This is a genomic window from Bradyrhizobium sp. 18BD (assembly GCF_054185225.1).
The window spans coordinates 55,157-110,927 of the sequence record NZ_JAVAYL010000011.1; the positions used below are offsets into that span (position 1 = coordinate 55,157).

At 64.7% G+C, this 55,771-nt stretch carries 56 protein-coding genes and 2 pseudogenes (2 of these 58 cut by a window edge); 30 read left to right on the forward strand and 28 right to left on the reverse strand.

All coding sequences use genetic code 11. From position 1 onward, the window contains the following. Both RAD16_RS20530 and RAD16_RS20535 read right to left on the reverse strand, forming a co-directional pair. Positions 1 to 330: the 5' end (the start) of an ABC transporter substrate-binding protein gene (locus tag RAD16_RS20530; RefSeq protein ID WP_326899109.1), read on the reverse strand. It extends 960 nt beyond the left edge of the window; the window shows 330 of its 1,290 coding nt (coding positions 1–330); it begins with the start codon at positions 328 to 330; the stop codon falls past the left edge of the window. Positions 331 to 372: 42 nt separating this feature from the next. Then, entirely contained in the window at positions 373 to 1,359 is a 987-nt protein-coding gene (locus RAD16_RS20535; protein WP_458159714.1) for an ABC transporter ATP-binding protein, read from the reverse strand. Positions 1,360 to 1,626: 267 nt separating this feature from the next. Here RAD16_RS20535 and RAD16_RS20540 point away from each other — a divergent pair, with 267 nt between their 5' ends. Next, complete coding sequence (locus RAD16_RS20540) at positions 1,627 to 2,334, forward strand: GntR family transcriptional regulator (protein ID WP_458159715.1); 708 nt, start codon at positions 1,627 to 1,629, stop codon at positions 2,332 to 2,334. Between the two features lie 18 nt (positions 2,335 to 2,352). Here RAD16_RS20540 and RAD16_RS20545 read toward each other — a convergent pair whose 3' ends face one another. Next, positions 2,353 to 2,562 carry a hypothetical protein gene (locus tag RAD16_RS20545; RefSeq protein WP_458159716.1) on the reverse strand — a complete coding sequence of 70 codons (210 nt, stop codon included), beginning with the start codon at positions 2,560 to 2,562 and terminating at the stop codon, positions 2,353 to 2,355. A 420-nt stretch (positions 2,563 to 2,982) separates the two neighbouring features. On the opposite strand from RAD16_RS20545, the gene RAD16_RS20550 reads away from it, so the two are divergent. Then, positions 2,983 to 4,359, forward strand: a complete 1,377-nt coding sequence (locus RAD16_RS20550) for an amidohydrolase family protein (RefSeq protein WP_458159717.1) — start codon at positions 2,983 to 2,985, stop codon at positions 4,357 to 4,359. Positions 4,360 to 4,859: 500 nt separating this feature from the next. Continuing rightward, the gene (locus RAD16_RS20555) at positions 4,860 to 6,620 is read left to right on the forward strand and encodes a CYTH and CHAD domain-containing protein (protein WP_458159718.1); all 1,761 of its coding nucleotides are present in this window, start codon (positions 4,860 to 4,862) and stop codon (positions 6,618 to 6,620) included. A gap of 120 nt (positions 6,621 to 6,740) precedes the next feature. Here the strand turns inward: RAD16_RS20555 and RAD16_RS20560 are convergent, their stop codons facing one another. The 5 genes from RAD16_RS20560 to RAD16_RS20580 all read right to left on the reverse strand — a co-directional run bounded on the left by RAD16_RS20560 (position 6,741) and on the right by RAD16_RS20580 (position 11,646). After that, positions 6,741 to 7,364, reverse strand: a complete 624-nt coding sequence (locus RAD16_RS20560; RefSeq protein ID WP_458159719.1) for a transglutaminase-like cysteine peptidase — start codon at positions 7,362 to 7,364, stop codon at positions 6,741 to 6,743. A 331-nt stretch (positions 7,365 to 7,695) separates the two neighbouring features. After that, positions 7,696 to 8,307 (reverse strand): PilZ domain-containing protein, encoded by a 612-nt coding sequence (locus tag RAD16_RS20565; RefSeq protein ID WP_063682600.1) that lies wholly within the window; start codon positions 8,305 to 8,307, stop codon positions 7,696 to 7,698. Positions 8,308 to 8,375: 68 nt separating this feature from the next. Next, positions 8,376 to 9,542 carry an MFS transporter gene (locus RAD16_RS20570; protein ID WP_458159887.1) on the reverse strand — a complete coding sequence of 389 codons (1,167 nt, stop codon included), beginning with the start codon at positions 9,540 to 9,542 and terminating at the stop codon, positions 8,376 to 8,378. A gap of 51 nt (positions 9,543 to 9,593) precedes the next feature. Beyond that, entirely contained in the window at positions 9,594 to 10,841 is a 1,248-nt protein-coding gene (locus tag RAD16_RS20575) for an MFS transporter (protein ID WP_458159720.1), read from the reverse strand. Between the two features lie 325 nt (positions 10,842 to 11,166). After that, the gene (locus tag RAD16_RS20580) at positions 11,167 to 11,646 is read right to left on the reverse strand and encodes a GNAT family N-acetyltransferase (RefSeq protein WP_458159721.1); all 480 of its coding nucleotides are present in this window, start codon (positions 11,644 to 11,646) and stop codon (positions 11,167 to 11,169) included. Positions 11,647 to 11,835: 189 nt separating this feature from the next. On the opposite strand from RAD16_RS20580, the gene RAD16_RS20585 reads away from it, so the two are divergent. From RAD16_RS20585 to RAD16_RS20595, 3 genes are all read left to right on the forward strand, one after another. Further along, positions 11,836 to 12,987 (forward strand): zinc-binding dehydrogenase, encoded by a 1,152-nt coding sequence (locus RAD16_RS20585; protein WP_458159722.1) that lies wholly within the window; start codon positions 11,836 to 11,838, stop codon positions 12,985 to 12,987. 128 nt (positions 12,988 to 13,115) lie between these two features. Next, positions 13,116 to 13,538, forward strand: a complete 423-nt coding sequence (locus tag RAD16_RS20590; RefSeq protein ID WP_458159723.1) for a VOC family protein — start codon at positions 13,116 to 13,118, stop codon at positions 13,536 to 13,538. A 108-nt stretch (positions 13,539 to 13,646) separates the two neighbouring features. Continuing rightward, positions 13,647 to 14,159 (forward strand): hypothetical protein, encoded by a 513-nt coding sequence (locus tag RAD16_RS20595; protein ID WP_458159724.1) that lies wholly within the window; start codon positions 13,647 to 13,649, stop codon positions 14,157 to 14,159. A gap of 18 nt (positions 14,160 to 14,177) precedes the next feature. Here the strand turns inward: RAD16_RS20595 and RAD16_RS20600 are convergent, their stop codons facing one another. The 3 genes from RAD16_RS20600 to RAD16_RS20610 form a co-directional block, all read right to left on the reverse strand. After that, complete coding sequence (locus tag RAD16_RS20600) at positions 14,178 to 14,531, reverse strand: cupin domain-containing protein (protein ID WP_458159725.1); 354 nt, start codon at positions 14,529 to 14,531, stop codon at positions 14,178 to 14,180. A 64-nt stretch (positions 14,532 to 14,595) separates the two neighbouring features. Beyond that, positions 14,596 to 15,336, reverse strand: a complete 741-nt coding sequence (locus RAD16_RS20605; RefSeq protein ID WP_458159726.1) for a metallophosphoesterase family protein — start codon at positions 15,334 to 15,336, stop codon at positions 14,596 to 14,598. A gap of 84 nt (positions 15,337 to 15,420) precedes the next feature. Continuing rightward, positions 15,421 to 15,933: a hypothetical protein gene (locus tag RAD16_RS20610; RefSeq protein ID WP_458159727.1), complete on the reverse strand. Its 513-nt coding sequence runs from the start codon at positions 15,931 to 15,933 to the stop codon at positions 15,421 to 15,423. Positions 15,934 to 16,186: 253 nt separating this feature from the next. Between RAD16_RS20610 and RAD16_RS20615 the strand changes: the two genes are divergently transcribed. Continuing rightward, complete coding sequence (locus RAD16_RS20615) at positions 16,187 to 18,187, forward strand: DEAD/DEAH box helicase (RefSeq protein WP_458159728.1); 2,001 nt, start codon at positions 16,187 to 16,189, stop codon at positions 18,185 to 18,187. A gap of 78 nt (positions 18,188 to 18,265) precedes the next feature. Here the strand turns inward: RAD16_RS20615 and RAD16_RS20620 are convergent, their stop codons facing one another. Together RAD16_RS20620 and RAD16_RS20625 are read right to left on the reverse strand one after the other, a co-directional pair. Further along, on the reverse strand, positions 18,266 to 18,559 hold the full coding sequence (locus RAD16_RS20620; protein WP_458159729.1) for a hypothetical protein: 294 nt from the start codon (positions 18,557 to 18,559) through the stop codon (positions 18,266 to 18,268). Positions 18,560 to 18,686: 127 nt separating this feature from the next. Continuing rightward, on the reverse strand, positions 18,687 to 19,193 hold the full coding sequence (locus tag RAD16_RS20625) for a GNAT family N-acetyltransferase (RefSeq protein ID WP_458159730.1): 507 nt from the start codon (positions 19,191 to 19,193) through the stop codon (positions 18,687 to 18,689). Between the two features lie 147 nt (positions 19,194 to 19,340). On the opposite strand from RAD16_RS20625, the gene RAD16_RS20630 reads away from it, so the two are divergent. Continuing rightward, entirely contained in the window at positions 19,341 to 19,727 is a 387-nt protein-coding gene (locus tag RAD16_RS20630) for a COG4315 family predicted lipoprotein (protein WP_458159731.1), read from the forward strand. 59 nt (positions 19,728 to 19,786) lie between these two features. On the opposite strand, the pseudogene RAD16_RS20635 reads toward RAD16_RS20630, so the two are convergent. After that, a pseudogene (locus tag RAD16_RS20635) lies at positions 19,787 to 20,919 on the reverse strand (DJ-1/PfpI family protein). Between the two features lie 437 nt (positions 20,920 to 21,356). Between RAD16_RS20635 and RAD16_RS20640 the strand changes: the two are divergent. Next, positions 21,357 to 21,842 (forward strand): phasin, encoded by a 486-nt coding sequence (locus tag RAD16_RS20640; RefSeq protein WP_458159732.1) that lies wholly within the window; start codon positions 21,357 to 21,359, stop codon positions 21,840 to 21,842. A gap of 277 nt (positions 21,843 to 22,119) precedes the next feature. Here the strand turns inward: RAD16_RS20640 and RAD16_RS20645 are convergent, their stop codons facing one another. Further along, entirely contained in the window at positions 22,120 to 22,911 is a 792-nt protein-coding gene (locus RAD16_RS20645; RefSeq protein ID WP_458159733.1) for a Crp/Fnr family transcriptional regulator, read from the reverse strand. Between the two features lie 197 nt (positions 22,912 to 23,108). Beyond that, on the reverse strand, positions 23,109 to 23,663 hold the full coding sequence (locus tag RAD16_RS20650; protein ID WP_458159734.1) for a PAS domain-containing protein: 555 nt from the start codon (positions 23,661 to 23,663) through the stop codon (positions 23,109 to 23,111). A gap of 454 nt (positions 23,664 to 24,117) precedes the next feature. Between RAD16_RS20650 and RAD16_RS20655 the strand changes: the two genes are divergently transcribed. Next, positions 24,118 to 24,939: a rhomboid family intramembrane serine protease gene (locus RAD16_RS20655; RefSeq protein ID WP_458159735.1), complete on the forward strand. Its 822-nt coding sequence runs from the start codon at positions 24,118 to 24,120 to the stop codon at positions 24,937 to 24,939. A 189-nt stretch (positions 24,940 to 25,128) separates the two neighbouring features. Next, positions 25,129 to 25,557: a CBS domain-containing protein gene (locus RAD16_RS20660; protein ID WP_326899137.1), complete on the forward strand. Its 429-nt coding sequence runs from the start codon at positions 25,129 to 25,131 to the stop codon at positions 25,555 to 25,557. Positions 25,558 to 25,578: 21 nt separating this feature from the next. On the opposite strand, the gene RAD16_RS20665 is transcribed toward RAD16_RS20660, so the two are convergent. After that, positions 25,579 to 26,598 carry a patatin-like phospholipase family protein gene (locus RAD16_RS20665; RefSeq protein WP_458159736.1) on the reverse strand — a complete coding sequence of 340 codons (1,020 nt, stop codon included), beginning with the start codon at positions 26,596 to 26,598 and terminating at the stop codon, positions 25,579 to 25,581. A 248-nt stretch (positions 26,599 to 26,846) separates the two neighbouring features. Here RAD16_RS20665 and RAD16_RS20670 point away from each other — a divergent pair, with 248 nt between their 5' ends. The 4 genes and pseudogenes from RAD16_RS20670 (at position 26,847) to RAD16_RS20685 (ending at position 32,578) form a co-directional block, all read left to right on the forward strand. Then, positions 26,847 to 27,920: a hypothetical protein gene (locus RAD16_RS20670; RefSeq protein WP_458159737.1), complete on the forward strand. Its 1,074-nt coding sequence runs from the start codon at positions 26,847 to 26,849 to the stop codon at positions 27,918 to 27,920. Between the two features lie 164 nt (positions 27,921 to 28,084). Then, positions 28,085 to 28,504, forward strand: a pseudogene (locus RAD16_RS20675) (aldo/keto reductase); the annotation flags it as partial. A gap of 302 nt (positions 28,505 to 28,806) precedes the next feature. Beyond that, positions 28,807 to 29,001, forward strand: a complete 195-nt coding sequence (locus tag RAD16_RS20680) for a hypothetical protein (RefSeq protein ID WP_458159738.1) — start codon at positions 28,807 to 28,809, stop codon at positions 28,999 to 29,001. A gap of 1,114 nt (positions 29,002 to 30,115) precedes the next feature. Beyond that, positions 30,116 to 32,578, forward strand: a complete 2,463-nt coding sequence (locus RAD16_RS20685) for a putative bifunctional diguanylate cyclase/phosphodiesterase (RefSeq protein ID WP_458159739.1) — start codon at positions 30,116 to 30,118, stop codon at positions 32,576 to 32,578. Here the strand turns inward: RAD16_RS20685 and RAD16_RS20690 are convergent. The 3 genes from RAD16_RS20690 to thrS all read right to left on the reverse strand — a co-directional run bounded on the left by RAD16_RS20690 (position 32,564) and on the right by thrS (position 36,589). After that, complete coding sequence (locus tag RAD16_RS20690; RefSeq protein WP_458159740.1) at positions 32,564 to 33,826, reverse strand: serine hydrolase domain-containing protein; 1,263 nt, start codon at positions 33,824 to 33,826, stop codon at positions 32,564 to 32,566. The two genes, RAD16_RS20685 and RAD16_RS20690, sit on opposite strands and share 15 nt — an antisense overlap. Positions 33,827 to 33,889: 63 nt before the next feature. Next, on the reverse strand, positions 33,890 to 34,453 hold the full coding sequence (locus tag RAD16_RS20695; protein ID WP_458159741.1) for a nitroreductase family protein: 564 nt from the start codon (positions 34,451 to 34,453) through the stop codon (positions 33,890 to 33,892). A gap of 93 nt (positions 34,454 to 34,546) precedes the next feature. Continuing rightward, positions 34,547 to 36,589, reverse strand: a complete 2,043-nt coding sequence (gene thrS / locus RAD16_RS20700; protein ID WP_458159743.1) for a threonine--tRNA ligase — start codon at positions 36,587 to 36,589, stop codon at positions 34,547 to 34,549. 186 nt (positions 36,590 to 36,775) lie between these two features. On the opposite strand from thrS, the gene RAD16_RS20705 reads away from it, so the two are divergent. Beyond that, entirely contained in the window at positions 36,776 to 37,948 is a 1,173-nt protein-coding gene (locus RAD16_RS20705) for an MFS transporter (protein ID WP_458159744.1), read from the forward strand. Positions 37,949 to 38,039: 91 nt separating this feature from the next. Further along, positions 38,040 to 38,417, forward strand: a complete 378-nt coding sequence (locus RAD16_RS20710; RefSeq protein ID WP_458159745.1) for a hypothetical protein — start codon at positions 38,040 to 38,042, stop codon at positions 38,415 to 38,417. Between the two features lie 19 nt (positions 38,418 to 38,436). Here RAD16_RS20710 and RAD16_RS20715 read toward each other — a convergent pair whose 3' ends face one another. Then, the gene (locus RAD16_RS20715) at positions 38,437 to 38,763 is read right to left on the reverse strand and encodes a GrlR family regulatory protein (RefSeq protein WP_326899153.1); all 327 of its coding nucleotides are present in this window, start codon (positions 38,761 to 38,763) and stop codon (positions 38,437 to 38,439) included. A 168-nt stretch (positions 38,764 to 38,931) separates the two neighbouring features. Next, a complete protein-coding gene (locus RAD16_RS20720) occupies positions 38,932 to 40,263 on the reverse strand; it encodes an alpha/beta hydrolase (RefSeq protein WP_458159746.1) in 1,332 nt (443 codons plus the stop codon). A gap of 332 nt (positions 40,264 to 40,595) precedes the next feature. Between RAD16_RS20720 and RAD16_RS20725 the strand changes: the two genes are divergently transcribed. Together RAD16_RS20725 and RAD16_RS20730 are read left to right on the forward strand one after the other, a co-directional pair. Continuing rightward, positions 40,596 to 41,963, forward strand: coding sequence for an APC family permease (locus RAD16_RS20725; RefSeq protein ID WP_458159747.1), 1,368 nt, complete (start codon positions 40,596 to 40,598; stop codon positions 41,961 to 41,963). Between the two features lie 2 nt (positions 41,964 to 41,965). Next, positions 41,966 to 43,180, forward strand: coding sequence for a hypothetical protein (locus RAD16_RS20730; RefSeq protein WP_458159748.1), 1,215 nt, complete (start codon positions 41,966 to 41,968; stop codon positions 43,178 to 43,180). A gap of 19 nt (positions 43,181 to 43,199) precedes the next feature. On the opposite strand, the gene RAD16_RS20735 is transcribed toward RAD16_RS20730, so the two are convergent. Beyond that, positions 43,200 to 43,760 (reverse strand): helix-turn-helix domain-containing protein, encoded by a 561-nt coding sequence (locus RAD16_RS20735; protein WP_458159749.1) that lies wholly within the window; start codon positions 43,758 to 43,760, stop codon positions 43,200 to 43,202. A gap of 354 nt (positions 43,761 to 44,114) precedes the next feature. Between RAD16_RS20735 and RAD16_RS20740 the strand changes: the two genes are divergently transcribed. The 3 genes from RAD16_RS20740 to RAD16_RS20750 are packed head-to-tail and all read left to right on the forward strand — an operon-like array spanning position 44,115 to position 46,960. After that, positions 44,115 to 45,428, forward strand: coding sequence for an MFS transporter (locus RAD16_RS20740; RefSeq protein ID WP_458159750.1), 1,314 nt, complete (start codon positions 44,115 to 44,117; stop codon positions 45,426 to 45,428). Between the two features lie 57 nt (positions 45,429 to 45,485). After that, positions 45,486 to 46,007, forward strand: a complete 522-nt coding sequence (locus RAD16_RS20745) for an MOSC domain-containing protein (RefSeq protein ID WP_458159751.1) — start codon at positions 45,486 to 45,488, stop codon at positions 46,005 to 46,007. Then, on the forward strand, positions 46,004 to 46,960 hold the full coding sequence (locus RAD16_RS20750) for a PDR/VanB family oxidoreductase (RefSeq protein ID WP_458159752.1): 957 nt from the start codon (positions 46,004 to 46,006) through the stop codon (positions 46,958 to 46,960). Before RAD16_RS20745 ends, RAD16_RS20750 begins: the two co-directional genes overlap by 4 nt. A gap of 1 nt (position 46,961) precedes the next feature. Here RAD16_RS20750 and RAD16_RS20755 read toward each other — a convergent pair whose 3' ends face one another. Then, on the reverse strand, positions 46,962 to 47,174 hold the full coding sequence (locus RAD16_RS20755; RefSeq protein ID WP_458159753.1) for a hypothetical protein: 213 nt from the start codon (positions 47,172 to 47,174) through the stop codon (positions 46,962 to 46,964). A gap of 104 nt (positions 47,175 to 47,278) precedes the next feature. Further along, complete coding sequence (yidD, locus tag RAD16_RS20760; protein WP_458159754.1) at positions 47,279 to 47,617, reverse strand: membrane protein insertion efficiency factor YidD; 339 nt, start codon at positions 47,615 to 47,617, stop codon at positions 47,279 to 47,281. Positions 47,618 to 47,845: 228 nt separating this feature from the next. Here yidD and RAD16_RS20765 point away from each other — a divergent pair, with 228 nt between their 5' ends. Beyond that, positions 47,846 to 48,739, forward strand: coding sequence for a hypothetical protein (locus tag RAD16_RS20765; RefSeq protein ID WP_458159755.1), 894 nt, complete (start codon positions 47,846 to 47,848; stop codon positions 48,737 to 48,739). 56 nt (positions 48,740 to 48,795) lie between these two features. On the opposite strand, the gene RAD16_RS20770 is transcribed toward RAD16_RS20765, so the two are convergent. Then, a complete protein-coding gene (locus tag RAD16_RS20770) occupies positions 48,796 to 49,251 on the reverse strand; it encodes an iron-sulfur cluster assembly scaffold protein (protein ID WP_458159756.1) in 456 nt (151 codons plus the stop codon). Between the two features lie 240 nt (positions 49,252 to 49,491). Here RAD16_RS20770 and folE point away from each other — a divergent pair, with 240 nt between their 5' ends. From folE to RAD16_RS20790, 4 genes are all read left to right on the forward strand, one after another. Beyond that, complete coding sequence (gene folE / locus RAD16_RS20775; protein WP_326899168.1) at positions 49,492 to 50,172, forward strand: GTP cyclohydrolase I FolE; 681 nt, start codon at positions 49,492 to 49,494, stop codon at positions 50,170 to 50,172. An 85-nt stretch (positions 50,173 to 50,257) separates the two neighbouring features. Continuing rightward, positions 50,258 to 50,680 (forward strand): phosphoribosyl-AMP cyclohydrolase, encoded by a 423-nt coding sequence (gene hisI / locus RAD16_RS20780; protein WP_458159757.1) that lies wholly within the window; start codon positions 50,258 to 50,260, stop codon positions 50,678 to 50,680. Between the two features lie 175 nt (positions 50,681 to 50,855). After that, entirely contained in the window at positions 50,856 to 51,917 is a 1,062-nt protein-coding gene (locus RAD16_RS20785; RefSeq protein ID WP_458159888.1) for a lytic transglycosylase domain-containing protein, read from the forward strand. 162 nt (positions 51,918 to 52,079) lie between these two features. Then, positions 52,080 to 53,255: a DUF2336 domain-containing protein gene (locus tag RAD16_RS20790; protein ID WP_458159758.1), complete on the forward strand. Its 1,176-nt coding sequence runs from the start codon at positions 52,080 to 52,082 to the stop codon at positions 53,253 to 53,255. A gap of 234 nt (positions 53,256 to 53,489) precedes the next feature. Here the strand turns inward: RAD16_RS20790 and RAD16_RS20795 are convergent, their stop codons facing one another. Together RAD16_RS20795 and RAD16_RS20800 are read right to left on the reverse strand one after the other, a co-directional pair. After that, entirely contained in the window at positions 53,490 to 54,068 is a 579-nt protein-coding gene (locus RAD16_RS20795; RefSeq protein ID WP_458159759.1) for an Hpt domain-containing protein, read from the reverse strand. Between the two features lie 27 nt (positions 54,069 to 54,095). Continuing rightward, positions 54,096 to 54,641, reverse strand: coding sequence for a response regulator (locus RAD16_RS20800; protein WP_326898158.1), 546 nt, complete (start codon positions 54,639 to 54,641; stop codon positions 54,096 to 54,098). A gap of 171 nt (positions 54,642 to 54,812) precedes the next feature. On the opposite strand from RAD16_RS20800, the gene RAD16_RS20805 reads away from it, so the two are divergent. The 3 genes in view from RAD16_RS20805 to RAD16_RS20815 are tightly spaced (at most 36 nt apart) and all read left to right on the forward strand, a layout consistent with a single transcriptional unit that may run on beyond the window. Beyond that, a complete protein-coding gene (locus RAD16_RS20805) occupies positions 54,813 to 55,376 on the forward strand; it encodes a DUF2975 domain-containing protein (RefSeq protein ID WP_458159760.1) in 564 nt (187 codons plus the stop codon). A gap of 2 nt (positions 55,377 to 55,378) precedes the next feature. After that, a complete protein-coding gene (locus RAD16_RS20810; RefSeq protein WP_458159761.1) occupies positions 55,379 to 55,633 on the forward strand; it encodes a helix-turn-helix domain-containing protein in 255 nt (84 codons plus the stop codon). A 36-nt stretch (positions 55,634 to 55,669) separates the two neighbouring features. Then, positions 55,670 to 55,771 carry the beginning of a hypothetical protein gene (locus RAD16_RS20815; protein ID WP_458159762.1) on the forward strand. Its footprint extends 480 nt past the window's final position, so only the first 102 of its 582 coding nucleotides appear in the window; its start codon is at positions 55,670 to 55,672; its stop codon lies off the right edge, out of view.

A 55,771-nucleotide genomic window follows, 5' to 3' on the forward strand; every position in this document is an offset into this window, starting at 1 on the left:
GTTGCCCGACGGCACCAGCTTCTTCAGCGAGAAATATTCGGTGTCCAGCACGTCGAAGGAGTTCGGCTGGGTCATCACGCGCTTGGTGACGTCGTCGGTGGTCGCGGTGATGTATTCGATCTTGATGCCGGTGTCCTTGAGGCACTGCTTGGAGATGTCGTCGCCCTCGTTCACGGCGGTGCCGAGATAGCGCAGCACCTTCGCGTCGGCCGATTTCACATAGGGAAAGCCGGTGATGGCGCCGGAGCCGGCGGCAAGGCCGGCGAGACCCGCGGTGCCCTTGAGCAGCGTGCGGCGGCTGACGCCCTTTGTCCTGGTGGTCTCGGTCATATCAGTCACTCCTCTGTTGCGCATTCCAGTGATCGATCGGCGCTATTGCAGGCGCTGCGCCTTGGCGGGATCCCAGGTGGCCAGCACGCGATCGCCCGGACGGAACGGGTGAACGTCGAAGGTGGCTTCCGGAACGTGGGAGAACAGGGCGGTGCCGTCGTCGAGCGTGAGCGAGACGGCGATGTAGGAGCCCTGGTACTCGGTCTGGGTCAGCAGCGCCGGCGCGCCGAACGCGCCGTCAGCGAACGGCACGATGCCGAGCTGATCGGCGCGCACGGCGATGAGTTTGCCGGCGTCGCTGAGGACGTTGTGGCCGCCGATGAAACGGGCCACGAATTCGGTGCGGGGATGGTGGAAGATGTCGCGGGCCGAGCCCTGCTGCTCGATCCTGCCGTGGTTCATCACCACGATGTGGTCGGCGAGCGCCATAGCTTCTTCCTGGCCATGGGTGACCTGAATGAAGCTGATGCCGAGCTCGCGCTGCAGCCGCTTGAGCTCGCCGCGCATCTTGACGCGGAGGAACGGGTCGAGCGCCGACAGAGGTTCGTCGAGCAGCAGGATCTGCGGCTCGGTGATCAGAGCGCGGGCGAGCGCGACACGCTGCTGCTGGCCGCCGGAAAGCTGCGCCGGCAGCCGCGCCGCATAGGGGCTCATCGCGACCAGCTCGAGTAATTCACCGGCGCGCTTGTGCCTGACGGCGCGGTCGACGCCGCGCATCTTCAGGGCAAAGGCGACATTGTCGAGCACGGTCAGATGCGGAAACAGGGCGTAGGACTGGAACATCATCGCCGTGCCGCGCTTGGCCGGCTCGAGGTCGGTGACGTTCTGCGCGCCCAGGACGATGTCGCCCTCGCTGACCGCCTCGTGGCCCGCGATCATGCGCAGCGTCGAGGTCTTGCCGCAGCCGGAGGGGCCGAGCAGGCAGCAATAGGTGCCGGCGGGGATCTTGAGGTTGACGTTGTCGACCGCCAGCGTGGTGTCGTAGCGCTTGGTGACGGCGACCAGTTCGAGAGCGGCAGGAGTGGCCATGGCGTGTCCGGGAAGGGCGGTGCTTCCCGCCTCTCTCCGCAAGGTCCGTGCCAATCGCGCTTGTGCTGCAGGTTTTCAAAACTGTGCAGCGGAGTCAGATCGTTAGATCGAATCCGGCCTATTCGGGCTGCCCGCCACCTGCGCAATCGCCTGCACACGAAATGGGCGTCGATTGTATAAAGTTTCGCCTGTGATTGGATACAACACGTCGACTAACATTCGGGGGCGATATTCGCGATCGAACCCTCAAACCCAGCCTTCGAACGAATGGCCGCCAAGACCCGCCAGAAAGCCGACGCGCCAGACGCGAGCGATCGCGTCAGCCGCATCCGGGAGGGCGTGACCGCGGCGATCCTTGAGCATCGCCTGCTGCCGGGCACCAAGCTCGGCGAGGACGAGATCGGCGACATCTACGGCGCGAGCCGCACGCTGGTCCGCACCGCGCTGCAGCAGCTCGCCCATGAGGGCATCGTCAACATCGAGAAGAACCGCGGCGCCTTCGTCGCGCGGCCGACGCCCGCCGACGCCCGCGAAGTGTTCGAGGCGCGTCGCCTGATCGAGCCGACCATCGTCGATCACGCCATCGACGCGGTGTCGCCGGCCTGGCTCGATCGCCTCCAGCAACATCTTGCCGAGGAGCACGAGGCGGAGCTGCGCGGCGACGCGCGCGCGTCGGTCCGTCTCTCCGGTGAATTTCACAAGCTTGTCGCCGAGATGAGCGGGCACAGCATCTATCTCGGGTTTCTCAAGGAGCTGATCGCGCGCTCCTCGCTCATCATCCTGCTCTACCGCCGTCATGACACGCCGGCCTGCGGCACCGATCACCACGCCGGCATCGCGAGCGCGATCCGCAAGCGCGACAAGCAGGCCGCGCGCGCGCAGATGCTGTCGCATCTGAACGAGATCGAGGCCGAGCTGTTCTTGAAGGATCCCGCCGCCGACGAGCTGCGACTCGCGGACGTGCTGGGCGCGTGAGTGAACCGCGGCGTCCGGTTATGGCAGCGACGATCCTTCGTTTCGCCTGATGATCTTCAGCACCAGCAAGACAGCGCCAAGCACCAGGAAGAGAACGCCGACGAAGGTCGTTCCACTTGATTCAAAGGTCACGCCGACCGCGGTCAGCAGGCATCCGATGATGATTGCGAAGAGTCCGCCGAGCTTCTTGACCAGCAGGACGTGTCCGTCACTCGTTTGTGCCACCATGTTGCGCCTCGTTGTTCAGATCTCGCCCCTCGCTTTCGAGCCGTTCTCCCGCCCATCCCCGCGGGATCAGGTTGCGATCGTACTCTTGCGCGGCGGGGTTGCAATCTTTCGTTGATCGCGTGGGCGCGCCAATACCTGTCATTTGAATAGTGTTCGACGCGAACGCGACAGCCGTGCTGACCTGTCAGGGAAAGTCGCCGGAGATGGCTGAAGTGCGGAATCGCCCTGCGGTTGCAAATTGACTGGATGCGGAATCTGCGCGCAAAATAGAATTATCGGTCCGTATCGAGCTCCAGAACGGAGCTGACGCTCTGGGTGCTGCGCGGCATCGGCCTGCTGTGGCACGGCATCGGTTGGCTGACTCTGGCGTGGCGGCCGCGGCGGCAACCGCGTCGTGGCGTAGCGTGGCGGAGATTGACCATGCCGGGATTGAACATGCGGGCCGGGCTCGCCGTCCTGTTGGCGGTGATCGCCTGCAGCGCGTTGCCTGCGACGGCCCAGAACAACCCACAGAATAACTCGCAAGACAATTCGCAGGACGGCTCGGCCGTCCTGTTCCGCAACGTCCGGATTTTTGACGGAAAGAACGCCGCCCTTTCAGTCGCGTCCAATGTCCTCGTCAGAGACGGAAAAATCGAGAAGATCACGACCACAGACGTCGCAGCCGCCAGCCAGGTGATTGACGGCGGCGGCCGTGTGCTGATGCCGGGGCTGATCGATGCGCATTGGCACGCGATGCTGGTGCGCCCGACGCCGATGGCCGCGCTCGCAGGCGATATCGGCTACAACAACCTGGTCGCCGCCAGCGAGGCGACGGCGACGCTGATGCGCGGCTTCACCACCATCCGCGACATGGGCGGGCCGATCTTCGGGCTGAAGCAGGCCATCGACGAGGACCTCGTTGCCGGGCCGCGGATCTATCCCTCAGGCGCCATCATCACAATCACCAGCGGTCATGGCGACTTCCGGCAGCTATCCGATCTGCCGCGCACCATCGGCGGCATGCTGAGCCGGATGGAGCGGATCGGCGGCAGCATGGTCGCCGACAGTCCCGACGAGGTCCGCGTGCGCGCGCGCGAGCAGCTCATGCAGGGTGCCTCGCAGGTCAAGCTCACCGCCGGCGGCGGCGTCGCGTCGCCCTTCAGTCCGCTCGATGTCTCCACCTTTACCGAGCCGGAGCTGCGTGCAGCGGTCGAAGCCGCCGAGAATTGGGGCACCTATGTCGCCACGCACGCCTATACGCCGGTCGCGATCCAGCGCTCGATCGCAGCCGGTGTGAAATGCATCGAGCACGGTCACCTCATGGATGAGGCGAGCGCAAAGCTAATCGCGGAGAAGGGGATCTGGCTCAGCACGCAGCCGTTTCTGGATCTTGCCGGTGCCGCGGCGCTCGGGCCTTCGGAGCAGGACAAGATGCGCCAGGTGGTGGCCGGCACCGACCGCGTCTACGCGCTGGCGAAAAAGTACAAGATCAAGACCGCGTTCGGCACCGACGTCCTGTTCTCGAAGGCATTGGCGGACAAGCAGGGCGCGATGGTGGCCGCGCTGACGCGCTGGTACACGCCGGCCGAAGCGCTGGCCATGGCGACGTCGACCAATGCGGAATTGCTGAACCTGTCAGGTTTGCGAAATCCCTACCCGGGCAAGCTCGGCGTGGTCGAGGAGGGCGCGCTCGCCGATCTCCTGCTGGTCGACGGCAATCCGCTCGACGACATCAAGCTCGTCGAAGATCCCGCAAAGAATTTCGTGGTGATCATGAAAGGCGGCAAGGTCTACAAGAACAGCCTTGCGCGTTGATGCCGCATCCTGCGCACATCTGATAGCGAAGCTGGAGGCCTTCTAAGCCCGTTCGTCCGCAACCGGCTTTTTGCGCCGCGAAGCAGACTCGGCCTCCGGAACCGCGAGACTTGTTGCATCAAGATCTGTTGCATCAAGACCTGTCATAATACGACTTGTCACAACAGGGCTTGTCACAATTTCGGGCCGGTCATCATCGGAGGCGTGGCTTCTAAGCGTCTCCAGAACCAGAAAGAATTTCTCGGCTAGCATGAGTCAAGCTCGCTGACGCGTTCATCTCGGTTTCAACCAACACGAGATTCGCTAGCAATTCGATCATTTGCTGGACGTCGCGGCAATTTAATTCGTCGCGCCAGGCGAATTATGACAGTCCTCGCCCATAGCGAGCGTGCAGAACGCGCATGTGGACCATGATGCGCCGCGACGTAACGTGGCTATTCCTCGCAGGCCTGACCGGCTATATGCTGGCGCTCTGTCATCGAACTGTCATGTCATCGGAAATGTTGAAATCAGACGCGACACCGGCTCGGAAAACCATGAGCGCGCCGGATGGGAATTCTGTCCCAAAGGACAGTAAGCGAACGCAAGTCATCGCTGGCTTCCTCAGGCAGCGTGACGCAGCCGGGCCCGGCGCGGAACCTGTGATCGTCGAGGGCGCTGTGATCGATCAGACGCCATCGCAAGACGCGACGCCCGCACCGCAGCCAACCCAGCCGGATGTTGCCGCGCGTTCCACCGGTGAGATCGAGCTCAAGCTTCTCGTCGATGCCGATCGCATAGCGGATTTCAACGCCGCGCCTGTCATCGCAGCCAATGCGCGCAACAAGGGATCGCGCAAGCATCTGAAGTCCGTCTACTACGACACGCCCGCGCGTTTGCTCCGCCGCAACGGATTGAGCCTGCGCGTGCGCCAGAGCGGCGCGCGTTTCGTGCAGACCGTAAAGACGGATGCCGGCGACGATCCGCTGCGCCGCGGCGAGTGGGAGGCGAGCGTGCCGTCTCTATCGCCGGACCTCGCTCTGGCGATGCCGTTCATTCCGGAGAAGCTTCGCGAGCATCTCCAAACGCATCCGCTCGAAGCGGTCTTCACCGCCGACATCCATCGCCACGCGCGGATGATCGATCTTCCGACCGGCACGGTCGAGATCGCGTTCGACCAGGGTGAGCTTGTGGCCGGCGAGCGTTCGCTGCCGGTGAGTGAGATCGAACTTGAACTGAAGAGCGGCAGCGCCAGCACGATCTACGAGGTCGCGCTGCGGCTTGCGGAGTACGGGGCGGCGAAGCCCTCGATCCGCAGCAAGTCGGCGCGGGGCTTTGATCTTGCCGCCGGCAAGCCGCCGTCGGCGCGACGCCCGCGGAAGCTGCACCTCGATCCGTCAGTGACGCTCGACGAGGCCTTCGCGACGATCCTGCGCTCCTGCTACCTGCATCTGTTGCAGTCGCTGCCGGCGGCTGAGGACGGCCGCAATCCGGAAGGCGTGCATCAGTTGCGCGTCTCGCTGCGCCGGCTTCGCTCCGCGCTCGATCTGATGCGATCGGTCGGCGCGCTCAGCAATCTCGACGCGCTGCGCTCGGAAGCCAAATGGCTGGCGCAGGACCTCTCCGCTGCGCGCGACTGGGACGTGTTCCAGCTCGATACGTTGCCGACGATCGCCAAGGCCTGTCCTTCGGTCGCCGGCTTTGACGCGCTGGGCAAGGCTGCGGCGAAGCGTCAGTCCGACGCGTACCGCAAGGCGCATCGCGCACTCGCCGATCGCCGCTGCGCCGCGTTCCTGATCGGCCTCGGTGGCTGGATCGAGACGCGCGGCTGGCGCAACGATGTTGCGGCCGAAGATCTCGGCCAGCTCGCCGAGCCCGCCGTCAATTTCGCGCAGCGAGTCCTCGCGGAGCAACATGCGAAGGTGCTCAAGCGCGGCCGCCGCTTCAAGTCGCTGTCCGCCGAGCAGGTGCACCGGGTGCGGCTCGCGACCAAGCGGCTGCGCTATCTCAGCGAGTTCCTGCTGCCGCTCTACGAGGATCGCAAATCCGCACGCCGCTTCTCGCGCCGGCTCGCCGGCTTGCAGGAAGAGCTCGGCGCGTTCAATGACATGGCGGTCACCGCATCGCTGCTCGACGGGCTCGGCACCGAACCCGACAGCGCCATCGCCGCTGCCGCCATCGCCGGCTGGCAGGCCCGCGCATCGCTCGGCGTGCAGCCGGCGTTGCAAAGCACCTGGCGCGATTTCGCCGCGGCGCGCGTGCCGTGGTCGTCGCAGGACTGATCATTGCCCCCAAAAAAGTTGCGGCCAGCCATTGGGGGATGGCTGGCCGCGCGCGAACCGGTCTGGGACGGGGAGGGGTGGGGATGTGACCGGGTCGCGTAACTCGTTGTCTCGTTCCTGCTAATCTCTCGCGCTAGCGGTGGAGACCGCCGGCTTGGTATCGCCGAGCGAGACCCAGACATTGGGATCAGCCTGCGACTGGCGCTTGACGAAGCGGTAGCCGGTCTCCGTCCAGGCCACGACGTTCTCGTTCTGGTTGTCGAGAACGAACTCGCCCTTGTCGGTCTTCACCGTCAGCACCGCGTGTCCTTCGCCCTTCTTGTCGCGCACGACGGTGATGAGCAGGGCCTCGCGGGGCCAGCCGGCATCCATCAGCATCTTGCGCTTCAACAGCACGTAGTCTTCACAGTCGCCGTAGCCGTCCGACGGCAGCGACCACTTCTCGATCACGCCCCAGTGCTCCTGGTCGGTCAAAGGCTTGATGGTCTCGTTGACCCAGCGATTGACCTTGATGAGGTCGCGCCACGCCGTCTGCGACATCACGATGTCGCGCGGCTGCGTCGGACCGCCCTGGCACTGAGCGGCATTGTCAGCACAAAACTCGACCCAGCCGATCGGCGCACGCGTGGTGTCGCCGAGGCTCGCGTAGAGCAGACGGCTTTCGCCGGCCTGCGCTGCCGCGCTGATCCCGAAGAGCATGGCGGCGATCGCCAGACCCTTCCCCTGTCCCCTGAAGTCAAACATTGCGGTCCCCGTTTCTTGTTGGGACCACATTTCGCATGGAGCTTTTGAGTTGCAGCTAAATCGACCAAGTCAAGTCGAGACGAATGCAAGTAAAACGCGCGGCGAATTCGATCTATACTTGAGGCTAATTCGACTAAAATTTGAGAATACTGCAATTGATTCAAATTTTATCGATTAACGCGGAAACGCAGGCGGAACCGTCGTTTTGTCGCGCAAACGCGCATCGCGTTAACCCGCGCGGCGGGCACCGCCACGCACGAAAAAGGCGGCGTCCGCATCGCGGAGGCCGCCTTTGAGGCCTAGAAAACAGGGGGTTTGGCGCGCTTTCGCTTTACCGCGCGGTAACGCTCTCTTCGAGAGTCTCGACGGGCTGCTCGTGCATGAACTCCAGCGCGAAGCCGTCTTCGAGGTTTCGGACCACGCGGCCCTGGACCCGGCCGAGCAGCACGATCGATTTCAGCGGCGGGCGGTTCTCGGCGGCGATGGCCGCACCCGACAGAGAGAGATCGATGATGCGGCAGGTCATCTTGGTGCCGTCCTCGAGCGTCAGCACCGCGATCGGGTTGCGCGGCACGATACGGTCGTGGCGGCGATCCTCCGGCAGATTGAGGATGTCGCGGTTGGCGAGCCAGGTGAGCTGGGCCGCGAGCTTGTCGCGCTTGCGGGGCGTCGCCCCGATCGTCATGGCAAAGCCATTGTCGATGATGCGGGTGATCTTGCCCTCGACGCGGCCGATATGGTCGAGATAGGCGACCACGCGGTCGCCGACATTGCCTATGCCGGGGGCGAGCAAAGCTAGGCCGCCCGGCGACATGTTGATCACCTGGCAGGGAAATTCACGGCGGTCCGGCAGCATGTAGCGGCCGAGCAGGTGAACCTTCACCCGCTGGAAACGCCGACGTTCCTCGGCGGCCGGAAGAAATTTTTTGTTCGCCAACGCCATTTTCACAACCCGACCCCCCGCCTGGCGGAGTCCGGGACGACCCTAAGGTGCATAGGGTTAATGCCGCGTTAGGATTGGACGCGTCGATTACGGACAGACACAATGCGCTCGAAAAGCCAGATCAGGGGCGGGCAGGCCAGCACCGTCAGCGCGCCGAGGTCGAGCGCGACCGCGGCGGTTCCGGCCGATTTGGCCAGCCGGCCCGCCACCGCCGGCCCCAGCATCATCGCAGCATAGAAGAGTGTGTAGAACACGCCCATTCCGATCGCCCGCGTCTCCGGGGCGAGCACCCGGGCGGCCAGGCTCATGATCGGGCCGGCCGGATGGCCGCCGATCAGGCCGATCAGGACGAGGATGGTGATCACGGCGTCCGACCGGGTCAGCCAGACCAGCAGGGCGGCGACCGTAATGCTGGCTGCGATCGCCAGCATAAAGGGTCGCTTGAAGCGATCGGCGAGATAGCCGCCCGCCGGCACCGAGATCACCGACAGCCACATCACGAGGCTGATCGCCGAGCCCGCCGCGGCAATGCTCCAGCCCCGCTCGACCAGCAGCGAGGGGCCGAACGAGAAGATCATGGCGAAGCCCACATTATAGAGGCCCCAGATCAGGCCCGCGACGATCACCGCCGACAGCGCGAGGGGATCGAGCCGGGCTGAGCCGGCCGGACCGGCCGCGGCGCCCGGCGGCGGCTGGTAGAAGGCGATCAGCACAATGCCGGTCGCGGTCAGCGCAGCCGCTGCGAGGAACACGCTGCCTGCACCATAGGCGGTGCCGAGCGCCGGCAGGACCAGCAGAGAGATGCCAAGGCCGGCCGGCCAGGAATTGACGAAGATCGCCATCGCGGTGGCGATCTCCTTACCCGCGAACCAGTCGGTGGCCATCTTGGTGAGCTGGACCGTGAGCAGCACGCCGCCAACGCCCGAGGCGAGCCGGCCCGCCATCTGCCAGCCCCAGACGTTGGTGGTGGCCATGACGAGGCTGCCCGCGGTCATCAGCAGCAAAGCTGCAATCGTGGTGGGCTTGTCGCCGAGTGCCCGGCCGATCGCGCCGCCCGGCAGCGCCAGCACCACGCCCGGGGTGAAATAGAGCCCGATCAGCAGGCCGATATCGGCGAGTCCGACGCCAAAAGTTGTCTCGAGCAGCGGCGCGACTGCGGCCACGGTCTGGAACTGGAATGCGATGGTGAGGCGAACGAAGAACAGGATCGCAAGAATGGCCCAGCGATTGCGCAATGCCTCATCCCCCATGCCCTCTCTCAAAGGTGCGGCGAGAGGGGGCTGGAGTCAATTGGCCGCCTTCCTCGCCGCGCGCGCATAGAGCAGGCACAGCAGCGCCAGCAGCACCGCGGCCGACAGCCCGAGCGACCAGTGAATGCCGATCGCAGCGCCGAACACGCCGACGGTGATGCCGCTGAACGCGCGCATCCCGAGCCCGGCCATGTTGTAGAGGCCGACGACGCGGCCGCGGATGTCGGCCGGTGCGTTCAGCTGCACCAGCGCCTGCGCCATGGTGTTGAACGACAATTCGAAGAAGCCGGCGAAGAACAGCAGCACGATCGCGACCGGATAGATCCGCACAGCGGCGAAGCCGAACAGCGCCACGCTCCAGAGCATCGCCAGCATGATCGCGGTGCGCGGCGTGCCCTTCAGCCGCCCCCACGATTCCAGCGCGATACCCGCGAGCAGTGCGCCGCCGGCATCGGCCGCGAGCAGCACGCTGTAGGAGACGCCGGGATCGCCATGGCCGAGATCGCCGGCAAAGCCGGGCATCTGGGCGTGATAGGCATTGCCGATCATGAAGGAGGTGAGGCCGGCAAGCCACGTCATCGCCGTCAGCACCGGTTGCGTGCCGATGGCGCGAACTGTCAGCAGGATGTCGGCGAAGCCGCGCACGGCGAAGCGCCGCACCGCCACGCTGCCGTCGCGCACCGGCGCCCAGAACAGCCACAGCAGCATCGGCAGATAGAACAGCGTGTTGAAGATGATGCCGTGCGAGGTGCCGAGCGTCAGCATGATGATTCCGCCGACCGCAGGCCCCACCAGGATGCCGAGATAGCGCGCCATCGCGTTGAGCCGCACCGCGCTCGGCAGATCGGCAGAGCCCACGAGATCGTAGAGCAGCAGCTGGTTCGGCGTCTGCCACAGCACGCCGGCGCAGCCATGGATCACCAGCAGCAGCATCGCGTGCCACATCTGGATCGTATCGGTGATGAAGAAGAAGCCCCAGCCGGCTGAGGCTACGATGAACAGCAACATGCCGCACTGGATGATGCGGCGCGGATCGAACCGGTCCGCGAGCCCGCCGACCGCGACCGAGAACAGCAGAAACGGGAGCCAGTGCGACAGCACGGCAAAGCCGCCCAGCGTCGGCGAGTGGAATTTCTGGAACACCACCCAGTAGCTGATCACGTGCTCGATATTGTCGGCCATCATCGCGAGCACGTAGGCGATGAACTGGAGCCGGTACGGCACGGACTTCATCGCCGCGAACGATCCGGACGCGGCCACGGGATTTTGGGGCAGGGGGTTCAAGGGATCACCAGAGTGGGGCTTTATCCGGCCATACACGCTCGTTGGTGAAGGCTCAAGACACTTGGGTGTGCCGGGGCATCTGCCATGCACCGCTGCCACACGCTCTATCGTCATCCTGAGGTGCGCGCCCTTGCGCGCCTTGAAGGATGGGCCGCGAGCGCCCGTAGCCCATCCTTCGAGGCTCCCCTTGCGATGCTGATGCATCGCAAGGGGAGCACCTCAGGATGACGGCGGAGTGTGTGGCAGGCTCTGTAGCCCGGATGGAGCGAAGCGTAATCCGGGGCCGCCAGTCCCGCATATCGCTGCGCTCATGCGGGCTACGCTCCTACCCCAGCGCCTTGACATAAACCGCATAAGGCACGCCCAAAATATCCGGCGCCTCGCCAACCCTGACAAATCCCATCCGCAGATACATCGGCAGCGCCACCGTCATGATCGGCGTCGTATGCAGCGCGATGACGCCCGACTGGTCGCGCTCGGCGCGGCGCAGGCACTCTTCGGTCAATTGCCGGCCGATGCCCTTGCCGCGCGCGGCGGGATCGACCACCAGCATGCGGATGACCGGCCAAGCCGGATCGAAGAACGCTGCCTTCGGCGTTTTCGGACCGACATAGGCGACGGCGCCGACGATCCGGCCGCCATCCTCGACGACGATGATCTCGCCGGTCTTGGCAAGCTCCGGCATCTTCGCGACATGGGTCATGAACAACGGCCAGTCGGAATAATGCGGCTCGAACTCCGCGAAGGCCGCCAGCGCGACGCGGACGATCGCCTCGGCGTCGGCTGGCTGATAGTCACGAAGCATCGGCGTTGTCCTCGTAGCCCGGATGGAGCGAAGCGCAATCCGGGGCCGCTGTCCCCGCATTACGCTTCGTTTCATGCGGGCTACGAGACTGCCTGCTTGGCACGACCGCCCATCTCACATACGCTTCGCCCCAGCCCGCACCATCAATCATAACAGACGGGCAGCGAGGAAACAGCCGAGGAAACCGCTATGGACCAGATCCGCGTCTGCACCCACGCAGGGCCGGGCAGCGAGCCTGTCATCAAAACCGTGCCATGGCCGAAGGTCGGCCGGAAGGCCGCGCTGATCAAGGTCGGCGCATGCGGCGTCTGCGGTACCGATCTGCACATCCTGAAGGGACATTGGCCGAAGCCGTTGCCCTGGCCGTTCACGCTCGGCCACGAGCTCGGCGGTGTCATCGTCGAATGCGGCGACGAATTCACGGAAGACTTCATGAGCAAGCCGCTCAAGGTCGGCTCGAAAGTGATGATCCCGCCGTTGATGCCCTGCGGCCATTGCTATTACTGCATTCACTATCCGCAGACCGCCAACAAATGCCTGGCGCCGGTCTATTACGGCCGCTATCTCGGCTTCGACAAGGCGCCGCACATGTGGGGCGGCTGGGCCGAATATGTCTATGTCGATCTCGAGATGCTGCCGGGCACCAAGATCTACAAATTGCCCGACGACATGTCGCTGCGCCTCGGCGCATTGTCCGAGCCGCTGACCTCCTGCATCCGTGCCTTCAACCGCGCCACCCGCGCCGACGGCTTTTCCTGGGGCGACACGGTGGTGATCCAGGGCTCGGGCCCGATCGGCATTTTAGCGGTCGCGGCGGCAAAAGAGATGGGAGCAGGGCGCGTGATCTGCGTCGGCGCGCCGGAGGAGCCGCGGCTCAAGCTCGCGCGCGAGTTCGGCGCGGAGGTGACCGTCAACATCGGGGAGCTCAAATCGCCGCAGGAGCGCATCGATCGCGTGCGGGAAATCGTCGGCGGCTTCGGCGCTGATCTGGTGATGGATTGCTCGGGCCATCCGACCGCCGGCCCCGAAGGCATCGAGATGCTGCGCGACGGCGGCACCTATGTCGAGATGGGCCAGTTCACCGACGCCGGCTCGATCGACACCTCCTGGCACCGCATCTGCACCAAGGACCTCAACGTGCTCGGATCCTGGGGCTTCACCGGCAATGATTTGCCGCTCGGCGTCGACATGCTCTACCGCACGGCATGCAAATATCCCTGGCTGAAGATGCAGACGATCTATCCGTTCACGGAAGCGGGCGTCGCACAGGCGGTGAAGGACGCGATGGCGATGAAGACGGTGAAGTCGACCATCGTGCCGTGGCCGGAGCTGGTGGAATAGAGGAGCGCGTTTGTTGAGATAAAGTTTCCGCTCTTGTAGCCCGGACGGAGCGCAGCGCAATCCGGGATTCTCGCCCGTGAATCCCGCATTGCGCTTCGCTCCATGCGGGCTACGAGTTAGAGTTTGGAATGAACGACGACATGACAAACGAACCAAGCCGCCGCTCCCCCTTCCACGCCATCCGCGCGATCGACTACACGGTCATCTTCGTGCGCGACATGGCGGCGATGCGGCGCTTCTACGAAGACGTTCTCGCACTATCCCTGCTGCGCGAGCTTTCGCCGAACTGGATCGAGTATGGGATCGGCAGCAACACGCTGGCGCTCGCCAAACCAAGCCGGACCGCCGCTGATGCGCCAACGCCGGCGGGCAGCGCCTCGCTGCAACTGGCCTTCAAAGTGTCTCCAGCCGAAGTCGACGCGTGCGCCGACGAACTCGTCCGGCAGGGCGTGACACTGCTCTCACCGCCGACCAACCAGGCGTTCGGGCATCGGACGCTGTTTTTCCGTGATCCCGACGGCAATCTTTTGGAGGTCTACGCCGAGATCTGAGCGTGGGGCGGCTGCCGCCCGAAAAGTTCCGCGGTAAATCCGCGAGTTATTCACGCCGCGGTGAAACTTAGGCCCAGGTTCCGGCTTTCAGTTCGCGGGAGAGGTCATTTGAAGCGAATCCTGAAACCACTCACCTACATCCTGGCCGCCATCTACTTCCTGGTGGATGCGGTCTTCATGGCCGTGGCGAGGCCGATCGCGCGCTGGATCGGGCGGCATTTCGAATTCAGGCGGTTGCGCGCCTGGATCAAATCGCTGCCGCCTTATCCGTCGCTCGCCTTGTTTTCGGTACCCGTCATCATTCTGGAACCGATCAAGCCCCTGGCCGCCTACCTCGTGGCAACCGGCCAGTTCCTGAGCGGCGTGGCGGCGTTCATCGGCTGCGAATTGCTCAAGCTGGTGCTGGTCGAGCGCCTGTTCCATCTCACCCGCGACAAGCTGATGCGGATTCCCGCATTCGCCTGGGTGTATGGGAAGTTCACCGAGATGAAGGCCTGGCTGCAGGCGACCGAGGCCTGGCGCGCCGTCCGCGCCGTGAGCCGCGCGGTGAGGGACACCGTGGCGCGGGCGAAAGCGAGGCTGGTCGCAAGCTTCAGCAAGCTGGCGACCTCCAGGGATTGAAGCTCGCTGCAAGCTCGCCTATGCGAGCTTGCGTGCCGCCGCGGTCGCCTTGTCGCCCGTATTCGGCGTGCCGGTCGGCTCGATCAGCATCAGGTGAACCTCCTTGCGTGCGACCGGGCGATGCTCGACACCTTTGGGCACGACGTAGAGCTCGCCCGGACCGAGCGTCACCGTGCGGTCGCGCAATTCGATGTCGAGAATGCCTTTCAGAACCAGAAAGAAATCGTCGGTGTCGTCGTGCTTGTGCCAGGTGAACTCGCCCTTCACCTTCACCACCATCACGTCGCAACCGTTGAAGGTCGTGACCGTGCGCGGCGACCAATAATCCTGAAAAGTAGCGAGCTTGTCGGCAAGCGATATGCTGTCGGCCATGTTTCCCCCGTTGCTCTCTCGTGAGGCAGGATTTGGGGGCGAATGGCCGGTGCGGCAAGGCCCGTTATTTGACGCATCCGGTCAACATGGCCTGCGCCCATTCCGGGCGGCCGTTGGCGAGCGCCTGGGCGGATGCGGCTTCCCAGTCGTATTCCAGGGCCAACAGTTCGACTTGCCAGCCTCTGGTTCGTTTCGTGATGATCGCGTAGCGGGCGTGAGGCGAGCGGTGCTCCAGGTTTGCGGCAAACGGAATGTCCGCGAACACCGGGCAACCGACGCTGCCGGGATTGAGGACCAGACAGTCGCCCGGTCCATGAACAGCCGCCTGGCGGTGGCTGTGACCGCACAATACGACGCGCGCCGTTGGCGCGCTCGCGAGGCGCGCGGTCAGCACGTCGCGACGTGCCGGCACGAAGCGGCCGTCCTCGAGCGATTCTTCCAGCAGGCACGTCATATCGTCGTCGGGCGTGCCGTGACAGGCCAGGATCCCGTCGTCCAGCCGTATCTGGGAGGGCTGGCCGTGGAGTGCGCGACGCTGCTCCGCGGTCAACGCGTTGCGCGCAAACAGACCTGCCGGCGAGAGCTTGTTGTCCGGAAACTCCTCAATCCAGCGATCATGGTTTCCGCGCACCGTCGGCAAGGACAGCGACTGGAGAGCCTCGAACGTTTCCCTTGGCCACAGCGGGCTGGTGACGCAGTCGCCGAGGTTGACCGTTCGATCGACGCCACGCGCCTTGATGTCGGCCAGTACCGCTTCCAACGCGGCAAGGTTGCCGTGAATATCGGATATGACTGCCAATCGCATCGTCGTGCTCCCCTTGCTGCTTTGCCTGAACTTAACTCTGCCAGGTCACCGGTCCTATCTCGAATCGGCTGATAGGACGTCTAACTAGCCACGCCTGATAGTACTCTCCTTCACCACCGTCACGCCCACCACCTTCGTGCCCTCCAGCTCCCGCACGATCCGCTCGTCCGGTTCGACGATGCCGAGATCGAACTCGCGGTCCGGCGTCACGAGGATCATGCGCTGGCCGATGATCACGAGCACGGTCATGTCGTCGCGCTCGCCTTCCTCGGCCCACGCACGGATCTCCGCCGCATAGGGCGCCTTGCGCCAGGCATTGGGCGAGCCGGGGTCACAGCGGATTTCAATGCCGTCATCCGACGTGGTCAGCACCAGTTTCGATCGGCTCGGTTTCCAGCGCTCGTCGAGGAGATCGTTGACGAGCCAGAGACAGGCGAAGTCGCCACATTCGGCCGGGCGTCCGGCGTAGATCGCGCAGCCCTGGCCGGGTTTGCAGTGCCGGCACCAGCTTCCCGCCGGTTTGGCCAGCGCCTCGATGGCCATGACCTTGCAGCAGAGCGTGCAATCGCCGCAGGTGCGTTTGACGGAGGGCGTCACGCAGTCGTTCCCAGTCGTTCCCCTTGGAGCCGGTTGGCTTCAGCTTAATCAAGGTGGCTGCAAAAATCCGCTGCAACCTTCAGGCGCGGTGCTTACCGCGAAGCCATGCATCAAAGCCATGGTGATTTCCGAACTCTTGGCGTAAAGAGCGCCCTGATCAATCCGGCGTGCGGCCGGGCCGTTTGCCGCGCACGCCAGCTCAGGTCCGCCGGTTCATCGTTCCGCGCCTGAATTAACCAAGGTTCTCCATCTCGTGTCCCTTCCGGCCCTGACCCCGCCGCTCGCCCGTGCTTTGGCCGAGCGGAATTATGATTCACTGACCCCCGTCCAGCTCGCCGTGCTGGCCCACGACGCCGCCGGCCGCGACCTTCTGGTCTCGGCCCAGACCGGCTCCGGCAAGACCGTCGCGTACGGATTGGCCATCGCCAAGAATGTTCTCGACGATTCCGAGCAGTTCGGGCAGGCGGCCGCACCGCTCGCCCTGATCGTGGCGCCGACCCGCGAACTCGCCTTGCAGGTCCAGCGCGAGCTCGCATGGCTCTATGGACATGCCGGGGGCCGGGTCGTCTCCTGCGTCGGCGGCATGGATCCGCGCCGCGAGCAGCGCGAGCTTGCGGCCGGCGCGCACATCGTGGTCGGCACGCCGGGCCGGCTCTGTGATCATTTGCGCCGCGGTCGTCTCGACATCTCCGAGCTCAAGGCGGTCGTCCTCGACGAGGCCGATGAGATGCTCAATCTCGGCTTCCGCGAGGACATGGAATTCATTCTCGAGACCACGCCGGAGACGCGCCGCACGCTGCTGTTCTCGGCGACGTTTCCGCGCGGCATCGTCGCGCTGGCGAGGCAATATCAGCGCGACGCCTTCCGGATCGAGGTCGCGGGCGACGAGGGCGGTCACGCCGACATCGAGTACCGCGCCATCCGGATCGCCCCTGGTGATGTCGAGCACGCCGTCGTCAACGTGCTGCGCTTCTACGAGGCGCCGAGCGCGCTGGTGTTCTGCAGCACGCGCGACAACGTCAGGCATTTGCAGGCGGCGCTGCTGGAGCGTGGCTTCTCCGTGGTCGCCCTGTCAGGCGAATTGACGCAGAACGAGCGCACCATGGCGCTGCAGTCGCTGCGGGACGGGCGCGCGCGCGTTTGCGTCGCGACCGACGTGGCCGCCCGCGGCATCGATCTGCCGAGCCTCGACCTCGTCATCCATGCCGACCTGCCGAACGATGCCGAGGTCATGCAGCATCGCTCCGGCCGTACCGGGCGCGCAGGGCGCAAGGGGACAAGCGTGCTCCTGGTGCCGCCCGCGCGGCGGCGGCGCGCCGAGCTGCTGCTGAACCTCTCCGGCACCGACGCGGCCTGGGGGACCGCGCCGCAGGCGGATGAGATCCGCAAGCTCGACCACGACCGCATGAAGGACGTGCTGTTCACCGAGGAGACGACGCCAGACGATCTGGCGCTGGCGCAGGCTTTGCTCGCCGAGCGGTCGGCCGAGGACATCGCCGCGGCATTGGCGCGGCTTTATCGCGCGCGGCTGCCGTCGCCCGAAGACATCATCGATCCCGGCGAACGAACCGTTCGGCCGCGTGATGATCGTGGTCGCGACAAGTTTCAACGCGAGGGCGGCGACGATCGTCCCGCCAAGCCGCGGTCGAAGCCGGGCAAGGCGTCGTCGAAGCACGGTATGGCGGAGGGCAGCGTCTGGTTCCGCGCCGCGATCGGACGGCGCAAGAATGCCGAGGCGCGCTGGCTGCTGCCGATGATCTGCCGCCGTGGCTGCATCGACAAGCGCGACATCGGCGCCATCAAGATCATGGACACGACCACCGAGTTCGAGATCTCCGAGCGGGTGGCGGAGTCCTTTGCCGCCAAGGTCAAGCGTCCGGACAAGGAAGACAGCATCCGCATCGAGCTGATGGCGGAGGCGCCGCAGCGGCAAGAACGTTCTGAAGCACGCTCGGAAGAACGATCAGAAGCGCGTTCGGACGAGCGCTCGGAACAGCGGTCACACGCGCCGCGGCGTGAGCGCGGCGAGGGCGAGCATCGCGAACGTCACGGCGATCGTCCGCGCGATGCAGGTGGCTTCAAGTCCCGCGACAAGGCCCACGGCGAACGCAGGCCGAAATTCGATGATGCTCCGTCGTTCGGCAAGAAAAAGAAGCACAAGAACAAGCCCGGGCACGCAGAGCCTTCAGTCACGCCGTGGGCCGCGAAGGGCGCACCGGGAAAGAAGCCGAAGAAGAAAAAGCATCGCGGCTGAATTTCAGTCTGACAGGCTGGGTACGAGCAATGCCGCCGGAGCGATCCGGCGGCATCATTTTAGAAATCAAGTGTGAGCTCAGCGGCCACCACCGCCACCACCGCCACCACCGCCACCACCACCGCCGGCATCACGCAGCGAGGTGTTGTAACGGGGATCGGTCTGCCGCATGTAGATCGGCGAGATGTCGTGATCGGTGCGAACGACGCGGCGTCCGCCCTGCTGCGGCGCTTCGATCAGGCCGGTGCAGCCCTCGAAGAACGCGAAGTCGCAGCCATAGCTGCGGTATTGCGTGGCATTGGCGCTGGTCGCGCTGAACGCGGCCGTCGCAGCGAATGCGATCAAGGCAAGTTTCGACAAAGTCAGTTTCATGGAGTTTCTCCAGCCTCGGTTTGGCGAGACCGGAACGGCTCGCACACAGCTTCGACGGAAGCCGGCTGAAGCCGGTTCGAGTGAGGGGCTTCACGGCCGCGTGAGTCGGGCGGCGAGGGGAGGGACGTTACGTCGCAGCCAAGTCGCGCAGCATGTAGGTCGCAGCTCCGCCGTAGGATGCAAGCTTGGCGCGCAGCTGCGCCTCCGCCGCGACGGGCCGAAAGCCGAGGCGCTCCCACAGCGGCCGCGTCGTGTAGACCGAGACGAGCGCGAGCGTCGCGATGCCGGATGCGCGCGCGAGCTGTTCGATGACCGCAACATAGTCGCGCGCAACGCCGCCGCGAAAATCGGGCAGCACGGCGACGTCGTGGATGTAGAGACAGTCCGCATCTGCGGGCAGTCGTTCGAGGAAATCGTCGAGCGGCGGAATGTTGTGCCGCGTCCAGGGATGCGCGAGCCCGTATCCGGCGATCGCATCGTCCGCGATGAGCACGCGACAGCCTTCGGGGTAGAGCCGCATTTTTTCCGCGAGCACGTCGGGACGTTCAGGAAGGTCCGGATGGATGCGCGCCGCGATCGCGCTGATCGCTGGCAGATCGGAAGCGCGCGCGGGGCGCCAGTGCGGCTTGGTCATGTCGGTCCGTCGTTCCGCGTCATGTCATCCAGTTTATTCCGCTGACGAGCTGCGCGCAGCGAAAAATATCGTTGCCGCCGCCAGAGGAATACGAGGCCTCGCGCGGCGTCCTACCTCGTGCAAGCCAATTGCATGACAGGAGAACCCATGATGTCCTCGATCCGCCTCGCGCTCACGCTCGCCGTCTCGCTCGCGATTGTTCCCGCGGCCTTCGCCGCGCCGCCGACCAAGACCGGCAAGACCGACAAGGGCAATGTGCTCACGGATGCCAAGGGCATGACGCTCTACACCTTCGACAAGGACATGGACGGCAAATCGGCCTGCAACGGGCCGTGTGCGACGAACTGGCCGGTGCTGAAGGCCGAGGCCAGCGATGCCGCCGGCGACGGCTACACCATCATCACGCGCGACGACGGCTCCAAGCAGTGGGCCTACAAGGGCAAGCCGCTCTACACCTTCGCCAAGGACACCAAGCCCGGCGACGTCACCGGCGACGGTTTCCTGAATGGCGCCTGGCATCTGGCGATGCCGTAGCGCATTGCGCGACTCCGGCGCGTTCTGCCGCGAAGGCGCGCGCCGGGCTGCGCATCCCTCTATCTCGGATATTCGAGCTGCATCGCCACGAAGTCGGCGGTGCGTGATCCGTATCGCGCGTCGATCGCCTGAAGCGTCTCGTCCAGCGCCCGTGCAGGTGGCAGCGTCACCGCTGCCGGCACCGTCTGCGCCGCCGGCCAGCCGTCTGCGATCCGGTCCGGCAGGATACGAAGGCCGCTGCGGCTCGTCAGAGCCTCTGCCGTCGCGGCGAAGGTGACGGCGCGGGAGCGATAGGTCCGCGACCACGCATCGGCGATCATGGTGAGCGAGACCTCGTCGATGCCTGACGTCAACGCGATCCCGAGCTGCTCGTGGTTCCAGACTGCGAGCGTGTTTGTGATCGCGGTCAGCGCGAAGGGCCGCGTGAAGCGGAACGCGTCACTGCGGTGGCGTGCATCCCACGCCGCAACGCCGATCTCCCGGGCGATCGCTTCGGCCCTGGCGCGGCCGGCGATGGCCTCAATCAGGGTGAGGGCCATCGGCATGGATGCCGTGATGCCGGTCGTCGTGGCGACGCCTCGGTCGACGACGATCCTGCGGTCGGGCGCATAGCGGATCCCGGAGTGCTTCTGCAGGTCGCGCACGGAATACCAGTGCGTCGTCGCGTGCTTGCCGTCGAGCAATCCGGCGTTGGCGACGACCTTGGCGCCGACGCAGATGCCGATCACGATCGCGCCCTTGCCGGCCTGGCTCCTGATCCATTGCAAGGCGGCCGCGTCGTCTTCGGTGGTCATCGCAGGGACGATGACATAATCGGCGCCGTCGGGATGGTCGGCGTCGAACGCGGCGATCGTCGCATGCGGCTGCACCTTCAGCGCGGGAAAGAGGGTCACGGGACCCGGCTGCGTTGCCAGCATCACGACGTCGGCGACATCGGCGCGCGCGAGGATGCCGTAGGGCATCAGATAATCGGTCGTCTCGCTCTTGTCGTTGATGCCGATGACGGCAATGAGGGGACGCCTTCGCTTCGGCGGTTTCAGCGCGGCAAGCGTCGCCTCGGACTCCTCGCTCGATATTGCAGGTGCGGCTCCCCGTGCCGGGGGCCGGGCAGCAGCAGCAACCAGGTTCCGCCGATCGCGGCGAGCGCCGCCAGGCCTCCGAGGGCGATCCAGGCCAGAATGCGCGAAATCATGATGTCACCCGAGCGCGGTCGTCTCATACGGCGCGGACGCTATTCGCTCTGGACGGTATCGGGAATGACGCAAATCCGGCAAAAAAGGTCATACCGCAAAAGGTCATGCCGCAAGTGCGAGCGTTTGCCTCACGACAGGAGTTGCTTCCCTGATCTCAAGTTGGCGCAAGCGATCTCAGCAACTTCAAAGATGCAAAGCGCGGCCTGTGCCGCGTCGTCGCATGAAATTGAATAAATTCACGCGGAGAGTCCGAAACCGAACCGAACCTCCTACTTTCGTCTGCCATAGTCGGCTTCGTAAAGGGGGCGGGGGCGGTTATCCGCAGCAATCCACCGCATTGAAAACAGGAGTGCTGGTGTCCCGGTGCGGCATGCACCTGGAACCGTCGGGGAGTCTTTAATCCGTTATCTAGTTTCGCTTGAAAGGATGAAAGCCCGTGAATGATGCCAATGTGAAAGTCGACACGAATGCTGCGCCGCAAGACGTGGGGGCCAACGGAAGCACGAAGCTCCAGTTCGACATACCCTTCTTCAACATGCAGAAGATCTTCGGCAGTCTGGCCGAGCAGGGCGCCACGCGGGCCCAGGCGAACTTTGCGCAGGTGAGGGCGACGTCGGAGGAGATCACCGCAGCTCTCTGCGATGCCTGCTCGACCAATGCCAGGCGTGCCGCCGACTACAGCACCAAGCTCATCGAGATTTCTCACGTCAATACCAGCTCCACGCTGGACTTCATTTCCCAGCTTGTCGATGCGAGGTCGTTTGCCGATCTCGTAGATCTCTCCACGGCCCACAGCCGCAAGACCCTTGAAGCAACTTCGGCCCACAACCGCGAACTCTGGGAGCTCGCCCAGAAGGTCGCGACTGAAACGGCCGAGCCGATCAAGCAGAGCCTCAACCGGGTTTTGCGTAGCGCTGCTTGAATCGAAGCGGTTGGCCGCGCGGATCGGCTGGACGAGCGTCTTCGCAAGAAAAGACGCCGTCCAGCCGATTGCGGCCCCCTCATTGTCGAGGTGACGCCAAGCTGGAGGAAATCAGGATGGGTATGGTGATGATCAAGTGCCCTGAAACGGGAAATGCCATTCCGACGGGCATCGAGATGGATGGCGAGAAGTTTAGGTGCAGTGTGGTGTTCTTTTCGCGCACCTATTGCAGGACGTGCGCCGCGACGCACGAATGGTTCGCCCGAGAGGCGTGGGTCTACGAGTCGGTCTTGGCAAACGAGGAGTCCGGGGGGAGGCAGGCAATCCGCGCCGGCGCGGCGTGAAGGACTCTCGGCGCGTCCTGCAGAATGATCCGATCGATCCTGCGGCTCATCACCTTATAGCACTCACAGGCGACGACCTCGAGCCGATGCCTGTCGATCTCGAGCTGCCCGCGCCGGTTGGATTTGATGGCCCGTGATGAGCGCAACGCGCTCACCACGTGCGTGACCGTGGTGCGCCGGACGCCGAGCAATTCCGACAGCGTCTCCTGTGTCAGGGGTAGGATGTCACCACCATCCGTGCGGTCGTGAATGTGCAGCAGCCAGCGGGCGAGGCGCGCCTCGACCGAATGGAGCGCATTGCAGGCTGCGACGTGCTGGACCTGCGTCAGCATCGCCCTGGTGAGAATGTGAATCGCGCTTGCGATGGCGGGACTGCGTTCGAGCGCAACGTGAAATCGTGCGGGCGAGATCTGCAGCGCCGTCCCGGCGACGCGGACGACTGCGGTGATGGGTGATCGGGTCGGGCCGAGTGCCGTCATGAGTCCGACGGCACCGTCGCTGCCGATCACGGCAGTTGCCGCCGTCTGTCCGTTCGGCAGCTCCATGATGAGGGCGATCGCGCCGCTGCAGGGAAACCAGAGATGGTCGATCTTGTCGCCCGATCGAACCAGGACCGCGTCGTGCTCGAGCGGCACTTTCCGCAAATGCGGTGCAAGCAAAGCGAAGTCCGCCGGCGGTAACGCAGCTAGCAATCGATTGCCAACTCTGGACGCGTGCTCCATCACGGGAACCGTCCCTCGACGGAGGCCCGGCCGACACATCTACCAACCGAGCCGCATTGTTGCTTGCCACGGCAATGGCCAATGCATCTTGAAAGTTAAGGTTCCTCGGATCGATTGGCAAGCGCGCACGCGGTCGCGTCCGAGCGCGATCGAACTTTCGAAAATGGTGCAACGCTGCGCGACAGAGGCGAAGGCTGCGCCTATCTCAGCCCCTCATACACCATCAGCCCGCGTGCGATCTGCAGCTTGCGGATCGCGCGCGGCAGCAGCTTCTCGGGCTGGTGCAGATAGCGCCAGGAGGCGAGGGTGAACGGACCGAGCGCGCCGCATTCGTCGTCGAACGGGGCAAGTACGCCGGTGACGCTGACGGGCGTGTGCGGGCGGGCGTTGAAGGGCAGCAGCAGCAGCTCGAGATACGCCTTGCTGCCGTTCTCGCGCGCGGCGGTGACGCCGGCGATCGCGCCCAGCGTTTCGTCGGCGACGATGGTCGTGATCTCCTCGATCTCGCCGCGGCTGGCATCGGTGAACAGTGCGGCAAAGCTCGCGTCTTTGAGGTCGCATCCCGCGAGCGCGCAGACGCGCGTGCCGGCGACGCGGAACGGGAAGCCGAGATTTTGCTCGCAGGACAGCACGAAGATGTCGCCGAGCAGGCCGCGGACGGCGGCCGGATCGATGTCGGCCCGGTCAGGGGCCCGCGCCGTGCCGCGCTTCTTGTCCCAATACGCGAAGAACTCGCGGCTCGACGGATGTTTCATGACTGAACGCTAACCCCGGGGCGCAACCGCGCGGGACAGACCTGTCCCGCTTCAGTGCACCCGCGATCCCTTTCGTTGTTGTGCAGGAGGGGATTTGCAGCGTCCATGCCGCAGCGGCGTTTTCGCAGCCCTTAAGGCCGCTTTTGCGTCGTTAACGTTAAATTAACTATGCGCTTTGCACCCGACCGGGCACTGCTATGGTGATCGCGGTCGCAAGCCTCGCCGCTTTTCTCCAGGTTCTCGGCGGGGCCTGTACACAGGGCGTCAAACAGTTTGGTCACGGGCCGCGGGGAGGGGTGGGGATACACCTTCATTCCTCTGGCACGGAAGGCCGACACGGACAGGCGGGGCTTTCCCAGGGCCCCGCCTTTTCCTTTTGCGGACTTGCGCAAGGCCGGCAAAGACGACTATCTCCAAGCGTATCGCTCTGATCGCGCCTGAAAGCGAAGCTGCCTTGGATTCCCCGCAAGATTTTCCGCCGAAGGATTCTCAGCCGGACCTGACTGCTGTCGTCGAGGAGGCTCCGCGCGAGCCGATCCTGACGCTGCCGGGGGCGCTGACCGCCTATATCGCGCTGCTGGCGGTGATCCATCTGCGGGTGCTGCTGCCGCCGGAGCTGGAGAACTGGACCATCGACGTCTTCGGCTTCATCCCGAAGCGCTACGATTCCTCGCTGCTCGATCTGCATATCCCGGGCGGGGCGGGGGCGAAGGTCTGGACCTTCGTCACCTATTCGCTGCTGCACGCCAATCTGACCCATATCGGCTTCAACATCCTGTGGCTGCTGCCGTTCGGCAGCGCGCTGGCGCGGCGCTTCGGCGCCGTCAGGTTCTTCGTGTTCATGGCGGTGACGGCGGCGGCCGGCGCGCTCGCCCATCTCGTCACCCATGAGCACGCGGTGGCGCCGATGATCGGCGCTTCGGCCTCGGTATCGGGTGCGATGGCGGCGGCGATCCGCTTCGCCTTCGGGCGCGGCAGCTTTCTGTCATTCACCCGATCGGATGCCGATACCGCCGCCAGGGTTCCCGCATTGCCGCTCTCGCGCGCGCTGCGCGACGGCCGGGTGCTCGGCTTCCTCGCGGTGTGGTTCGGCGTCAACATTATCTTCGGCGTCGGCGCGATCGGCGTGGACTCCGAAACCACCAGCGTCGCCTGGCAGGCTCATATCGGCGGCTTCTTCGCAGGGCTCCTGCTGTTCGCGCTGTTCGATCCCGTGCCGCGCGTGCGAAACGATGCTGCGGATGCGTCATCACAGGACGTTTCGGACCGTATTTGAAGCGGCGCTTGCGATGCGGCCCGAATTCATACATCATTCCCGGGAAGAATGTTCCGAAGCGACAAGCCGCTAGCGGCAATGCTTCGCAAAGCGCACGAGCGTGAAACCGGCGCTGTAACTGTTAGTTGAAGACTCGCGAACAAGTCCGGACCGCCAAAGGGCGGACGGATCCGATTCAGGGAGGCAACAATGACGGTACGTTCCATTCTCAACACCAAGGGCCACCAGATCATGAGCGTCGAGCCCGACGCCAAGATGGCCGCCGCCATCAAGCTGCTCGGTGAGAAGAAGATCGGCGCCGTGCTGGTGATGAACCAGAGCCGGCTCGAAGGCATCTTGTCCGAGCGCGACATCGTCCGCGTGATCGGCGAGCGCGGCGCCGGTGTTCTCGAAGAGCCGGTGAGTCAGGTCATGACCCGCAAGGTCGTCACCTGCAAAGAGACCGACACGGTCGCCGAGATCATGGAGACGATGACGACAGGCAAATTCCGCCACCTGCCCGTGATCGACAACGGCAAGGTGGTCGGCCTGATCTCGATCGGCGACATCGTCAAATGGCGCGTGCGCGAATACGAGTCCGAGCAGGAAGCGCTGCGCGACTACATCAAGACGGCCTGACCGGACTTCACGCGTCCGGTTTCACTCGTCCGCTTTGGGCGCGTGGCCTGCGGGCGCCGGCGCCAGCACATCGATCGCCTCCTGGATCGACTCCAGCGCGCGCTCGGCGGCGCGCGTGCCGTGGCCGATCAAATCCTCGGAGCGGTGGAAGTCGAACCAGCCGAACTGGCCGACCCGCGGCGTGATCAAAAGGTCAGGCGGATCGCCGGCGAGGCGGGCGCGGGTGATGCGGTCCTGCATGATGTTGAAGGCATCGACCATCACCGAGGAGATGCCGGGCCGCCCGCCGGCGCCGAAGAACTCGCGCTTCATGGTTTTCTCCGGCGAGAACAGCCGCGGAAAGCGCCGCTTGGCGGTTGCCTCTTCGGGCACGGCCGCGACCGGCGCCGGCATTGCGCCGTGCGAATAGATCGTCGTGGAATGGGTGAAGATGTCGCTGGAGAGATTTGCCGCGATGACGATTTCGGCGCCGAGCGCGCGGGCCGCCGAGACCGGCACCGGATTCACCAGCGCGCCGTCGACCAGCCAGCGGTCGCCGATCAGCACCGGCGCGAAGATGCCGGGCAGGGCGTAGGAGGCGCGCATCGCGTCGACCACGCGGCCGCGCGTCAGCCAGATCTCGTGGCCGGTGCGGACCTCGGTCGCGACGCTCGCGAACTTGATGGGAAGATCCTCGATCAGGGTCTGGCCGACCGCCGCCTCGAGACGGGAGGCCAGCTTCTCGCCGCCGAGCAGGCCTGAGCCGCTGAGGCGGATGTCGAGATAGCCGAGGATGTTGCGCATGCCTTGCAGGCTGCGCCCCCACTCTTCGAACGTATCGAGCCGGCCGGCCGCATGGAGGCCGCCGACCACGGCGCCGATCGAGGTGCCGACCACGACATCGGGCACGATGCCGTTGGCAATCAGGGTCCTCAGGATTCCGATATGGGCAAAGCCGCGCGCCGCGCCGCCGCCGAGCGCAAGGCCGATGACCGGCCGGCGGGTGGGGCCGAGGCCAATCTTCTCGCCGTTCGAGCCACGACCTTTCAAGATGTCCAGCACTCAAGCTCTCCTACGCCAGGCCAGCCCGCACCACGAGACTAGGCACCACATTTGCTCTCCGCCAGAACCGAGGCGAAGCATGGTTTATGCCGCTTTGGGGAGGGCGCTGGGCAGGAGTATGGCGAGGGCGGTTGCCTCAGGTCTAATCACGCAGGCGTCAACCGGGTTCCAAAGAACCGTATCCGGCCGGTATTTCCTGGGGTATCAGAGGCTTGAATTTGCCGCGTTTTCGGTGAAAAGCAGGGGACATGACACGCGGGGGTGACGGCATCATCGGATGGCGGCGCAGCGGCAGGCTGCTGCCGGCGCTGATCGTTGCTGCGTGCCTCGTTACCGCAGGCCAAAACGCTGCACAGGCGCAGCTTTTCTCCGACCGCCCGCCGCCGGTGCCGCCCGCCTCGGTGCCCGATCCCGGTGGCGCCGTGAGCCTGGCGCCGCCCTCCGGCCCGGGCGCCGGACCGCCAAGCCTGCCGCCGACCCTGACCCAGCCGGTGACGCCGAGCATGCCGCCGCCCGCCGTCACGACCGTGCCGTCGGCCCCGCCGCTCAACGCGGCCGTGCCCGGCCAGGGCGTGCTGTCGCTGACCGCCAAATACGGCAAGGACTCGCCCCAGATCACCAGCGGCCTGGTCTGGCGGGTGTTCGCCGACCGTCCCGACGAGAACGGCACCTTCAAGCTGATCAAGGAAGACCGCAACGCGACGCCCAACATCGTGCTGCCGCCCGGCAATTACGTCGTGCACGTTGCCTTCGGCCTCGTCAGCGCGGTGCGCACCGTCAGCCTGAAGGCCGAGACCGACCGCGAATCCTTCCTGCTGCCGGCCGGCGGCCTGCGCATCGAGGGTCGCGTCGGCACCAGCCGCATTCCGCAGAACCAGATCTCGTTCGCGATCTACAAGGGCAGCCAGTTCGAGGCCGGCGAGCGCGCCTCGCTGGTGCCGAACGTCGCCGCCGGCGACGTGGTGCTGATCCCGGAGGGCACCTACTACATCATCTCCAACTATGGCGACGCCAACTCGGTGGTGCGCTCGGACATCCGCGTCCAGGCCGGCAAGCTCACCGACGTCACCATCACCCACCGCGCCGCCGTGATCACGCTCAAGCTCGTCAGCGACCGGGGCGGCGAGGCGCTCGCCAACACCGCCTGGTCGGTGCTGACCCCCGGCGGCGACGTCATCAAGGAATCGATCGGCGCCTTCCCGCGCGTCGTGCTCTCCGAAGGCGAATACCGCGCCATCGCCAAGAACGAAGGCAAGGTCTACGAGCGCGGCTTCAACGTCGTGAACGGCGTCGACGGCGAAGTCGAAGTCGTGGCGCGCTAACGTCTTTGCCGCGCGTCTGGCCGATAGAGCGCCGGATCTCTCCACATCGTCATTGCGAGCGCAGCGAAGCAATCCAGAGTCCCTCCGCGGAACGATTCTGGATTGCTTCGCTGCGCTCGCAATGACGAGGAGGCTCCCTCACTTCCGATATCTGAGCGCCTCCACCGACGCTGGAAGAGCTCGGAATCGGTTTCGTTCCTTTCAGTCCGCTCGGCAAAGGCTTTCTGACCGGCGCGATAACTGAAAGCACGACGTTCGACGCGAGCGATTTCCGCAATATCGTACCGCGCTTCTCATCCAGCGCACGCAAATCAAATCAGACGCTGGTCGATCTGCTCGGCGACATCGCAGCAGCGAAGAAAGTGACGCCGGCGCAGATCGCATTGGCCTGGCTGTTGGCGCAGAAGCCCTGGATCGTGCCGATTCCCGGCACCACCAAGCTGCACCGGCTCGAGGAAAATCTCGGTGCGGCGGTGGTAACGTTGTCTGAGGCCGATCTCGCGGCCATTGCAGGCGTGCTGGCGAAGGTGGAAGTGCAGGGCGATCGCTATCCCGCCCATCTCCAGGCGCGCGTCGGCCGCTAACAAATGTCGCATGAAGGCCCGGTGAGCGTTTGCTTACCGGGCTCCGCGTCTTGTGTTCTGATTTGAATATCGTTGAAAGCGCTATCAACGCGCGACGGCGGGCCCCGCAAACACCGGCAGCATCAGCTTATTCCATGAACGTCGTGACGTTCATCACGGCGGTGGAAGATACGTATTTCCGATAATCAATTTTATTCTCTTTCCATCCTGCTGCGTTATATGTCGGGCATCCGTCTAACGGGGGAGGCCGGAGCAGGCATGAGCTTGCGAGACCGGCAAGAGCAGGGACCCAGCCCGTCGGCATGTTCGAAGTGATCCTTACCAGGCGCAAGCGGTTCGGTTGGCGGTGGCAGGTGTGCGACCAGTCCGGCAAGATATTTGCTGACGGTTTCGACCGCACCCGGCCGGCCGCCAAATATCATGGCGAGCGCGCGCTGTTCTTCCTGTTGTCGCAGGCGTATCTGCGCAACCGCTCCGCCGCGTCCAGCGAGGACTAGTCGCGGGCGGTTTCGTGGCCCGGGTGAGCGAAGCGACACCCCGAGGCCGCTTGTGCCGTTGATCCCGGATATCGCTTCGCTCATCCGGGCTACGAGACCTTGCGTTGCCCGACGGGCAAAACACCCAAGCAACGGGTCAACCCGCGTCGCCAAAAATATTCCACTTTACCGAAATTCGGAAACGGCGTATCCGTCGCCGCAACCCGGCCCAAGGAAGAGGGGCGTATCGCGATCGTCACGAACGCGGGCCGGACGGCGGTGGACGTGGGCCGCATCGGCACGATGGGCTTCGCAGGGCGGGTAACCGTGAGCGAAGACCTCGCGCCAACGACAGATGCAGTTCGCGTACGGCAAAATCGTGTGGTCCTGACGCCCGGGGTCTGTGCGTCAAGCCTTGTGGTGATGCGTGCTGTCCGACCGGACAAGCGCATCAGTCATCGGCAAGGTGACGGGGGCAATAGTGCATCGCTCCCCGGGGAGCGCACGACATAAGCCGTTCCAACCATCGCGCAGGGAAGGCCGGGATGCTCCGGCTGCCCTGTTTCCCGCTGTGCATTGTAGCGCCATCTACTCATGGCATGGCGGTCAATGGGAGCCAGCCGGCTCCCGGCCTTCCCTGCGCCCTCTTTCAATGGAGGGTGAGACGACGAAGCAAAGCTCGGGCGAAAACAAGCCGCGAGAGCGCGAAGGCGTGTCTGCGAGGCCGTAGGATGGGTAGAGCACTTGCGAAACCCATCACGTTTCAGCGCGGAGAAAACGACGATGGGTTTCGCTGCGCTCTACCCATCCTACGCGCTACGCGCTGCCACCCACGTACTCCGTCATTGCGAGGAGCGTAGCGACGAAGCAATCCAGACTGCCGCTGAGGAGGGATTCTGGATTGCTTCGCTTCGCCCGCAATGACGGTGTTGATGCAGTTGGCGCGCCGTCACTTCGCTCTCCCACGCCGACACGCTTCGCATTTTAAGCAACCGTCATAGTCTCTAACGCCCACTAACCAACACCTGACTTAAAACTGTCATATACGCCGAATGGAACCTCCGCCTGCGGCCTTTTTACACCGCATTAAGTGCGGTTGCATTGGATGCGGCGGGAAAGTGCGTTGGGGACTGCAATGACTGCCGCGAAGAAGATGCCGGGAAAACCGGCCACCGAAATGTTCGACGACATCCCGGTGCTTCAGCGCAAATGGCGCGCCGCGTTGAAGCCGGGCGAACGGCTGCCGCGCTATGAGGACGTGATGCTCGGCAGCCTCGGCCGGCTCGCCGACCACATCGCGCTGCTGAAGAACGACGGCACGCTCGAGCTGTCGCGCAGCGGACGCTACGTGCAGCAATGGCTCGGCGAGGAGCGCTGGGACATTCCGGTCACGCAGCTGCCGCCGGATTGCGCCACGGCGCTGTCGGAAGCGGTGTCGAACGCGCTGAACAACGGACGGCCGCACCAGGCGAGCGCGCATTGCGTGCGCGACGGCATGGTCCGGACCTATGACGTGCTGGCGCTGCCGACTGCCTCGCGCTGGGGTGCCACGCTGGTCGGCGCCTATGTCAACGAGCGCGGCGCGCAATACAATCTGCTGGATGCGATTTTCTCCGCGACCGACGACGCCGTGGTCTCGCTGGCGACGTTGCGCGATGCGGGCGGCCAGCCGTCCGATTTCCAGGTCGTGCATCACAACAAGAGCGCCGAGCTGCTGCTGAATGTCGCGAGCGGCGGCCTGTTGTGGCGACAGATCGGCGAGGGGACCACGCTGCTGGCCACCTCCGAGGTCATGGCGTTCCTGCTGAAGGCGGTGTCAGGCGGCCGCGGTGAGCAGCTCGAGATCGAGAACGACGGCCGGTACCTGCGGATGAGCGCCACGGCCTTCGCCGACGTCATCTCGCTGACGATCTCCGATGTCACCGCGATGAAGCGGCGCGACGCCTCGTTCCGCCTGCTGTTCGACAACAACCCGATGCCGATGTGGGTGTTCGACGCCGAGACCAAGGATTTCCTCGGCGTCAACGACGCCGCGGTTCAACATTACGGCTATAGCCGCGCCGTGTTCCTGCGCATGAAGCTGCACGAGATCTGGCCTGAGGACGAGTGGGACAGCCACGCCGAAGCGCTCGAACGTGTCGGCGATACCTACCACTCCTCACGCAACTGGCGGCATCTGCGCGCCGACGGCAGCGAGATCGAAGTGCTCACCTTCGGCCGCCGCGTCACCTTCAACGATCGCGACGGCTATCTGGTTGCAGTCGCCGACATCACCGAGCGGCGCAAGGCCGAAGCCCGGATCGCCTACATGGCGCATCACGACGGGCTCACCGACCTGCCCAACCGCGAATATTTCCAGGACCGCCTGAAGCAGGCACTCGACCAGGCCGCCGGCAAGCGGGTCGGCGTGCTCTACATCGACCTCGACCTGTTCAAGAACATCAACGATTCCTTCGGGCATCCGTCGGGCGACCGTCTGCTGAAGGAAGTTGCCGAACGTCTCACCACCGCCGTCCGCGGCGCCAATCTCGCGGCCCGGCTCGGCGGCGACGAGTTCGCGGTGATCCTCGCAGCCGATGTTTCGCCGAACGAGGCCAGCGCCTGCGCGACCCTGCTGATCGACATGCTGAAGGCGCCCTATGACATCGACGGCCAGGAGATGGTGATCGGCGCCAGCATCGGCATCGCGCTGTCACCGGGCGACGGCGTGACCTCGGAAGAATTGATGCGCAACGCCGACATGGCGCTGTACCGGGCGAAGTCGGACGGCGGCGGCGTGCATCATTTCTTCGAGCGCGAGATGGATCTGCAGGCGCAGAAGCGCCGCGACATGGAGCTCGACCTGCGCCGCGCCTTTGCCAATGGCGAGTTCGAGCTGCACTACCAGCCGCTGGTGTCGATCGCCTCCGACCGCATCTCCGGCTTTGAATCGCTGCTGCGCTGGCGTCACCCCGACAAGGGCATGATCTCGCCGGCGGAGTTCATTCCGGTCGCGGAAGACATCGGCCTGATCTCGCAGCTCGGCGAATGGGTGCTGCGCGAGGCCTGCGCGGAAGCGGTGAAATGGCCTTCCGACGTCAAGGTCGCGGTCAATCTGTCGCCGGCGCAGTTCCGCAGCCGCAACCTCGTTCAGGTCGTGATCTCCGCGCTGGCGCGATCGGGCCTGTCGCCGAAGCGGCTCGAGCTCGAGATCACCGAGTCGATCTTCCTCGCCGAGACCGATGCCAACCTCGCGATCCTGCATCAATTGCGCGAGCTCGGCATCGGCATCTCCATGGATGATTTCGGCACCGGCTATTCCAGCCTGAGCTATCTCCGCAGCTTCCCGTTCGACAAGATCAAGATCGACCGCTCGTTCGTGAAGGATCTGGCGCAGCGGCCCGATTGCGGCGCGATCGTGCGCGCGATCTCCGGTCTCGGCCGCAGCCTCAACATCACCACGACCGCGGAAGGCGTCGAGACCGAGGATCAGCTCGACTGGCTGCGCGCCGAAGGCTGCAACGAGGTGCAGGGCTTTCTGTTCAGCGCGGCGCGGCCTGCCGCCGACATCGCGAAGCTGCTCGCCGAGTTCGGCGAGCGTTCCTCACGGGCGGCGTAGCTCGGGCGGATAGCAGCCGTAGACCAGCTCCTTGAACGCTGGTGTGATGCGGCTGCGCTCGTTCTGGGTCTGCTGCATCATCAGGTAGACCATGTCGAGCTTGGGGTCGACGCCGAAATAGGTGCCGCTCCCCGAGTCCCATTTCAATTCGCCGATCGAGCCCGCCGGCGGTGGCTTTGCGTTGCCGGGATCGGTGCGCACGCCGATGCCGTAGCCATAGCCAAAACCGTCGCCGGGGAAATAGAAATAGTCGCGTGCGACGCCGGAGCCGGGGCCGATGTGATCGGTCGTCATCGCCTTGAAGGCCGCAGGGCTCAAATAGCGCTTGCCGTCGAACTCGCCGCCATTGAGCAGCATCTGCGAGAAGGTCTGATAGTCGGTGATGGTCGAGAGCAGGCCGCCGCCGCCGGACTCCCATTCGGGATGGGCGAGGCGGTCGCGTTCGCCGGCGAGCAGGACCGGATCGTTCGGCAGCGGCCGCGCCATGCGCGTGCGTTCCTCCTCGGTCGTCAGCACGAATTTGGTGCTGGTCATGCCGAGCGGATCCAGGATGCGCTGCTTGAGGAACTGGTACAGCGTCTGGCCCGAGATGATCTCCATGACGGCGCCGAGCACGTCGGTGGAATGGCCGTAACGCCACAGCGTCCCGGGCTGGCGCGTCAGCGGCAGCCTGGCGATGCGGTCGGCGAATTGCCTGTTGTTGAACGGGCCGTCGAAGATATTGGCGGCCTCGTAAACCTTCATCACCCAGGGGGCGCCGATATAATCGTAGCTGATGCCCGAGGTTTGCCGCAGCAGATCCTCGATGTTGACGGGGCGGATCGGCGCCTCGAGTGTGAGCGTCGATGTGCCGTCCGGCTCGACGCCGACCTTGGTGTCGGCAAAGAGCGGAATGTATTTCGACACGGGATCCGACAGCGCGAGCTTGCCCTCGTCGATCAGCATCATCGCGCCGAGGCACGTGATCGGCTTGGTCATCGAGTGGATGGCGAAGATCGTATCGGGCGTCATCGCAAGGCCCGTCCTGGTGTCGCGCACGCCGAAATTCTTGAAGTAGACCGGCTTGCCGTGTTGCTGCACCAGGATCACCGCGCCCGGCAGCCGGCCGCTCGTCACCTCGTTTTTGAAATAGTCGGTGATGCGATCGAGGCCCTCGGGCGAGGGGGCGGGGATGTTGGCGGCGGCGCGGCCTTGCGCCATCGAGCCGGCCAGCAGCGCGGCTCCGACCAGAAATTCACGACGCTTCATCCGGGCTTCCTCCCTGGCCGGGAACAAAGCCGCAAGACGTCGGAGGCGTCAACCAGACTTCGATTAAAATCGCGTCACGATTTCCGAAAGGAACGGTCGCGGACGATCCTCGCTCGGCTTGGTCGGCGTGCCGATATGGATGAAGCCGGCGAGCTTCTCGTCCGGCTTGAGGCCGAGGCCGTCCAGCACGTCGCGATCGAACGAGAACCAGCCGGTCAGCCAGCAGGCGCCGTAGCCGAGCGCGGTCGCGGCGGTGACGATGTTCATGGCGCTCGCGCCCGCCGACAATTCCTGCTCGAAGGCCGGCACCTTCGGATGCGGCTTGGTGAAGCTGACGATGCCGATCACCAGCGGCGCATCCATCAGGCGCTTGCGCTCGACCTCGACGTCGGCCGCGGGTGCGCCGGGATTCTTGCGGGCAAAAACCTTCGCGATCACCTCGCCGGCGCGCTGGCGCGCATCGCCCTCGAAAACGATGAAGCGCCAGGGCGTGAGCTTGCCGTGGTCCGGCACGCGCGCACCGATGGTGAGGATCGTCTCGAGCTCGGCCGGGGAGGGGCCGGGCCCGGTCATCTCGCGCGGCTTGACCGAACGGCGGGTTTTCAAGAGTTCGATGGCGTCGGGCACTGCGATATCCTCTTCGGCTGGTCGTCGGGCGTGCCAAGCTCAGATAAGCATGCACGCCCGCAACCGGAAGCGAATTTAGATCGATTTCAGGGATCAGGCCGCGTCGCGCGCCCGCCGGACGTCCGGCGGGGTGGCCTCGTCGACGAGGGCGGCGATCGCCTCCGCCGTCGTCATCACCTTCTGGCCTTCGCTGCCGAGCCGGCGGACGGAGACCGACTGCGTCTCGGCTTCCTTCTTGCCGCACACCAGCAGCGCCGGGATTTTCGCCAGCGAGTGCTCGCGGACCTTGTAGTTGATCTTCTCGTTGCGAAGATCGATCTCGGCCCGAAGCCCGGCGCGCCGGACCTGCTCCAGCACCTGCTTGGCGTACTCGTCTGCCTCCGAGGTGATGGTCGTGACCACCACCTGCACCGGCGAGAGCCAGAGCGGGAAGTTGCCGGCATAGTGCTCGATCAGGATGCCGATGAAGCGCTCCATCGAGCCGCAGATCGCGCGATGGACCATCACCGGCGCCTTCTTGCCGCTGTCATGGTCGATGTAGAACGCACCGAACCGCTCCGGCAGGTTGAAGTCCACCTGCGTGGTGCCGCACTGCCAGTCACGGCCGATGGCATCGCGCAGGACATATTCGAACTTCGGCCCGTAGAAGGCGCCTTCGCCCGGATTGATCTCGGTCTTGATGTGGTTGTTCTGCGCCTGGATCTGGCTCAGCACGGTCGCCATCACGCGTTCGGCGTGGTCCCACATCGCGTCGGTGCCGACGCGCTTCTCCGGCCGGGTCGAGAGCTTCACCGTGAGATCGCCGGTGAAGCCGAAGTCGGCATAGGTCGACAGGATCAGATCGTTGATCTTCAGGCACTCGTCGGCGAGCTGGTCCTCCATGCAGAAGACATGCGCGTCGTCCTGGGTGAAGCCGCGCACGCGCATCAATCCGTGCATGGCGCCGGATGGTTCGTAGCGATGGACCACGCCGAACTCGGCAAGGCGCAGCGGCAGGTCGCGGTAGCTCTTCAGGCCATGCTTGAAGATCTGGACGTGGCCGGGGCAGTTCATCGGCTTGAGCGCAAACCAGCGCTTGTCCTCGGCCTCGTCGCCGGCCGACTGCGCGGCGAACATGTTCTCGCGGTACCAGCCCCAATGGCCCGAGGTCTCCCACAGCACCTTGTCGAGGATCTGCGGCGCGTTGACCTCGTTGTAGTCGCCGGCGAGGCGCCGGCGCATATAGGCGATGAGCTGCTGGAAGATGGTCCAGCCCTTCGGATGCCAGAACACGACGCCCGGACCTTCCTCCTGGAAGTGGAAGAGGTCGAGCTCGCGCCCGAGCTTGCGATGGTCGCGCTTCTCGGCTTCCTCGATCTGCTTGAGGTAGGCGTCGAGGTCCTCCTGCTTGGCGAAGGCCGTGCCGTAGATGCGGGTCAGCATCGGGTTGTTGCTGTCGCCGCGCCAATAGGCGCCGGCCACCTTCATCAGCTTGAAGGCGTTGCCGACCTTGCCGGTCGAGGTCATGTGCGGGCCGCGGCAGAGATCGAACCAGTCGCCCTGGTAGTAGATCTTGATCGGCTCGTTGCCGGGAATGGCGTCGACCAGCTCGACCTTGAAGGCCTCGCCCTTGTCGCGGAACACCTGTTTGGTCTTCTCGCGGTCCCAGACTTCCTTGGTGAACGGTTTGTCGCGCGCGATGATCTCGCGCATCTTCTTCTCGATCGCGGCAAAATCTTCCGGCGTGAACGGCTCGTTGCGGAAGAAGTCGTAGTAGAAGCCGTTCTCGATCACGGGACCGATGGTGACCTGGGTGCCCGGCCACAGCGTCTGCACGGCTTCAGCGAGCACGTGTGCGCAGTCGTGGCGGATCAATTCGAGCGCGCGCGGATCGTCGCGGTTGATCAGCTCGATCTTGGCATCGGCTTCGATGGGATCGTCGAGATCGGCGACGACACCGTCGAGCGCCATCGCAACGGTGCGCTTGGCCAGCGAGGGCGAGATGCCCTTGGCGATCTCGAGCCCGGTAATGCTCTTGTCATATTGGCGCTGGGCGCCGTCGGGGAAGGTGAGGGTGACTTTGGCGGCGGGGGTCACGGGCTTCAGATTGCTGAGGCTGTATTGAAAGCCGGATTCGGATTTGGGCTGGTCGGACATTGCTTTTCTCCTGAGGCTCACTCCTGCGAACGAGCGCAGGTAAGCGGGAACGAGCGATATATCAGGCGATTCGGCCTGTGCAATCCGGCATTTCCAAGAAAGCGGCGCGCAAAAGTCGGGGCCTTGCACCAACTAATTCGCGCGGCGCCCTTTAACTGGCTGCAAGCCCGCTCTACATGCATTTGCATGGAAAGCCCCCGCGCCGGGCGTTTCGCGCCAACCGCCCTGATGCTTGGCAATCTCGTCACCGGCTGCTCGGTGCTGGCACCGGCGGGCATGCTGCCGGAATTGTCGGCGGGGCTGGGCATCAGCATTCATGCGGCCGGGCTCCTGATCACCTTCGGCGCGATCACGCTGTGTATCGGCTCGCCGCTGACGGCCTGGCTCACCAGCCGGATCGAGCGGCGGATACTGCTTGCGACGACGCTGGCGGTGCTCGCTTTGGGCAATCTCGCTTCGGCCTTCGCACCCGACTACACGAGCCTCCTCATCATTCGCCTCGTGATGCTCGCGGTCGGTGCGCTCTACACGCCGCAAGCGGCCGGCACGGCGGCGCTGATCGTGCCGGCCGAGCGGCGCGGCAGCACCATCGCCTACATCTTTCTCGGCTGGTCGCTTGCTGCCGCCGTCGGTCTGCCGCTGATCACCTTCCTGGCCAGCCGCTACGGTTGGCGCGCGGCCTATGGCGGGATCGGCGCGCTCGGCTGCATCAGCCTGCTGTTGTTGCTGCTGCGCCTGCCGTCTGGCCTGAAGGGCACGCCGGTGGACCTGAAGACCTGGAGTGGGGTTGGACGGAGCAGGGCGATCTTGCTGCTGCTGGCGATCACGATGCTGCAGATGTCCGGGCAGTTCGTGGTGTTCACCTTCATGGGCCCGCTGCTCAAGAAGCTCACCGATGCCAGCCCCGATGCAATCGGTCTGGTGTTCGGCATCTACGGTGTTTGCGGCTTCCTCGGCGTCGTCATTGCCACCCGCATCGTCGACACCTGGGGACCTTACCGAACCTCGGTGTTGTTCACCTGCCTGCTGCTCACGGGCATCACGGGCTGGGCGCTCGGGGCCGGTACGCTCGTGTTGATGGCAGGTGCGGTCGCGATCTGGGGACTGGGCTTTGCCTCGACCAATTCGATGCAGCAGGTGCGGCTGGTCGCGGCCGCGCCGCCGCTGGCGTCGGCGACCGTCGCGCTCAATACGTCGGTCCTCTATATCGGCCAGGCCGTCGGCTCCGCCATCGGCGGATTGCTGTTCGCCCGCGAGCTGCTGCATCCGCTCGGCTTCGTGGCAGCCGGCTTCGTCGTGCTGGCGCTGGCCCTGGTGATCATGAGCCGGCCCCGGCGGGCTGCTGCCGTAACGGCGTGAATCCCACGTTTTCCTGTGGGCAAGGCGCTTGGCAAACCGCGCGCGGGAGCGCTAGAAGGCGAGGCATGGGGACCAAAGAGAGTTGACTGAAATGAGGATGATTCTGGCGGTTGCCGCGGTGCTCTATTCAGCCTCCGCGTTTGCGCAGACCGACAAGCCACCGATGGTGGGGGACAAGCCGCTGGTGCAGGTCAAGCCCAAGGGGACCAAGGCGGCCGCCGCCACGGCCACTCCGGCGCCAAAGGGCAAGCCGCAATCGATCGCGGCGCGGCTCCAGGCCTGCCTCGACCTCGACGACGGCACCAAGGACCGGCTCAATTGCTACGACGCCATCATCCCGCCGGCGCCGAAGCCGAAGCCGGCGAAGGCCAAGGGTTACGCCGATTGCCGTTTCTTCAAGGAAGAGGACGAGCGGCTGGCCTGCTTCAACGGCTTTGCCGAGAGCATTCCGAAGCTGCCCAAAACCTGATGGCTCGAACCGGACAGCGCTAGTCGCTGATCCGGCTCAGTACGGCTCTGAAGGCAACGCCCGGCACCTGCAGGGCGGTGCCTTCGAATTCGGCGGTGTCGCCGTCCTCGCGGCCGCTGAGCGTCAGCGTGATCCGGTCGATGCCGAACAGCGCCTTGAATGACGGATCGTCGTTGTAGCGCCGGGTCGAGATCTTGACCTTGATGCTGTCGCCTTCGCCCGTATAGGTGCCGATGAAGGCGAAGGCGGAATTACCGCCGCGCATCTTGCCGTCCGTCACATAGACGACGCCGCACCCGGTTCCGTGAACCGTGTGGAAGTCGACCTTGTACAGTCCCTGACGCACGGCCTGTCCCCGCAGAATTCCAAATGCAACCCGGCCGGCAAATTATGTGTGTTGCCGGTGGAAACAATCCGGTGGCTTCCGGGGATGCCGGCCATCAACATCACAATTTGATCAAAGCCTGAGAGAATTGCAGGCAGCGCGCCGAAATGCCGGGACGCAATATCGAGGCTATCGGCCCGATGCGGAGGAGCTGGTCGCCGCCACACGCGTCAGCGCCATCGCCGGCGTTGCCGACATCTTCACCAGCACGTCCTTCAGCGGATATTGCGTCCATGCGCGGTTGACGTAGTCGCGATGGGTGATGCCCTCGCCGGTCTCGACGAACACCACGCTGCCGGGACGCAAGGGGCCGTCCATGTCTTCGGAGACGCTGATGCCCTTCTGCCTGAGCATGCTCATCAGCTCGCGGTCGCGCCTTGCGGTGTAGCGGGTGTAGGAGCTGACGAAGAAGCCGGAGCGGTGGCTCTCGATCCAGGACGCGAACTTGTCCATCTCGCCATAGACGGCGTCGAGCAGCACGACGCCGCGGACGCGGTCGCTGATGCCGCCGACCTCGAGGCTCCACGCCGTCGGCAGAAAGCCGCCGCTATAGCCGACGATCACGATCGGCATGTTGGCGAAGGCGCGCGCGCTGTTGGGATCGCCGGTGAGGCGGGCGAGGTGGCTCGCCGATTCCTCCATGAAGCGCTTGAGGCCGCCCGCTTGCCAGAACTTTCCGGCGCTGGAATCGGCGGCATCGACCGCCATCTGCGGGGCGAGCAGGATGGCATTGGCGCCGGAATCGGTGATCTGCTGCGGCACCAGCTGGCGGTTGCGCACGTCGCGCTCCAGCGTCGCGCCATTGCCGTGGAAGAACACCACGATCACGCCCGGCTTGTGCACGTCGAAATGCTCGGGGACGTGCACCAGCACGCGGCTGTCGCTGTAGGTCTCGTCCTGCCAGTAGACGCGGCCCGAATAGCTGCGGTGGCCGCGGCGGTCGCCCTTGGAGATATTGAGGAAGGGCGCGTCGGAGGCTGGGTTGTTGCCGAAATAGGGGAAGGCCGACGACTTCATGCTGACGAGTGTCGTCAGGTCGTCGCGTGCCGGACGCTGGTAGGGGACTTGCGGCGTGAGCGAGGCGACTTTGTAGGGCGCCTGCTCCGGCTGCTGCTGCACGGCGCGCTTGGGCGAGAAGTCCGACATCTGCCGTTGCAGAAAACTCTCGCTCGCCGACGGGAAGCGCTCCGTGAACTGCGGGGCGGGGAAGCGGTCCTCGAACGTGTCGCCGCTCGCAACCTGCTGACTGGCGGCCTTGTTGGTCTTGGCGACCACTTGGACGTTGGCCTGCGAGTTCGCCGCGAGCGCCGACGGATTGGGCGCCCTGCCGCATTGAACCAGCGTCAGCGACAGCGGCACAAAGGCTGAGATCAGGCCGATCCGGAGCGCGCGACCGCACAGACCGGACGACGTCCGGTCCGCACGACCATCAGCTCTCGATTTCGGAACGGCCCCGACCATCCACCCATGACCCCAAGTGACAACCCAAGTCACGAACCATCGGCAACTATTAGGACAATTGAGCCGACTGGCGTTTAGGCGACGTTAAGTGTCCGGAGAAACTTCCCCACATCCGGAACGCTCAAAAGGACCATGCAATCGTGTCGTGATTGTGGGGGAGGAAAACGGGATTCTCCGGTGTTTCTGCGGGTTTATTGCCCAGAACCATGCATAATTGGTGCTGAAATACCTATTTCGGCCGCCTCATTTAACCCTTGTTAACCCTGCTTGAATTGACTGGACCAAACTAAGCGATGCTCCCCATGGGGGCGTGTCGGCTGAGAAGGACTCCGATGACGGCATCCGATGCGGGTACTGCGCCCTGGACTGGCCGGCTGACCGGAAGCGGGCCGGGGGTCTCCGTTCTGGTCGCAACCGCCATCGTCGTTGCCGACATGATCGGGGTCGGCGTCTTCACCAGCCTCGGTTTTCAGGTCAAGGACATCCCGTCCGGCTTCTCGATCCTGCTGCTCTGGACTGTCGGCGGCATCGTCGCGCTGTGCGGGGCGGTCTCCTACAGCGAGCTCGGCGCGATGTTTCCGCGTTCGAGCGGCGAATACAATTTCCTCGGCCGCGCCTATCATCCGGCCTTCGGGTTTCTCGCGGGCTGGGTCTCGGCGACGGTCGGCTTTGCCGCACCAGTCGCGCTCGCAGCCATGGCGTTCGGTGAGTACGCCAGATCTGTCGTGCCCGATCTGCCGCCGATCCCGCTTGCCATCGGCGTGGTCTGGCTGGTTTCGATCGTGCAACTGACCGGCGTCAGGCACTCTTCGACCTTTCAGCTGATCTCGACCGTCCTCAAGGTCGTGCTGATCGTCGGCTTCCTGGTCGCGGGCTTCGTCATCGGCGTGCCGCAGCCGATCGCCTTCATGCCGCAGCCGGGCGATCTCGCCCATATCGTCAGCGCGCCGTTCGCGATCGGGCTCGTCTTCGTGATGTACTCGTTCTCGGGCTGGAACGCTGCGACCTACATCATCGGCGAGATGAACATGCCGCAGCGGGATCTGCCGCGTGCGCTGCTCGCGGGCACGCTGATCGTGCTCGTGCTCTACGTCGCGCTGAATGCGGTGTTTCTCTATTCCACGCCGATCAGCGCGCTCGCCGGCCAGCTCGACGTCGCCAGCGTCGCCGGCACCGCCATCTTCGGCAATTTCGGTGGCCGCATCGTCGGCGCGATGATCTGCTTCGGCCTGATCTCCTCGATCAGCGCGATGATGTGGATCGGCCCGCGGGTGATGATGACGATGGGGGAGGACATCCCGGTCTTGCGCGTGTTCTCGACGCGCTCGGCAAGCGGCGCGCCGGCCTATGCCATCCTGTTTCAGCTCGCCGTCGCGACCCTGTTGCTGTTCACCCGCAGCTTCGAGGCGGTGCTCGAATTCATCCAGTTCTCGCTGCTGTTCTGCTCGTTCTTCACGGTTGCCGGCGTCATCAAGCTGCGTATCACCGATCCCGACCTGCCCCGGCCATATCGCGCCTGGGGATACCCTTTCACGCCGCTGGTTTTCCTGCTCGTGACCGGCTTCATGATGTACTACCTTTTGACCGAGCGACCGGTGCATTCCCTCGCAGGATTGCTCGTCATGCTCTCGGGCCTGTTGATTTATGCTATTTTCCGCAGGCGGCCGGTCGCCGCTGGCACGTCACACGATCGCGAATAGACATGTTTCGAGCCCTCAGAATTGCGGCCGTCGCTGTGTCCTTGTTGGCTGCGGCCATCTCGTCCGTGCGGGCCGCCGACGTCACCTTCGACGACACCGCGCGCTTCCTCGCGGGCATGCAGCCCTCGGCGGACTCGCCGCTGGTGCCGTTGACCCGGGACCCGAGCTGGCAGCATCACGCAAAGTTCTTCGACGGCGCCTTTGCCCAACTCGAGCAGCGGCAGCTCTCGAAGATCCGCGCCTGGTCCGACGTCAACCTCGCTGCACCCCGGCCGACCATGTTCTACATGTTCAGCGGCCCGGATTTCCTCTACGCCAACGCCTTCTATTCGAAGGCCAGCACCTATGTGCTCGGCGCGCTGGAGCCGGTCGGCGCCGTGCCTGATCTGTCCAGGCTGCCGCGCGGGGCGGTCGGCACGGCGCTCTACAATGTCGAGCGCTCGCTCGGCTCGATCCTGAGCTTCTCCTTCTTCATCACCAAGCAGATGAAGGTCGATCTGCACGCCAACCAGGTCAACGGTACCTTGCCGATCCTCTATGTCTTCCTGGCGCGGTCCGGCAAGACCATCCGCAACGTCGAGATGATCGCGCTCGATGCCAAGGGCGGGATGCACACCGGCAACGACAATCCGGGACGGAACGCCACGCACGGCGTCCGTATCACGTTTGCCGGCAGCGACGGCGAGGCGCGCACGCTGTATTATTTCTCGACCGACCTCTCCAATGCCGGCGCGCGCAATACGGGATTCCTGAGATTCTGCGAGACGCTCGGACCGGGCAACAGCCTGCTCAAGAGTGCATCCTATCTGCTGCACAAGGGTGACTTCGCGGCCACTCGCGACTGGCTGCTGGCCAACAGTGCGACCATCATCCAGGATGATTCAGGCATTCCGCTCGCCAATTACAATGCGCGGCAGTGGCGGTTCTTCCCGTTCGGCCGCTATCTCGGACCGATCGACGAATTCCCCGGCCGCTATCAGGAGCGCTACGCCGAACTGTTCACGCGCGCCCAGCCGATCGACTTCGGCGTCGGCTATCGCTGGCGCATGCATGAATCGAACTTGCTGCTGTCGGTGAAGGTGCCGGGCAGCGAGATGGTACCGGCGGCGGAGACGATCTCGTCGGACGAGCCGTCGCCGAGGCCGCCGCGTCCGAAGCGGCCGCGTCCGCCCGAGCCGATCCCGCCGCCGCCCGGACGCTTCTTCTGGTTCCGTTAGGATCTGCCGACTTGTGACGTTACGTCGGGCTCTGGGCCACGACGACCAGCACTTCGGCCTTCTGCCGGCCGAGACTCCTGACCTCGTGCGGCGTCTCTCCTGAAAAATACAGGCAGTCGCCCTTGCCGAGCGTCAGCTCCTCGCCGTCGAGCTTGATGGCGATCTTGCCGTTGATGACGAACAGCAACTCCTCGCCCGCATGCGAGGCGCGCGTCGCGGACTTGTGCGGCGGGCTCAGCAGAAAGGGCTCCATCATCTTGCGGGTGCGGCCCGTCACCAGCGGGACCACGCCGAACGTATCCTGGAACAGCGGGACATTGCCGTCCTCGCGGCGGAACAAGGTGTAGCGCGGCGCCGGCTCGGCGTTCGGGTCGAAGAAGTTCGCGACATTGACCTCGAGCGCAGCGGCCATCCGCAACAGCGCGGCGAGCGAGGGGATCTTCAGGTTGCGCTCGACCAACGAGATGTAGCCGCGCGTGAGATCGCTCTGCTTCGCAAGCTGGTCCAGCGTCAGGCCCTTGGCAATCCGCGCCTGGCGGATATTGCCCCCGACCGCTGTCGCTTTGCTGACGTCAAGCACGCATGAGTCTCCCGAACTGCTGAGGCTCCTTTTTGCAACAGATGCGGCCGAACCGCCAGCCCGGCAAGGGCGCCGCTCATTTCGCGTGCACCAGCGTGTATTCCTAAGGAAAACCATAGCGCAGAAATTTAGTGCAGGGCCGCAGATAATGTGAGCAGATTTGTTGGTATATCGCGAAAATCCGCCAAAATGTAGTGCATCTCGGGCTCTCTGCCGCGATCGGCGGCAGTTGCCGCGTCCCGTGGCGTTGATTTCCAATAGTAAACATGATCGATTTTTACCGTCCCGGCTGCCGATGGGCCGCGGACAGAGCCAACTGCTTTCCCTGATGCCGGTACCTTTCTGGAGAGATCGATGACCGTAGCAGACGACGTAACCCTGAACGTAGCGCCGGACGAGGCGGCGAGCTTGCGACGGATCGTGTGGTCGAGCGTGATCGGCACCGCGGTCGAATGGTACGACTTCCTCATCTACGGCACGGCGACCGCGCTGGTGTTCAACAAGGTGTTCTTCGCCGCGGGCAATCCCACGCTCGCCACCATCGCCGCCTTCGGCACCTACGCCGTCGGCTTCCTGGCGCGGCCGCTGGGCGCCGCGATCTTCGGCCATTACGGCGATCGGGTCGGCCGCAAGGCGATGCTCGCGATCACCATCATGGTGATGGGGATCGGCACCTTCCTGATCGGCCTGCTGCCGACCTACCAGCAGATCGGCATCGCTGCGCCGCTGCTCCTGATCGGCCTGCGTTTCCTCCAGGGCATCGGCCTCGGCGGCGAATGGGGCGGGGCGGTGCTGATGGTGGTCGAGAATTGCCCGACGCATCGCCGCGGCCTGCTCGGCAGCATGGTGCAGGTCGGCAACCCCATCGGCAATCTCGCCGCGATCGGCATGTTCGCGCTGGTGGCGAGCCTGCCGGAAAGCGACTTCATGACCTACGGCTGGCGCATTCCCTTCCTGATCTCGATCCTTCTGGTCGGCGTCGGTCTCTACATTCGCCTCAACATGGAGGAGACCGTGGCCTTCCGTCAGGTCCAGGCCAAGAAGGAGGTCGCAAGCATGCCGCTGGTCGAGATCTTCAGGCATCACCGCAGGCCGTTCTTCACCGCGGTCGGTCTGAAGATCTCCGAGATCGCCTATGCCAGCATCGGCGGCGTGTTCGTGATGTCCTACGCCACGGCCAATCTGGGGCTGCCGCGCGCGGTGGTCCTGAACGGCGCGTTCGCCGCATCGCTGGTCGCGCTGCTCGCCATTCCGCTGTTCGGCTGGCTGTCCGACCTCGTCGGCCGCAAGACCATGTTCTATGCGAGCTGCGTGTTCTCGGCGCTGTTTGCCTTCCCGCTGTTCTGGCTGCTCGACACCCGCGATCCCGCCATCGTCATCGGAACCATCGTGGTCGCGATCACCTTCGGCCAGATGGTCATGTTCGGCATCGGCGCGCCCTGGTATTCGGAGCTGTTCTCCGCGCGGCTGCGCTACAGCGGTGCCTCGCTCGGGTTTCAGGTCGGCGCGGCCCTGAGCGGTGGGTTGACGCCGTTGATCGCGGCCTCTCTGATGGCCTGGAGCGGCGGTGCCACCTGGCCGGTTTCGCTGCTGCTGATCGCCTGCGCCGCCATCACCGCGACCGCGACCAAATTCGCGCCGGAGATGGCGAACAAGGAACTGACCTGATCCCGCGGCGCGCCGCTGCCGGCGGCGCGCCATCGCTCACCCCCAAGGGGAATTGTCATGCTCGATACCATCAGCGCCGACCCGGCGCAGAACGCAGCGCAGCTCGGCTGGACCGGCGTAGTGCGCTTCCTGCATGTCACCCCGCGTGCGTTCCTGCCGATGCGCGCAGCGGAACAGATCCATCTCGTCGCCGGCCGCGGCATCGAAGGCGACCGCTACATGATCGGCAACGAAGAGGGCTTTTACTCGCACAAGCCGGAAGAGGGTCGGCAGGTCACACTGTTCGAGCTCGAGACGCTGGTCGCGCTCAAGCGCGATGCCGGTATCGCGCTCGGACCGGAAGAGCACAGGCGCAACGTCACGGTCGAGGGCGTGCCGTTGAACCATCTGGTCGGCCGCCGCTTCTGGCTGGGCGAGACCCTGCTGGAGGCGACGCGGCTGTCGGTGCCGTGCCGGCACATCGAGGAGATCACCGGCAAGGCGATCTTCGATCCCCTGATCAACCGTTCGGGCCTCAATTGCAAAATCCTGCAAGGCGGCATCGTGAAGGTCGGCGACATCGTGCGGAACGCAGCATGAAGGCGCGCCCGATCACGACGGTCAAGACGGTCGTCACCGGCATCGAGGACGCCGGGGCAGGGATCAAGCTGTTCACGCTGGCCGACCCCGATCGTTGGGAGCTGCCGCCGTTCAAGCCCGGCGCGCATATCGATCTGCATCTGCCGAACGGGCTCGTCCGCACCTATTCGCTGTGTAACGAGCCTGCCGACAATGCGCGCTACGTGATCGCGGTGAAGCGCGAGGGGACGGGGCGCGGCGGTTCGCGCGCGCTGCACGATGATATCAGGATTGGCGACATCATCGGCGTCTCGCTGCCGCGCGGCGGATTCGAGACTGGCCCGGAGATCGCACGCCACGTGTTTGTCGCGGGCGGCATCGGCGTGACGCCGTTCCTGTCGATGGCGCGGCACCTCATGCAGACGGACGACGTCGATTTCGCGCTGCATCTGATCGTGCGCGAGGAGATTCCGCTGGCAGCACATCTCGCGCCGCTGATCGATGCGGACCGCGTGGTGGTGCATCGTACTTCGCAGAAGGGGCGCCCGGATCTTGCGTCACTGGTCGGGAAGGCCGGTGTCCAGACGATGGTCGCCTGCTGCGGCCCGGAAAGCATGATCGACGATTTCGAGCGGGTGACTGCCGCCTGGCCCGCGGCGAACGTTCATATCGAGCGCTTCGTCGCGCCGCCGCCGGTCATCGATCCCGATGCAAAACCGTTCACGCTGTCGCTGGCGCGCACGGGGACCGAAATCCAGGTCCATGCCGGCCAGACCATGCTGGCCGCCTTGCAGGAAGGCGGCATCGACATCGCGACCTCCTGCTGCGGCGGCATCTGCGGCGCCTGCAAGGTCGGTTGGATCGAGGGCAAGCCTGTTCACCGCGACCGCATTCTGTCGCCGTATGAGCGTGAGCGCTATCTCATGGTGTGTGTTGCAGGATCGGACGCGGAACGGCTGGTGCTGGACCTCTGAACTACCAATGCACGCTTTGGCTCGGCACGATGAGCGCCGTCGAACTCGGCGGCGTGGCGAGGCTTGTCGCAAGGTACCAGCCGAAGCCGAGCACGAGCGCCAGCAATGCGATGATGGCGAGCATATCGAGGGCTCTGGGATCGTGGTGATGACGGCTGGGACTGGAATTTGGACCAAGCCTGAAGTGGAAATGAGGGCTGATTTTCCAGCGCATTGTTGTTTCCTCCCGTGGGAGCATCACAACAACGCGAACGGGAACTTTCGGTTCCGCTCAGGGCAGCGATGCGTAAAGCACCGCAGTATGCTTACGCGGCCAATTCAGGACGCGTTGACGCCGCGCCAGCGGCCATAGCGCCAGGGCAGATACCAGCGCGCGCCTTGCGGCGCTGCGAGGGGAACGTTGTCGATGCCCCACGTGCCGAACGGATTGCAGCGCAGCAGTCGCGCCAGCGTCATCCAGCCGCCGGCCCAGAGCCCGAACCGTTCGATCGCTTCATCGCCATAGACGGAACAAGTCGGAAGGTGGCGGCAATTGTAACCGACCAGCGGCGACAGCGTATGGCGGTAGAGCCAGATCAGCGCGCGCCCGAATCTGCGCGGCAGGCGGAGCGCGCCCTCGACCGGAGTGGAACAATGCTCGCAGGCTGAATGCTTCATGTGCGTCTTGCCGCGAGGTTGAGCGAGTTGTTGCGCGGTTCCGGCGCAGGGAACAACAAGGTGTTGTTTGCGCGCCATATTTTGCATGCTTTTTGGGAGCAGTGCAGCAAGTACCTATGGACGATCTGTATTCCCCCGGATACCATTTTTGTGACGTCCATGTGTAGACTTGTTGGACGAAAACGGGGCTTGCCTGAATCGCTCTCGGGGCTTGGGGAAGGGACCAGTTTGAAACTTGTGAAGTCGCTCAATCTTCGCGGCTGGTTGCTAGTGGGAACCGCCGCTTTTGGAGTCGTGCTGGCAGGCGCCGTCGCGACCGTTGGGTCGTCGGCGCGGGCCGGCGGTACGCTCGAAGAGCGCAAGCTGCCGATGAAGTTCAGCTGGGTTGCCTGCGAGCCGAACTGCCGCGGCTGGGTCAGCGCGGTCGGCATCATCACCTCCGATACGCCCAAGGATTTCGAGGACTTCGCCCAGGGACGCCAGCTCGGCGGGGCGACCGTGGTGCTGGACTCCAGCGGCGGTTCCGTCAACGACGCGATCACCCTCGGCCGGCGCTTCCGCAATCTCGGACTTCTGACCACGGTCGGCATCAGTCTCCAGAATCGCGGCGGCCAGTCGGCCCGCCCGGCGGTCGCGCCCGAGGCCTATTGCGAATCCATGTGCGTGTTCCTGCTGCTGGCCGGCAAGAAGCGCTACGTGCCGGAAGCCGCCCATGTCCGCGTCCACCAGATCTGGATGGGCGACCGCGCCGACGATGCCAAGGCGGCGAGCTACAGCGCGCAGGACCTGATGATCGTGGAGCGCGACATCGGCCGTCTCGCCAAATACACCTTCGACATGGGCGGTGCCGGCGATCTGCTCTCGCTCGCGCTCAGCGTGCCGCCATGGGAAGACCTGCACGAGCTGGGCGCCGGCGAGCTGAAGCTCACCAATCTGGTGACGACGGATCTGGTGGCCGAGGTGCTGCCGCATGTGGACGTCGCAGCGCCCGCGATGGCGGAGCTCGCGCCGAAGACGCAAGCAAGGTTCGGTACGGAGCCGGAGCAGCCGGCGAAGTCGACCAAGACGGCCGAGGCCGCTGTGCCCACTGGCGCGGCGCCACTCGCCGTCTCGCAGAAGTAAGTCCCTCACGTCGTCATTCCGTGGCGCGCGCCCGGAGCGACAATGATGGGATTGGATCAGCCCTGCGCCGCCGCCGGCTGCTTGGCCTTGGCTTCGATCTGGCCGATGGCGTCGACCACGGCATCGAAGGTCAGCAGCGTCGAGGCATGCCGCGCCTTGTAGTCGCGGACCGGCTCGAGGAATTTGATTTCCTCCCACTTGCCTTCGGGAGGCGCGCCATTCTCTTTCAGCATCTTGCGAACGGTCTCGCGTAACTCGCGGAGTTCGTTCGCAGTCGAGCCGACGACGTGACTTGCCATGATGGAGGAGGAGGCCTGGCCCAGCGCACAGGCCTTCACGTCATGGGCGAAGTCGGTGACGGTGTCACCGCTCATCTTGAGATCGACCTTCACCGTCGAGCCGCACAATTTGGAGTGGGCGGTGGCGGTGGCATCGGCGTCGGACAACCGTCCGAGCCGCGGAATATTCCCGGCCAGTTCGATGATCCGCTTGTTATAGATGTCGTTCAGCATGTGATGGAGTCCGGGACTTCCGCATCGGATCGGCCTTGGCGGGCGCCGTCCAGGGTCCTATATAGGGTCGGAACTGGCGGAAAAACAGTCCAGCGGTGCGTCGGCTGCGGTCCAGATCTGCGCTACTGATGTTGTGACCGAAGGACCTTTTCGCCAAAACTGTTCTCTTCAGGCGTCCGGCGGCTTGCCGCCCCGTCTGCCGGTGACACTCCGGCCAAAAGGCCGTCGAACGGAGTAGACATGGACGCGACCATCAAGCCGATCCGCCCCAATAAGCAGCCCGAGAGCCGCCCGGCCGAACTCGATCCCGCCGAATTCCTCGCGGCTGCCGTCCGCGCCGACCAGCCGCGCCCCGCGCGCGCCGAGGCGGAAGCGGCGGTGAAGACGCTGCTCGCCTATATCGGCGAGAACACCAATCGCGAAGGCCTGCTCGACACGCCGCGCCGCGTGGTCGAGGCTTTCGACGAGCTCTATCAGGGCTATCACCAGTGCCCGGCCGAGGTGCTCGACCGCACCTTCGGCGAGACCGCCGGCTATGACGACTTCGTCTTGGTGCGCGACATCGAGTTCACCTCGCAATGCGAGCACCACATGATGCCGTTCTACGGCAAGGCGCACATTGCCTATACGCCGGTGGAGCGCGTCGTCGGCCTGTCCAAGCTTGCCCGCCTCACCGACATCTTCGCCCGCCGGCTCCAGACCCAGGAGCATCTAACCGCGCAGATCGCGGCGGCGATCGACGAGATCCTGAAGCCGCGCGGCGTTGCCGTGCTGATCGAGGCCGAGCATACCTGCATGTCGGTGCGCGGCGTCGCCAAGCATGGTGCCTCCACCTTCACCAGCCGCTTCACCGGCATGTTCCGCGACAATCCGGCGGAGCAGGCCCGTTTCCTGTCCCTGGTGCGAGGCCTGCAGCGCTGACCTCGCGAAGGCTTGCTGTTTTGAGCATGACCTTTGCGGAAAACCGCTGCACACTTTTCCGAGTCATGCTCTAGCGAGAACGTTCGTGTCCGCTCACTCCCATGAGATCGAGGAAGGCCTGACCTTCCTCCCGAAGTTCGATGCGAGCGGCCTCGTGACGGTCGTCGCGACCGACGTCGCCACCGGCGACGTGCTGATGGTTGCGCACATGAACGACGAAGCGCTGCGCAAGACGATCGCGACCGGCGAGGCCTGGTACTTCAGCCGCTCGCGCAATGCCTTGTGGCGAAAAGGTGAGACCTCGGGTCAGACCCAGCGCGTGGTCGAGATCCGCACCGATTGCGACCAGGACGCGGTCTGGCTTCGCGTCGAGCAGATCGGGGCTGCCTGCCATACCGGACGCCGGTCGTGCTTCTACCGCAAGGTCAAGGCCGAGGGCGGCGGTGCGAAGCTCGTGTTCGTCGATGCCGACAGGCTGTTCGATCCGGACGCTGTCTATAAGAAATAGCTCTCCGTCATTCCGGGGCGCGCGGAAGCGCGAGCCCGGAATCCATCGCACGGCATCACGTGCGGTGGCATGCATTCCGGGCTCATCGCTGCGCGATGCCCCGGAATGACGGCGAGGACCGAATTAACTCCGCATTAACCATACCTGTCCCACGGTGAGACGACATGGCGCCGAATTGCCGGCGTCGCTCAACGCCGCGCGGGGCGGGCACTTCAGCATGTCGGTCGACAATTCCAGTGCCTCTCAGACGGCGGGTCTCGATCCGTCGCGGGCACGTGTCGCCGGTGCGATCAAGCAGGTCTCCAGCCGGACCGGCATCAGCTTCCAGTACATGCTGACCACCGCCAAGATGGAATCGGATTTCGATCCGACCGCGGGCGCCACCACCTCGTCCGCGCACGGCCTCTACCAGTTCATCGACCAGACCTGGCTCGGGACAGTGAAGGAGGCCGGCACCCAGCTCGGCTATGGCAATTATTCTGACGCGATCAGCAGGACTTCGTCCGGCGGCTACACCGTCGATGATCCCGTGATGAAGCGGTCGATCATGAAGCTGCGCGACGATCCGGAAGCCGCATCCACCATGGCGGCGGCGCTGACGCAGTCGAACAGTTTCAAGCTCACCGGTCTGCTCGGCCGCAGGCCATCCGACAGCGAGCTCTACATGGCGCATTTCATGGGCGTCGCCGGAGCCGCGAAACTGATCGCCAATGCCGAAGACAATCCGCAAGCGGTCGGGGCGCGGCTGTTTCCCAATGCGGCCTCCGCCAATCGCTCGATCTTCTACGCCAATGACGGCCGCGCGCGCAGCGTCTCCGAGGTCTATTCGGTGCTGGACGCGCGTTACGCCATCGCGGCGAATTCGAAACTCACGCGCAGCGCGATGGCCATGTATGGCGATACGCCGTCGACCACGCAGGTCGCGAGCGCCAATGGCGTGCAGCCGACCGCGCCAATGATCGACAACGCTGCTTATCTGCAGACCTTCCCGAATGCGAATGCCGTGACGCCGGTGGGCGCGACATCGTCAACGACCGTTGCGGACAGCGCGCCGGTCACGCCCGCATTCCGCTCGATCTATCAGCCCGGCGACACCACGCAGCCGGTCTCGACCACGGTGCAGAAATTGTGGGGCAACAACGCCTCGTTCACGTCGGTCGCCTCAGCCACGCCCGATGTGCGTGCGCCGCAGCCGCTCGATCTCTTCAGCGATCGCAGCGGTACGTTCTCGAGCTGATCGCCGTCGTACGCGCTGCTCGCGCGTCTTGGTTCCCTTAACAAAACGTCAATAAAACCAGCCAGTTATGGTGAACGCTTTGTTAAGCGTCGTGGCTTATTTTGTGTTGCAGGTGACGAGCCGTCATCGTTTCGTTTTTTCGTTGCGTAAGCCGGAAGCAGCATGATCGTTCGGCAGTTCATTAATTGGATCAGGACGGCGCCCGCTGGCGAGCGGGCCGAGGCGACGCGGGCGTTGGCCCGGGCCTGGCTGATCTCAGATCTTTCCCATGACGACCGCGTCGCCGCGGAAGGCGCGCTGCTGATGTTGCTCGACGATCCTTCGCCGCTGGTGCGGCAGGCGATGGCCGAAGCATTCGCGCGCAGCACGGATGCGCCGGCGTCGATCGTGCGGGCGCTGTCGGCGGACCAGCCGACCGTCGCGCTGCCCGTGCTCGAACATTCTCCGCTCTTGATCGATGCCGATCTCGTCGACATCGTCGCGACCGGCAATGACGAGGTGCAATGCGCGGTCGCGCGCCGCATCGCGTTGCCGGTCTCGGTCTGCGCCGCAATCGCGGAAGTCGGCTGCGCGGCCTCGGCGCTGGAGCTGATCGAAAACCCGCATGCCGAGCTTGCGCCGTTCTCCTGGAATCGCATCGTCGAGCGCCACGGCCATCTCGCCGCGATCCGCGAGGCGATGCTGGTGCTGGATGATCTGCCGGCCGCAACGCGCGCCGCGCTGGTGGCAAAACTCTCCGAGACCCTGGCGCAATTCGTCGTGGCGCGGAACTGGCTGAGTGCCGACCGTGCCGAGCGCGTGACGATCGAGGCCCGCGACCGTTCCACCATCAACATCGCGGCGCGCTCGCGCGACGAGGACATGCTGGGCCTGGTGCATCACCTCCGGGTCACCGGCCAGCTCACCGCCGGCCTGATCCTGCGCGCGCTGCTGTCGAGCAATCTCGATCTGTTCGACGCGGCGCTGGCCGAGCTCGCCGACCTGCCGCTGGCGCGCGTCTCCGCGCTGCTGCACGACCGCGGCGGCAACAGCCTGCATGCGCTGCTGCGCCGTGCCGGCCTTCCCGAGGCGACGTTCGCAGCCTTCCAGGTCGCGCTCGATGCCTGCCACGAGCAGGGCTTTGTCGACAGCGACGACGGCGCGGCGCGGCTGCGCCGGCGCATGGTCGAGCGCGTGCTCACCCATTGCGAGACCGATCGCGGCACCACCGATCCGCTGATGGTCCTGCTCCGCCGCTTCGCCACCGAATCGGCGCGCGAAGAGGCGCGGCTGTTCTGCGACGAGCTGGTCGCGGACGATGCGATTGATCCGGTCTACGACGATCTGATCGCGGCGTAGTCAAGTGCCGTAGGGCGGGCAAAGGCGCACGGCGCCGTGCCCACAATTCATCCGCATAATCAAGTTGATTGGTGGGCACGCTTCGCTTTGCCCACCCTACGATACTGATCGTGGTGATAGAGCAGCCCCGAATTCCGTCATTGCGAGCGCAGCGAAGCAATCCAGAATCCCGCCGCGGGGACAGTCTGGATTGCTTCGCTGCGCTCGCAATGACGAAAGGAGAGAGCGGAGCTGCTACTCCGCCGGCACGATGCTCGGCGCGAGGATCGCTTCGAGATGATCGGGGCGGTCGCGGTTGACCTGGGCGAGATAGTCGTCGGCGACCTTGCGCAGGCGACGGCTCAGCTCGGCGGAGACGCTGATGCTGTCGAGCTGCGTGTTCTCGTGCACGATGGCGAGGATGGCGTTGATATGGTGCGTGAACAGCTCGGCCGGCACCCTTTCGAGATCGGGCGCATGCTCGATGACGCGACACAGGCTTTCGGCGACGCTCGCCGCAGCCGGATAGCCGAACGTTGCGGCGTCGCCCTTGATGTCGTGCGCGGCGCGGAACAGCTCGTCACGGCGCTCCTTGGTGAAGCCTTCGTGGCGGACAGCGACGTAAGCGGCCGACAGCCGGTTGACCTCGGCCGCCATCCAGTCCTTGAACTCGCCGGCGAGGCCCGCCAATGCCTGCTCGGCGCGGCTGACCGGATCGTCCATGTCCTTTTCCTCGACGCGGCGCAGAACCTTTCGCAGCGGATTGGGCTGCGTGATGACCTGATGCGTGGCGAAGGCCGTGACCTCGATGTCCTTTGCGCCGTTCTTCGCCATGATATCTGCCCCGCGTGAGACGTTGCGCTAGATGGAGGACCGGGCCTTGTCGAGCAGCGAGGGCTGCTGGAGCACCTCGTGCTTTTCGCCGATGCGGCGCTCGGGACCCATATAGGCGGAGTTGGTGTTGCGGCGCCGATCCGGACCGAAATAGGTCTTGGTCTTGATGAAGGGGCGGGGATTGGCGACGACGTTGAGGATGCGCTGATACAGGCCCTTGGCCGAGATCGGCTTGGCCAGGAATTCGGTGACGCCGGCATCGCGCGCGATGGTGACGCGGCGCTTCTCGGAATGGCCGGTCAGCATGATGATCGGCGCGTAAGGATTGCCCTTGGATTCCGGCTGCCGGATCATCTGCGCGAGCTCGAGCCCGTCGAAGATCGGCATCGCCCAGTCGGTGATGACGATGTCGGGCACGTAATGGCTGTACATTTCCAGCGCGGTGGCGCCGTCCTCGGCCTCGTAGACCTCGCGCGCGCCGAAGGAGTGCAGCAGCGTCCGCAGGATGCGGCGCATGTGCGGATTATCGTCGCAGACGAGGAAGCGCAGCTTGTTGAAATCGATGCGAAACATGACGCCTGGGCCAGAGCGGTCAACCTTCGTTAACCATATCGCGCCGGGAGTTAATGAAGGGTTGCCGCTGCGTCTGGCGGGGCTTCGGAAGAGGCCCTGCGATCATATCGTAATTCTGCCATTTTTTATCGTAAAACAATAAAAATATTCAGTCGCACGGGAGCTCCTCCGATGAGCGTGATCGCGTTTCCTTACCCTGTCCCGGCCGCGCCGCGGCTCCGGCGCATCGGACGGGTCGTGGCCGTCGGCGCGCTTCTCTGCGTCGCGGGCGCGGTGCTGGCGGTGCCGCTGCTGTGGTCGAGCGACGAGGTGCTCCGGCACTGGATCGCGACCCAGTCTCCGCTCGGCGCGCGGCCGTTCACGCTCAATCTCGATACGCGCATGGTCGGTGCGCTCGTCAGCCTGATCGGCCTTGCGCCGGTTCTCTACGCCCTGTTGCAGCTCTCGATGCTGTTCTCGCGTTTCGCGCGCGGCGAGGTGTTCGCGACCGACAATGCCTGGCGCATCCGCCGCATGGGCCTCGCGCTGATCGCCAACGCGCTGGTCTCGCCGCTGGTGCAGATGCTCACGACCATCAACCTGACGCGGGCCAACCAGCCCGGCCAGATCGTCGTCATGTTCGGCATCGAGCAGTCGCATGTGCTGTCGGTGCTGAGCGGCCTTGCGCTGATCGCCTTCGCGACCGTGATGGCCGATGCCGTCCGCCTCTGGCACGAGAACAGCGAGATCATCTGACCATGCCGATCATCGTCAATCTCGACGTCATGCTCGCCAGGCGCAAGATCAGGTCGCGCGAGCTTGCGGCCCGCATCGAGCTCACGGAGGCGAATGTCTCCCTGCTGAAATCGGGGAAGGTGAGGGGCATCCGCTTCGACACGCTGGAGCGAATATGCGCCGTGCTCGACTGCCAGCCCGGCGATATCCTGGAATACGTCCCTGACAATGCGGACGACGCTTTGGAGCATCGTGCGGCCGGCCGAAAATCGGCTTAGCCATCTCCCTTTCAACTCCAGCTTGGAGACGCTGCGATGAACCGCCTCGTGCGCGCTCTTGCGGGCACGGCTGCGCTCATGCTTGCCGGTTGCGGCTCGGTGCCGCTGACATCGATCCCGCCGCTGGCCCGCATCGAC

Excerpts from the sequence above, each read along its gene's own strand:
- RAD16_RS20535 (WP_458159714.1), bottom strand. The coding sequence starts at position 1,359 with ATGGCCACTCCTGCCGCTCTCGAACTGGTCGCCGTCACCAAGCGCTAC.
- RAD16_RS20540 (WP_458159715.1), top strand. The coding sequence starts at position 1,627 with ATGGCCGCCAAGACCCGCCAGAAAGCCGACGCGCCAGACGCGAGCGAT.
- RAD16_RS20545 (WP_458159716.1), bottom strand. The coding sequence starts at position 2,562 with ATGGTGGCACAAACGAGTGACGGACACGTCCTGCTGGTCAAGAAGCTC.
- RAD16_RS20550 (WP_458159717.1), top strand. The coding sequence starts at position 2,983 with ATGCCGGGATTGAACATGCGGGCCGGGCTCGCCGTCCTGTTGGCGGTG.
- RAD16_RS20555 (WP_458159718.1), top strand. The coding sequence starts at position 4,860 with ATGTTGAAATCAGACGCGACACCGGCTCGGAAAACCATGAGCGCGCCG.
- RAD16_RS20560 (WP_458159719.1), bottom strand. The coding sequence starts at position 7,364 with ATGTTTGACTTCAGGGGACAGGGGAAGGGTCTGGCGATCGCCGCCATG.
- RAD16_RS20565 (WP_063682600.1), bottom strand. The coding sequence starts at position 8,307 with ATGGCGTTGGCGAACAAAAAATTTCTTCCGGCCGCCGAGGAACGTCGG.
- RAD16_RS20580 (WP_458159721.1), bottom strand. The coding sequence starts at position 11,646 with ATGCTTCGTGACTATCAGCCAGCCGACGCCGAGGCGATCGTCCGCGTC.
- RAD16_RS20585 (WP_458159722.1), top strand. The coding sequence starts at position 11,836 with ATGGACCAGATCCGCGTCTGCACCCACGCAGGGCCGGGCAGCGAGCCT.
- RAD16_RS20590 (WP_458159723.1), top strand. The coding sequence starts at position 13,116 with ATGAACGACGACATGACAAACGAACCAAGCCGCCGCTCCCCCTTCCAC.
- RAD16_RS20600 (WP_458159725.1), bottom strand. The coding sequence starts at position 14,531 with ATGGCCGACAGCATATCGCTTGCCGACAAGCTCGCTACTTTTCAGGAT.
- RAD16_RS20605 (WP_458159726.1), bottom strand. The coding sequence starts at position 15,336 with ATGCGATTGGCAGTCATATCCGATATTCACGGCAACCTTGCCGCGTTG.
- RAD16_RS20620 (WP_458159729.1), bottom strand. The coding sequence starts at position 18,559 with ATGAAACTGACTTTGTCGAAACTTGCCTTGATCGCATTCGCTGCGACG.
- RAD16_RS20625 (WP_458159730.1), bottom strand. The coding sequence starts at position 19,193 with ATGACCAAGCCGCACTGGCGCCCCGCGCGCGCTTCCGATCTGCCAGCG.
- RAD16_RS20630 (WP_458159731.1), top strand. The coding sequence starts at position 19,341 with ATGATGTCCTCGATCCGCCTCGCGCTCACGCTCGCCGTCTCGCTCGCG.
- RAD16_RS20650 (WP_458159734.1), bottom strand. The coding sequence starts at position 23,663 with ATGAAACATCCGTCGAGCCGCGAGTTCTTCGCGTATTGGGACAAGAAG.
- RAD16_RS20660 (WP_326899137.1), top strand. The coding sequence starts at position 25,129 with ATGACGGTACGTTCCATTCTCAACACCAAGGGCCACCAGATCATGAGC.
- RAD16_RS20670 (WP_458159737.1), top strand. The coding sequence starts at position 26,847 with ATGACACGCGGGGGTGACGGCATCATCGGATGGCGGCGCAGCGGCAGG.
- RAD16_RS20680 (WP_458159738.1), top strand. The coding sequence starts at position 28,807 with ATGTTCGAAGTGATCCTTACCAGGCGCAAGCGGTTCGGTTGGCGGTGG.
- RAD16_RS20685 (WP_458159739.1), top strand. The coding sequence starts at position 30,116 with ATGACTGCCGCGAAGAAGATGCCGGGAAAACCGGCCACCGAAATGTTC.
- RAD16_RS20690 (WP_458159740.1), bottom strand. The coding sequence starts at position 33,826 with ATGAAGCGTCGTGAATTTCTGGTCGGAGCCGCGCTGCTGGCCGGCTCG.
- thrS (WP_458159743.1), bottom strand. The coding sequence starts at position 36,589 with ATGTCCGACCAGCCCAAATCCGAATCCGGCTTTCAATACAGCCTCAGC.
- RAD16_RS20705 (WP_458159744.1), top strand. The coding sequence starts at position 36,776 with ATGGAAAGCCCCCGCGCCGGGCGTTTCGCGCCAACCGCCCTGATGCTT.
- RAD16_RS20710 (WP_458159745.1), top strand. The coding sequence starts at position 38,040 with ATGAGGATGATTCTGGCGGTTGCCGCGGTGCTCTATTCAGCCTCCGCG.
- RAD16_RS20720 (WP_458159746.1), bottom strand. The coding sequence starts at position 40,263 with ATGGTCGGGGCCGTTCCGAAATCGAGAGCTGATGGTCGTGCGGACCGG.
- RAD16_RS20725 (WP_458159747.1), top strand. The coding sequence starts at position 40,596 with ATGACGGCATCCGATGCGGGTACTGCGCCCTGGACTGGCCGGCTGACC.
- RAD16_RS20730 (WP_458159748.1), top strand. The coding sequence starts at position 41,966 with ATGTTTCGAGCCCTCAGAATTGCGGCCGTCGCTGTGTCCTTGTTGGCT.
- RAD16_RS20740 (WP_458159750.1), top strand. The coding sequence starts at position 44,115 with ATGACCGTAGCAGACGACGTAACCCTGAACGTAGCGCCGGACGAGGCG.
- RAD16_RS20745 (WP_458159751.1), top strand. The coding sequence starts at position 45,486 with ATGCTCGATACCATCAGCGCCGACCCGGCGCAGAACGCAGCGCAGCTC.
- RAD16_RS20750 (WP_458159752.1), top strand. The coding sequence starts at position 46,004 with ATGAAGGCGCGCCCGATCACGACGGTCAAGACGGTCGTCACCGGCATC.
- RAD16_RS20755 (WP_458159753.1), bottom strand. The coding sequence starts at position 47,174 with ATGCGCTGGAAAATCAGCCCTCATTTCCACTTCAGGCTTGGTCCAAAT.
- yidD (WP_458159754.1), bottom strand. The coding sequence starts at position 47,617 with ATGAAGCATTCAGCCTGCGAGCATTGTTCCACTCCGGTCGAGGGCGCG.
- RAD16_RS20770 (WP_458159756.1), bottom strand. The coding sequence starts at position 49,251 with ATGCTGAACGACATCTATAACAAGCGGATCATCGAACTGGCCGGGAAT.
- folE (WP_326899168.1), top strand. The coding sequence starts at position 49,492 with ATGGACGCGACCATCAAGCCGATCCGCCCCAATAAGCAGCCCGAGAGC.
- RAD16_RS20790 (WP_458159758.1), top strand. The coding sequence starts at position 52,080 with ATGATCGTTCGGCAGTTCATTAATTGGATCAGGACGGCGCCCGCTGGC.
- RAD16_RS20795 (WP_458159759.1), bottom strand. The coding sequence starts at position 54,068 with ATGGCGAAGAACGGCGCAAAGGACATCGAGGTCACGGCCTTCGCCACG.
- RAD16_RS20800 (WP_326898158.1), bottom strand. The coding sequence starts at position 54,641 with ATGTTTCGCATCGATTTCAACAAGCTGCGCTTCCTCGTCTGCGACGAT.
- RAD16_RS20805 (WP_458159760.1), top strand. The coding sequence starts at position 54,813 with ATGAGCGTGATCGCGTTTCCTTACCCTGTCCCGGCCGCGCCGCGGCTC.
- RAD16_RS20810 (WP_458159761.1), top strand. The coding sequence starts at position 55,379 with ATGCCGATCATCGTCAATCTCGACGTCATGCTCGCCAGGCGCAAGATC.